A 57671-nucleotide genomic window follows, 5' to 3' on the forward strand; every position below is an offset into this window, starting at 1 on the left:
CAGCAGGGAGTGAGTTGGTCTGCTTGCTGACGCGCGCGGTTCGGTTTCTTTTTTGCTGTTTGAATCAAATCCTAGTCACAGCAGGGAGTGAACCGAGCCGCGCGCGTCAGCAAGCGGATACGGAACTACCCACTTTCACGAATGACGCTTCTAAGGCAGTGCCATTAGGCGACGCACCGGACCAACGCTTACTGACCATCAAAGAAGAGATTTGTTGGGGCACTATAATTTGAGTCGATTGCTCAGAGAACTTCCCCATCTCTTCCTAGGGGCGTCCATCCACTTCTTTTCTCATTTGCTGGTGGGCCACAATACTGGAGTCACTTATTTACTTAAAACAGGGGAAATGGTCTGCAAAAGTGACTTAAACACTTTAGGGGTACCTGCAACAACATCGCCTAGGCTTAGAAACTCTTCACCCCCTTGAGCATCGCTTATTAGCCCCCCAGCCTCTCTAATAATGAGAGCACCGGCAGCGATATCCCAAGGTCTAAGTCCAAGTTCCCAAAAACCGTCAATTCTACCACTCGCCACATAAGCAAGGTCTAAAGCGGCTGAACCAGTTCTGCGTACCCCGGCGCACTTTCCAAAGAGTGCTTCAAACGTGGGTAAATAACGCTGTGCTAATTGAACGCTTTTAAAATGAAAGCCTGTTGCTAATAAGGAATCAGATAATTGAGTTTGTTTGGAGACACGAATTCTTCGATCATTTAAACGTGCTCCACGTCCACGGCTAGCTGCGAAACATTCATGTCGAATCGGATCATAAATTACACCATGTTCTAGTCTGTTTTTTACTTTTAGTGCAATGGATACCGAGAAAAAAGGAAATCCGTGGATATAATTCGATGTGCCATCCAAAGGATCAATAATCCAAACTGAATCACTTTCGTCATTTTGAGTGCCGCTTTCCTCTGCAAGGATTCCATGTTGAGGGTAAGCTTTATGAATCGTACTGATAATGGCTTGCTCTGCCTTTATATCCACCTCACTAAAAAATTCAAGGCTGTTTTTGGGAGTAATCTTTAATCGGTCAATTTGATCGACATAGCGATTAATAATTTCACCAGCTTGCCGGGCAGCACTGACAGCAATATTAAGAAGTGGTTCCATGGATATACTCTTTAGCAACAAAATCATCAATTCTAACACAATCAGGACTTACGCAAAACCCCAATTCTTCGTTAAAAATAGATTTCAATTCGGTCATTCAGTGCATCTAAACTCCCTCATTGAAATATAATTTTGCCTCGATCTAGGGGGTTACGTAAGCCCTGATAATTTTTATTAAGCACACAACAGTCATTAATAGTATGTTAAAATGGACCATTATTTGTATTTGAATCCAACATTATGAATTTAGAATCTATCCGTATTGTTCTAGTTGCCACGTCTCACCCCGGTAATATTGGTTCTACAGCAAGAGCCATGAAGACTATGGGGCTTAACAAACTTTATCTTGTTACCCCAAAATCCTTTCCGGATCTGAGGGCCAAGGAAATGGCTGCTGGGGCTGATGATTTGTTGGAATCAGCCGTAGTAACAAGTTCCTTAGATGAGGCATTAGCAGGGTGCCAGCTAATCTTAGGTACTAGTGCTAGGCCAAGAGGGCTTTCATTGCCAGGGTTGCTCCCCAAGGATTGTGCGCAACTCATTAGCCAACAAACACAAAGTACACAAGTTGCTATTGTATTTGGAAGAGAGCATGCAGGTCTTACTAATGAAGAATTATTAAAGTGCCATTACCATATTAATATACCCAGCAACCCAGAATACAGTTCGTTAAATTTAGCTCAGGCAGTCCAGATCATTGCTTATGAATTAAGAATGAAATTATTGGCTCCAAGTGCCGAAGTCTCGTTAAGGAATGAAGAGTTAGCTACAGCAGATGAAATAGAACAGTTCTATGCGCATTTACAACAGGTATTTATAGACATTCAATTTTTAAAGTTAGCGAATCCTCGACGTTTAATGCAAAGAGTACGTCGATTATTTAATCGCATGATACTGGAAAAAATGGAAGTAAGTATACTTAGAGGCATGCTTAGCCAAGTGCAAAAATCATTGCATTGGGCACGTGACGGTAAAAGGAGCAATAGTTGAGTAGCAAGTCCATCTATTTTGATTACATGGCAACTACCCCAGTTGATCCGCGAGTCATCAAAGAAATGCTGAAATATCTTGGTCCAGACGGAGTATATGGTAATCCTGCTTCAGTCACTCATGACTATGGCAAAGAGGCCGCGAAGGCGGTGGAGAATGCACGCTCTCAAATTGCTGAAGTACTTCATGCTTCACCTCGCGAGCTGGTGTTTACTTCAGGCGCGACTGAAGCTGATAATTTGGCAATTATTGGTGCTGCTCGTTTTTATAAAAATAAAGGTAAGCATCTAATATCCATGAGCACTGAGCATAAAGCAGTCTTGGATAGTTTTCATTACTTAGAAAAAGAAGGTTTTGAAGTTACATACCTACAGCCTGACTCAAAAGGCATACTGGATATAAAATCTTTAGAGCAAGCACTTCGAAAAGACACTATTTTAGTGTCTGTTATGCATGTGAATAATGAAATAGGTGTTATACAAGACATTGAAACTATAGCTGACTTATTGCGCAATAAAGGAATTGTATTTCATGTTGATGCAGCACAAAGTGCAGGAAAGTTAGAGATAAACTTGGAGAAGACGCCAGTTCACCTTATGTCTTTTTCTGCACATAAGTTATATGGGCCTAAGGGTGTTGGAGCTTTATTTGTGAGGAATAAACCTAGAATAAGATTACAAGCTCTCACTCATGGAGGTGGTCATGAGGGTGGCTTGCGTTCAGGAACTTTACCGACACATCAAATTGTGGGAATGGGGGAGGCTTTCGCTTTAGCTGACCTTGAACGACTCAGTGAACAAGAAAGAATACTGTCTTATCGAAAACGGATATGGGAAGCGATTCAACAGATACCAAATGTTCGGTTGAATGGTCATGAGCAACAGAGAGTTGCTGGTAATCTTAATATTAGTTTTACTGGCTTGGATGGAGATGCAATTCTATTGGCGTTGCATCAGCTGGCTATTTCAACCTCTTCGGCATGCACGTCGGCTAGTATCCAACCATCTTATGTGCTGAGAGCAATTGGTTTAAGTGAACAGGAGGCCCAAAGTTCAATTCGGTTATCTCTGGGGCGTTTTACAACAGAAGCCCAGGTAGAAGAAGCTATAGCAATTATTTGCACACAAATTAAACGCTTACAAACGATTTCACCACTGACATGATGTATAATGATATTGTACAGGATTGTTTTTTTAATCCACTCCATGTTGGGACATTGGATTTAAAGAACCCATTTGTTGTTGGTTTGCAGAGAGAGCAACTAGGCCAACAAAACTGCGTCAGTTTTTTTGTGCAATGCTCCGCTAAAGGTGTGATTTTACAAGCGAGTTTTAAGTGCAATGGTAATCCATACATGATAGCAGCGCTGGAATGGATATGCAGACAATCAGAAGGAAAGCAGTTGGATGGCATTTCAAAATTTAGCCATGATGAGCTAATTAAACTCTTTGAAATACCTACTAAGTATTATCCGGCTGCGATTTATATAGAAGGTATATGTAAAGAAATTCAAAATTTAATGATGAAAAAATTGTGGGGTAAGAGCAATGAGTGTAGAAGTTCAAGAAGCTAATTCAATTGAATCAAATATTACCTTTAGTGATACAGCTGTTAAACATATCGTGTCTTATCTATCTAAAAGTAAAGAATACCAAGGTATACGATTATCGGTTAAAAAAACGGGCTGTTCTGGCATGTCCTACGTTGTTGACTATGTATCGTTGCCTAAAGATGGAGATATCAATTCTCCTTTAACAGGTGAGTATCGAGTTTATGTTGATAAACTTAGTTATCCCTTCATAAAAAATATGCATGTTGATTATGTGAAACAAGGATTAAACTATAAATTTATTTTTAATAATCCCAATCAAACCGGTCAATGTGGTTGTGGCGAAAGTTTTACTGTAGAGGAACGGTAATCATCGGATAATGAATACTTGTTTGTCTATGGCAGAGACATCATCATCTCGACTGTGTCCAACAGAGCCTTGATGGAGGCAAATTCGTTATCAGGGGTTGTAACCGTCCTATAAAATAAACCTTGATTATGCTTTTGACTACACCAAGGTTGCTATTAATGCTGACTACTATCGGATTAACTCTTATTATACCCATTAAACACTATATCCAGCTAATTCTGTTGAAAATCAGGTCATGTAAGAGCATGCAGTCGATACCGAGCTAAAAATAAACAGACAACAGTAAAAAAAATCAAAAAAATGATGTAAATATTTTTACATTCCTAACCAAAATGATACAATAATCCCTTAATATTTCCTTAAGAAATGAATATCATTGAAACAATGTTTACACTCTTTGTGATATTTGATATTATATCGGTCATGGTGATGGCCAAAAAAGATGTTGTTGGGTAAAAATATATCCATTAATTTGTATTGTAGGAGATTAAAATGAATGCAGTAATGCAACAGGTAGTTCAAGGTACGGATGCACTTACACACCAAGTTATTAGTGCAGTTAAAGGTTATTTAACAAACGTAAGCGGTGGTAAGGATGCTAATCTAAACCTATATCAACTTATTGTTGAAGAAGTTGAAGCACCTCTATTCCGAACTGTTATGGAATTGACGCGTTATAATCAATCAAAAGCTGCTCGGGTTTTAGGTGTAAGCCGTGGTACATTGCGCACTAAGTTGAAACGTTATTTTGATGATGAATTTATTGGAACAAGAGATTTCTAATAAAACTGATTGCAGTAATGATCAAATTTTGCAGTATTCCTGTAAATATTGTAACTATTCAACTCAATTGCTCAATATTAATCTGAGCCGTGGTTGTAAGTGAGCGGAACTTTTGATAGACACGTAGTATTCGTGTACACCCTAAACTGTTCCACTCCCTAATGCCCATGGCTCCGATTGTTAAGGGCTGTGATTACTAAATAGTTCTTAATCTTGTGGCCTTAGCCCGTCCATTCTGCTAATATTGAATGCAGAGTTGGTCAGGCAATCGCTCTTTGTCTTAGGATAAGGGGAGGAAAGTCCGGGCTCCATAGGGTAGAGTGCCAGGTAACTCCTGGGAGGTGTGAACCTACGGAAAGTGCCACAGAAAATATACCGCTATTTGCGTAGTCATGCTGACTTGTTCAGAATGATCATGCAAAAGTAAGGGTGAAATGGTGCGGTAAGAGCGCACCGCGCGATTGGTAACAATCGTGGCAGGGAAAACCCCGCTCGGAGCAAGACCAAATAGGGATCCACGTGACCAATGGTCATAGCGTATGACCCATACGGGATTCGGGTAGGTCGCTTGAGACATACGGTGACGTATGTCCTAGATGAATGATTGTCCTCGACAGAACCCGGCTTATCGACCAACTCCTTTATTTTACTCGCTTAATTGCATGCGAAGTCTTTCATTAATGTTCTCTGGGCTTGCCTTACCTTTGGTTTGCTTCATAACCTGACCTACAAAAAAGGCCAATAGTTTTTCTTTGCCAGCTTTATACTCCGCAACTTGCTCAGGATGCTGACTTATAATGCGTTGAATTATTCCATCAAGCTCTGAGTCGTTCTGGTTTTGTTGATAACCCTCTCGTTTTAAAATTGCATCAACATCCTTTTCACCTTTCCAAAGAAATGGAAAAACAATCTTGGCTATGCTTGAGCTCATTGTATTATCACTAATTTTATCGAAGAATTTTGCCATTGTTTGAGGCTCAATCGGTGAATCATCAAAACTCAAATTTGCCTCATTTAAATTTGCTGAAAATTGTCCTTTGAGCCAATTTATCATTAATTTATCAGGGGCATTACTGTGTTCTTTAACGCGTTTATAAAAATGGTAGGCATCTGGGAAAGAGAGGAGAAATAAGATATCCTCTTCGTTTAGGGCGGGAACAGACTTTAATTCATTGTGTATTTCATCTGGCAACGCAGGCATCTTGTCTCTAATAATTTCAATTTGTTCTTTAGTAATATGAATCGGCAACAAATCAGGATCAGGAAAATAACGATAGTCATTTTCGTTTTCTTTGCTTCTCATGGAGTGGGTTGTGTTGGTGTCTGGATTATACAGCCGTGTTTCCTGGGTGACTTGCTTTCCACTCTCAAGAAGATCTTGTTGCCTTGCCTGCTCATAAGAAATGGCTTTTTCTATAAATCGAAATGAATTGAGATTTTTTAGTTCGACTCTCGTACCTAGTTTTGCAGAGTTTTTTGGTTTAATGGATAAATTCACATCACAACGAAATGATCCTTCTTGCATATTCCCATCGCATATTCCTAAAAAACGCACAAGCTGATGGAGGGATTTCAGATAGCCGATGGCTTCTTCTATGGAGTATAAACAGGGTGTTGTTACAATCTCGAGTAATGGGGTTCCCGCTCTATTTAAATCAATACTTGAAAACTGGGAGTGATTATCATGAATAGATTTCCCCGCATCCTCTTCTAAATGTGCTCTTAGGATATCAACTCGTTTTTTTTCAGCATTTGAACCTAAATGGATATTAAGGTAGCCATTACTTACGATTGGTTTTTGATACTGGCTGATTTGATACCCTTTGGGTAAATCAGGATAAAAATAATTTTTTCTTTCAAATACAGACAGGTCATTAATTTCTGCATGAATTGCAAGTCCAAATTGGATTGCCATCGTTATGGCATTTTGGTTTAGCACAGGAAGAACACCTGGCAATCCAGCATCAATATAGCTTGTTTGTGAGTTGGGGGATGCTCCAAATGCGGTAGAACTGCCTGAAAACAGTTTTGACTTGGTTTTTAATTGTGCATGTACCTCTAGGCCAATAACAGTATCCCAATCCATAAATCACCTGTGTTGTTCGGGGCTTAATTGATGCCAATTCGTGTGTTGTTGATAAAGATGTGCGATTGACAATAACTGTGCTTCGCTAAAATGTTTACCCATGAGTTGCATGCCAATTGGCAACTGGTTCTCATCAAATCCGGCGGGGATGGAGACTGCGGGTAAACCTGCTAAATTAACAGCTACTGTAAACACATCCGCTAAATAGTTTTGAATCGGATCATCTATTTTTTCGCCGATTTTAAAAGCGGTCGTAGGTGTTGTTGGTCCTAAAATCACATCAACTGAACTGAGAGCTGATAGTAGTTCTTTTTGAATTAAATGCCGAATTTTTTGTGCTTGCAAATAATAAGCATCAAAATAGCCTGATGAAAGTACGTGTGTGCCAGTTAGAATACGCCTTTTTACCTCAGCACCAAAACCTTCACTTCGAGAGGCGGTAATGAGTTCAATTAAATTAGATTGCTTTTTACTACGGTGTCCAAAGCGAATTCCATCGTAACGTGAAAGGTTAGAGGATGCTTCCGCACAGGCTACTACATAATAGCAAGGAACCCAAAGAGCTTGTAACTTTAAATCGATTTCAATGATTTCAGCACCAAGGCTTTCAAATAATTTTACAGCTTCGTGAATACTCTTTTGTACCGATTTATCAACTTCTGGTTGAAAAAAGCAAGAAGGAAGGCCAATACGTAGTTTTGATGGCAATGAGTTAAGTTGATTCACGTAATCAGGTACTGCATTTTTTGCAGAGGTTGAATCCTTTGGGTCAAATCCTGACATGCATTGAAGTATAAGTGCTAAATCCTCAGCAGACCTAGCAAAAGGTCCTGCTTGATCTAAGCTTGAGGCATATGCAACCATGCCATAACGTGAGACTAGGCCATAAGTAGGCTTTATTCCACTTATTCCACAAAAAGCAGCTGGTTGACGGATAGATCCACCTGTATCGGAGCCTATTGCAAAAGGAACAATCTCAGCAGCTACGGCTGCTGCTGAACCGCCGGATGAACCACCAGGGACTCTTTGTTTATCCCAAGGGTTTTTTACTGGGCCATAATAACTGTTTTCATTGGATGATCCCATAGCAAATTCATCCATATTGGTCTTTCCTAAAGCAATTGCGCCATGATTTTTTAATTGGGTTACTATTGTGGCCTCATAGGGGGCTTGAAAATTGGATAACATTTTTGATGCACAAGTTGTGTTGAGGCGTTTAGTGCAGAATAAATCCTTTATAGCCATAGGAATACCGGTAAGTGGTTTGCCTAGGTTTTTGTTAAGTATCTCATCTGCGGATTTTGCTTCAGCAAGTGCATTTTCTTCATCGACACTAATAAAAGCATTTAAATCACTGTGTTTCTGAATTTGATTGATGCAGTGCTTAGTTAATTCTAGACTAGATACTTTACGCTGTTGTAAAGCTTTTGCAAGTTGAATAAGTGACGAAAATTGCATAATTATTTTTCCGTTGTGATGACCTTGGGAACTAAGTACATTTGGTCCTCAAACATTGGTGCAAGCGCTTCTAATTCGGCAATGCACTCCTTCTCAGTAATTGCATCCTCTCTAAGCCTTTGGTGAAGAGAAAGAGGATGAAATAAAGGAGATACATCCTTCGTGTTTACTGATTTAAGCTGATCAACGAAATCCATAATCGCACTAATTTCTTCCGTCAGTTTTTCAGTGTGGGATGGATCTTCTTCTAAGTAAGCTAGCTTTGCAATTTGTTGAAGTTCTAAGGCAGAGAGGGTCATAGAATTTATCCAATTTTTAGTAGCAATATTATAGCGATATTGTACAAAAAGAGGAATACATTAGATGAGTTCCTCCATCGTTATCTCGTTATTCTCAGTAAACTTCTTAAGTATGTGCTTTAACGATTCAGCGATTTTATCTTTGCATTCTGTTGTAACTGCACCATTTATGGAGAATGTAGGTTCACCAAATTGGTTTCTTGAAAAATAAATCCAAAGTGTGTGGATGCCAATAGGCCTTTCAAGGCAACCAAAATGGCTCGGATAGTTGTACTTCAAATTAGCAATAGTGTTTGATGGTATCTCTTTATTAAAGAAACTGGTGGTCATCGTGATCACTACTTTCAAACCTTCAACATTGATAAGCGGTAGTTTCCAATTTAACCATTTATTGAGTGTTTGTTTGAAATGTATTGACTTGGTATTTGCAAGCATTGCATTGTAGGTATGGATATATTCATTGATGACTTTTTTTGACAGTTTGGACTTCTTAAATCGATTGTATAATCTTAGTCGATTCATTGTTTCAAGCAAAAGCATGGAATAGGACGATTTATCACTCTTTAGCCCTTTGTCTTTTATTGAATGCAAACAGGATTGGTAAGGAGCAGTTTCATTCAATTGTTTCTCAAATTCATTAATGCATTCCCTTAAACTTTGATTTTTATTGATTCGTATATTTAGTCTTTTGTACTCGGCAAATAAGCCAACCACTGTTTGGTATTTAGAATACTCTCTTCCATTATGAATCAGATTGAAGGCAATGTTGCTTTTATTGCTGACAGCACTCAGCGCCATTAATGAAGCTGCTGTTAATCCAGAACTTATATTGAGGTTTTGTGCGCTATGCCAATGAATAACACTATCAATTATCTCTTGATCCAATGCGTAGTGGAACTGGTGTTGTGATTCACCAGAGGGATCTGGTAAATGATATTTTCTAGCAAAACGGAGTAACGAAAAGTCTTTATTGTATCTTTTCCAAAAGACTTCTTTATCTTTGAGTCTTTTTTCATAACGAGCATTTCGCAGTCTAACGTAATCAAAAAAGTAATTGGGTATTGAATCGCTTATGAGTTTTTGATTTTGGCATAGCGTTTCATAGGCTCTCTTAAATTGCTCAAACACCATATCCACAGAATGGCCATCAACGATAATATGCGGAATAACAATGTGTAGTTCATGTAAATCATTATTAATTCTGTACAGAAATACTTTAATCAGTGGAGACTCTTGTAATGGGATGAATTTATGGATGTTGGATGAAAATACACCATTCAGTGCTGTAGCATCCCCAACTAACGATAAATCTTCGAAGTAGATATTAAATTTGCCATCTTTTTTGATGGTTTGAATAGGAATTTCAGGATCAAAGTGAATCCAAAATGCTGGGTTTTGTTTTACCACATGATCAAAAGCTAAATGCACAAAGTCTTTATTTAGTTTACCAACAAGCTGTACTTGAGTTCCAAGATTATAGGCATACCTGACTTTGCTTAATCCCCAAAATCCAAATTGTGAGTCTGTTAGTGCAATCGCCTCATTGTCAGATAGTGTTGCAGGTATGTTAACTTGCGATAGAAAAATGAGGTCTATATCTTTTGCGATTTGCTGCGCAATTTTCACTAGAGTTGGTGTATTAATAAAGTACTCAATGGGTAGACTTAGAGTCGGACATTGCATGATATCCTGTAAACGAGCTCTTATATCCATGGCCATTAATGAGTCTAGACCCTTAGAGTATAAATCATCTTCAAAATGAAGATCATTAGCGGAGCTCATTCCTAAGACTTGGGCAACAATGTTTCTTAACGTTTGGCTTAATAAGGCAATACGTTTTTCAACATTGAGTTGATTTAGAAGATTGATTAATGGTTCAGTAGCAGGTGGTTCTTGAACAAATAAATCAGCTAGAGCAAGGGCTGGCTTAGAATGCTTGGAATATAATCCCCAGTTCAGCGGCAACGGTGATAGTTGTGTCTCATTGGAGCTAATAAGCTGATCAAGGATTTCAATGTCTTGATGATTTAAGGGGATGAATCCATAACTTTTTAAATTAGAAGATAGGTTTCTAGTCATTCCTATTCCATCAAATGGCCCCCAATTAATGGATAGGGCAGGTAATCCCTGATGGTGTCTAAGGTGTGCAAGGCCATCTAAAAATCCATTTGCAGCACTATAGTTTGCTTGTCCCTTAGGGCCTAACAAGGAAGCTGATGAGGAAAAAAGGACGAATTGATCCAGTAGTAGATTTTTTGTTAATTGATGAAGAATAAGGGCACTTTCCATTTTTGACTGCAGTACCTTCTGCATTGCCTCATTATTAATAGTAGCAATCAGACCATCATGAATAATACCTGCCAGATGAAAAACACCTTTTAATGGGTGAGGGCTAGCTTGAATGTCTTGTATTATTTTGTTCATCTTTTGATATTGACTGACATCCACTTGATAGTGCTTATGTTGAACAGGTTCTTTAATTTCTTCTAAAATGCTGTCAGGACATTCATGGCGGCTAAGGGTTACAATATGCTGTGCACCACGAGTAATTAGATAGCGAATTAATAATTTCGCAATCCCACCAGAGCCTCCAGTTATGAGGTATGTTGCATTATTATCAAGACTTAGTTTTGACTCGATCACGCGAGGAGGCAGGGTCTTTTTCTTTAGCCTCGGGAAATAAATTCTATCGCGTAAGGCGAGAAGTGATTCTTTATTATCAACATTGAATATGCAGCTGAAAATAGGCTTTAAATGATTGTTAGAACCAATGTCGATGTTGTAGTTGGTGCTTAAACCTAATTCATTGTAGAAGCTTTTCCAGAATGAGCTTGCCATTGTATGGTATGGATTAACGACATCTTCTTCTTGAACGTCATAGGCATTCTCTGTGATTAAAATAAAATGTTCTGGTTTTTGTAAAAAACACCTTTGAAAGCAAGAGAGCAACAAGTCCATTTGATCTTGTTGAAAGAAAAAAATTAAGCTTCTTTGCTCAAAGGTATCTATCTGATTGACATTACTTATCAATTGATAGGAAACGTCTTTCAGTGACGTTTGGGCTTTGTCAGGCTCTGATGAAATGACTAAAAGCTTTGGAAGCTTCTTAGAGGGTTGTATATTCCAGTTATAAGGGATCCACTCAGTGAAGTACAAGTTTTCTAATGGCCTGGTGTTGTTCTGTCCCAGTGAATTAAGTTGAAACCCTTCAATTTGGCTAACTAGGTTACCAGTGTGATTATAGAGTTTAATATCAAGACTAAGTTCTTTTGGGTTTTCTATCCCTGAATTCACTATCATTTGTGTTAATAATGGGGGAAGCTCATTTAATTGAAGTTCATTACTCAGCTTAGGTTGTGGCCAAAATCGTTTTCTATCAAAAGCATAATTTGGAAGTTGTACTTTAAGATAGGTCTCGCCATTATTTTGAAAATAAATGGAGAAATCGGGCAACTTACCTTTGAGGTAGTCAATGGTAAGCTCTTGTAGTATAGGGTCATCAATAAGGACATTGCCTTGTTTAACTGTATCTGGAGTGTAGAACTCTCTCTTGCTGAGCAGTTGACTGGCCTGTGAAGAGTCTTTAGCAACTACAGCTATTCGATAATTATAGTGTTCTCTACAGCTTGCTGCTGTATAACAAATATCAGCAAAGTCATCCGTTGTCGTTTGCAGAAAAGCAATGTATTTTTCGATTAGTCGCTGTAAACTTTCTTCACTGGCGGCAGATAAAAATAAAACCCCATTTCTATCGTGCCTTGTTGGACTGGTTTGTTGATCTTGATTGTATTCTTGGACAATCATATGGGCATTTGTTCCGCTAAACCCAAATGCATTAATTCCAGCGGTTCTGTTTTTCGCAGTCGATGTCCATTCTATGTTCTCAGTAGCTATTCTGGTTTCTTCAAGATGAATATTAGGGTTTAATTTGTTGAAATTGATTTGCTTAAAAATGGTATGCTTTTTTAATCCCAGGACTGTTTTTATAACCGCTGCTACACCCGCAGCACTTTCTAGGTGGCCAATATTCGATTTTACTGTCCCAATATAAAGTGGATTATTTTTGTTGCGTTGTTTTCCGTACACTTGATTTACAGCTTGAACTTCTATGGGATCACCAAGAGGGGTTCCAGTTCCATGAGCTTCAATATAACTGATGTCCCCAGGAGTTAGTTTGGACAAAGCCAATACTCTTTTCATAACATCTTCTTGGCTTGTTCCACTAGGAACAGTAAGACCAGACGTTCTGCCATCATTATTCACAGCCGAACCTTTGATTACACCTAAGATATTATCCTTGTCTTTTATTGCATCAGAAAACCTTTTTAAGAAAACGACACCACAGCCTTCTCCTCTGGCATAACCATCTGCACGTTCATCAAAGGTTTTACATAATCCGTCTGGAGCTAGAGCTCTTGCCTTGCAAAGCGTAACGTTCGACTCAGGCAATAATAAAATATTAACACCGCCAGCTAAGGCATAATCAATTTCCTTATTTCTGAGACTTTGGCACGCATAATGGATGGCAACTAGGGATGAGGAACAGGCAGTGTCCACGCTAAGTGATGGCCCTTTTAAGTCAAAAACATAAGCAACACGGCCAGGTATTAAATTAAGTACATTCCCAGTAATTGAGTAAGCACTGAGTTCTAAGTCAGAAAAACCAGACTTTTCAAGCATCGCATAGTATTCGTTGGGTCCAACACCAGCATAAACACCGGTTAAGCTGCCTTGCATGGACTTAATAGGATAATTGGCGTTTTCTAATGCTTTATAGCAACACTCTAGAAACAATCGTTGTTGTGGCTCAATAAATTGTGCTTCTCGTGGACTAATACCAAAAAAATTGGCGTCAAATTTATCAATGTTATCAACCAACCCGAGCTTATTCACATAAGACTTCCTCGGAGCATCCATATTGGAGTCATAATATTTGCTATTGTCCCAACGCTCTGGAGGGATGTCTTTTATACCACTCAGACCCTTTTCAATTAAATGCTCAAATGAAGCAACATCAGGTGCATTTGGGAATGAACAACTCATGCCGATAATGGCTATGGAATCATCGACAGGTTTATTTGATAAATTATTATCTTGTTTGTAGATTAAATGTTGATCAAGTTCCTCTTTAATAAATTGCGACAATTTATTAATGGTTGGGTGGTTAAATCCAATTGTAACTTGGATTTTCAATATGGGATCTACTCTTTTTTTAATCTCCGAAGCCAGTTCGGTAATCATTAATGAGTCGAATCCCAAATCAAAGAAACCCTCGTCCCCATTAATTTCTTCTGTATCTGGCATATCTAGAATGGATTTACAAATATCTGTTAATAGCTGTTTACACTCATCAAGATGCTTGCTTTCAGACAGATTTAGGTATTCACTTAACCATGGGGACAAATCATGGTGAATAATTTTATCCGTTGATGATAGGTCTTGCAGTAATTGTTCATGAAACGCTGGTAGGGGTTTAGGGACAAAATCCAGCATGAATTTCAGATAATCAGGAGAAATCACCGCCTCATGGGTATACTCCCCGTTGATTAATACCTTAATCAACGCGTGACCTTGGGCATTACTAATTAATGCTTTCTTTAGATCTTGGTTACGAGATCGTTTGCTGGCCATACCTACTTCACCCCAAGGACCCCATTGGATGGCTGTTCCTGGGAGCCCTAAACGAATACGCTCTGCAATTAAAGCGTCCAAGAAACTATTTGTTGCTCCATAGATTGATTCTTTATTGCTGCCGAATACAGAGGAAATCGATGAATAGACAACAAAGAAATCTAGATCACAGTCTTTAGTAAACTCATGTAAATACCAACCACCTTGTACTTTGGCAGAGTAGAGGTAATCAACGTCATCAGTTTTATGCTCTACCAGAGAGGTTTTAATTGCTGCCCCCGCTGCATGAATAACCCCACGTAGTAGATCATCCGAATTAATCTGTTTAATTGCTTCTTTTAATTGTTTTTTATCGGCTACATCGACACTAAGTGCTTGAATTTTTGCTGTAGGGTATAGTGATTGCAAGCCTTTAACAGCCTCTTTGGAAGATTGTTTATTGCTATGTCTGGAAATTAAAACCAGATCTCGTGCTCCTGAGGACAGTAACGCTTGGGCAGTAATTAATCCTAAGCCTCCAAGTCCTCCTGTGATGAGATACCGGCCAGTAATTCCGTGAAAATAGCGTTTATGATCAGCAATTACTTGTTTTTTTAAGCGAGGGACCAATCGCTTTTTATTGCGGTAGGCAACTAAATGTTCATATTTATGGCTATGGTTATGGTGTATTTCATCAATCACCCATTGAGCCGAATCAATGATTTCATGATTATCAACATCGATGGCAATGGAGTTGAATTGTGGTAATTCGAGTATTAAAGTCTTGAAAAATCCAATGATAGGGCTACTAGCAATATTAATAGCATCACCAGATAATTCAGGAATTGCGTTCGAAGTGATGACAATAAGCTGTAACTCGATCTTTTCGTCATCTAATTGTTTAACAAGAGTTAAAAATTGTTTAAGAATTCTCTTTTGTTCATTGATATTGTAATCAATATCTGCTTGGGGGAACGATTGAAATCCAGGTGCAAAAATAATTCCACTAAGGTTGCTTAGGCTGTGATTATCATTCTCTGAAGTCATTGTGAGGCCATGAGCTCTAAGGGCAGACTCTAGATCATCAGGACCAATGTAAAGCCAGCGATTTCCTTGAATTTTAGTATTTGATTTATCAATTGCTGAGGCTAACCAATCTGTTTTAAAACCCCATTCCTTCGGTATGAGTGTGTCTTTAATTTTAAATCCATCCCCATACCAATGTTCTGTTTTGTCAAATGGGTATAAGGGCAAGGTGATTTTATTAAACGAGGTTTTAAGTGATTTAAAATAGGAGTTCCATTCAATCTTATAACCGTTCAAATAGGCTTTTTGCAAGGCTTCAAGTGAATCCCAATCAAGATTCTGATCAATTTCCTTATTGATGGAGCTAATTGTATATTGCTTATCTTGAATTTTCTGCGATGCCTCCTGCGCGCTTGCAGCAATAATGGCTGTGCGGTACTGAAAATGGTTGCGGCAAGTTGCTGCGGTATAGCAGATGTCAGCGAAATGATTCGATGTATTGATTAAATAGTCGTTATAACTAGCAATTAGACTGTTCAACGCGGTAGTACTTTTGGCAGATAAGACTAAAATACACTCTTTGGGAAGTGTACGCTCTGTTTGCCTTTTAGTTGGGGTTTCTTGGATGATGATATGCGCGTTAGCGCCACTGAATCCAAATGAACTGACTCCTGCTGTTCTTAATCCATCCTTTTTTTCCCATCCAAAACTCTCTAATGGAATTACAGTGTTTTTTAATTCAATAGCTGGATTTAAACGCTTGAAATTAAGATGTTTAAAGAGGGTATTCGATTGAATACTTAAAATCGTTTTGATGACACTTGCTACTCCAGAGGCACTTTCACTGTGTCCAATATTAGTCTTAACTGAGCTAACGTACAAAGGATGTTGGTTCGAGTGTGATTCCGCGAAAATTTTAACTAGAGTATTGAGTTCAATGGGATCGGCTAATGGTGTTCCGGTTCCATGCGCTTCGATAAAATCGATATCTTTAGGGGCAAGATGGGCCTTTGCAAGTGCACTCAGAATAACCTCTTCTTGAGAAGTTCCATTGGGAACAGTGAAGCCACCGCTTTTGCCATCACTATTGATCGATGTTCCTTTAATCACTGCAAGTACTGTATCATTGTCTTTAATAGCTGTGCTCAAGCGTTTGAGAACTACAACACCGCATCCTTCACTGCGGCCATAACCGTCAGCGTCTTCACTGAATGTTTTACAGCGGCTATCGGGCGATAGCATACGCGCTTTGGAAAGAGTAATGTTTGAATCAGGGGTAAGAATAATATTCACCCCACCAGCTAATGCCATATTGCAATCACCTGATTGCAAACTCAGACATGCATTATGAATCGCAGTCATTGATGAAGAACAAGCGGTATCTATGGCTTGAATTGGTCCGTGGAAGTCAAAAGAATAAGCTACTCGGCCTGCCAGCGCATTAAGCACATTACCCGTGGCGAAAAATATGTTCAAATCTTCTAATGTTACGCCCTGATAAGCAAGGACTCTGGGGTATTCATTTGTGCCTACTCCAACAAACACGCCAGTGACAGTGTCTTTTACTGCATCTAAAGGTAGATTCGCATGCTCTAGAGCATGATAGCTATTTTCCATAAATACACGAAGCTGTGGTGACATCAGCTTCGCTTCTCTCGGACTAATGTTAAAGAATTCTGCATCAAATCGAGATACATCATTGATAAATCCTAGTTGCTTGATGTACAACTTCCCGAGTGCATTAGGATCAGGATCGTAATATTTTTCATTATCCCAGCGATCAAGTGGAATATCGGTCATTCCAGTTTCACCGTTTTTGAGCAAACTCAAAAACTCATCAATATTGCTGGCTTTAGGAAAGCGGCAGCTCATGCCAATAATTGCAATAGGTTCAGGGTTAAGAACAGTAATGGTGGGCTGGCGAGTCACGTTAATGGGAATCAGCAGTTGTTGAATATAACGTGACAATTTGTCAATTGTTAAATAGCGCATGCTGGTTAGAGAGGGGATTTCAAGGACAGCGTCGAATAATTCTTTTAGATCACGATCCATTTGTTCTAAATGAGCGGTGGTAAATCCTAATGCTTCAAGATCTAGATCATCATTTAATTCACTTTTATTGATAATGGTACTGAGCATGGATTTGATTTTTGCTTTGATAGTAATAAGTTGCTCTTCTTTCGCTAAGGGGTATATAGAACAAATCCATTGAAGAGAGTCACTACTGGATCTTATTTCATGCCAATGGGGTTTTCTATCAAACGAGTACTGAGGTACTTCAACTTTATTGAATGAAACGTTATGAAGTACTGTGCTAACGTCATAGCCATTCAAGTAAGCTTGTTGAATGGAGTGAGGATTCTCTGAAATAGAGATTTTTTCTTCATGAATTGATACTTTGCTAATCTGGAAATGGTTGCTTTCGATGATCCTTATTAACTCAGTTTTATTTTGAACAACAAACGCACAACGAAATTTCATATGGTCTTTGCAAACCATCAAAGTCGTGCAAATATCTTTAAGGCTGGCTTTGGTATTTTTTAAAAACTCCAGGTACTGGAATAACATTGACTTTAGAGACGGTTCACTATTCGCAGATAGAACAAAGCATTGTGGTAGGTCTTCATCTGGCTTTTGTGAAGAAATCTCCTGACGTGGTGCTTCCTCGAGAATAGCTGCTACATTTGTTCCAGTGAAGCTAAAATTAGAGACTTGCACAATTCGCTTTTTAACGTTCGATTTCTTAAAGTCAATGGTTTCAGTTGGAATTTCAGCAGGAATTTGTTCAGGATGAATCTCTTCATTTGGAGTTGAGTAATGTAGGTTAGCTGGAATTTTCTCTTGTTTTAGCGCGCATGTGGCTTTAATGAGAGAAGCAAGTCCTGATGAAGAGATCGTGTGCCCTATATTGCTTTTGACAGCTCCGACCACTAGGGGCTTATTCTTATGATGCCCTTTATGAACGGCTCCAATTGCATTAAATTCAATTGGATCTCCAACAATAGTCCCCGTACCATGGGCTTCGATGTAGTCAATATCACTGGGAGCTAGATTCGCTTGTTTAAGTGCGGTTTCATGCATATCTATTTGAGCGTCTATGCTAGGAGCTGCAAGTCCAGTCCCATCACCATTTTGGTTCATTACCATGCTTTTAATGACGGCGTGAATGGTGTCTTTGTCTTTTAAAGCATCGCTAAGCCGTTTAACAATGACAACAGCACATCCTTCACTACGGACGAAGCCGTCCGCGTTTTTATCAAAGCTACTGCATTGTCCTTTCGCAGATAACATACTGGCTTTGGTCAGACCAATAAAGCTCTCAGGGCAAAGGCTTAAATGAACTCCTCCTACAATAGCCATGTTGCATTCGTATGTTCTAAGTGCTGATACGGCGAGAAAAAGGGCTGAGAATGAGGAGGAACAAGCTGTATCAATGGCCATGCTTGGGCCTTTCAAATTTAGAAAGTGGCAGAGCCTACCAGCAGCCGCACTATTTGCTATTCCAATAGGGGTGTATGCTGTAAATTTGATGTGATCTTTATAATTAAGTTGGCTGTATTCATACGTTGATATTCCGCAATAAACACCAGTAATGGAGTCTTTTAAGCTGCGCATAGGAATATTGGCATGATTTAATGCATGCATAGATACTTCCAGAAAGATTCGCTGTTGCGGATCCATTTGCTTGGCTTCAGCCGATGAAATTTTAAAAAAGGGTGCATCAAATAGTTCAGGGGCAGTTAAAAAACCTCCTTTTCGAGTGATGAACTTGTCGTTTTTCTTTCTATCTGGATCGTAGTATTCTTCGAGATTCCATCTTTCTTTGGGCATATCCTTAATGGGGGTTTGCTTATTGATAAGCATTTGGTAAAAAGCGTTTACATCCTCTATATCCGAGTCTAATCCGGGGAATTGACAGCCCATGCCAATGATGGCAATTGGTTCGTTTGAACTGTCATGGGAAGTTTGTTTTAGTTCGTTTTTCATCCCTACCATCTTATTCCATAATAAATTGAATCTATTCTACATTTTCAGATCCTACCATGAAAGTGAAATCTCATTGCAGATGATTAATTTTACAGTAAAATGAATATCGCCCATTTAAATCAATCTAAGAGTATAAGACTTATGTTACAACAATTTAAAACTCAAGGTGGAATTCAAGTTGAGTTTTCAGAGCAAGTTCTCGATTACAATCAAGGTATTGAAAATCTTTTGGATCAACTCAATAGTCAAAGAGGGGCTTTATTTGCTTCAAGTTTTGAATACCCTGGACGTTATACCTGTTGGGACATCGGGTTTTATAATCCACCACTAGCAATAGTATGTAAGCAAAATTTGATTGAGTTGCAAGCGCTAAACCAGAGAGGTATGGTCATTCTTAGCTTTCTTCAATCATCAATTGATAATCATGACGCATGGGATGTCTTAGTTAGATCAGATAAATCAATTCAACTTCAAGTTAAATCAACAACACAAGTTTTTAGTGAAGAAGAGCGAAGTCGCCAACCTTCAGTATTTAGCGTGATTCGACTTCTACTTTCATTGTTTAAATCGAATGAGGATTCCTATTTAGGAATATACGGTGCATTTGGTTTTGATTTAATTTATCAATTTGAGCAATTGGAGCAACATAAATCAAGAGATTCTGAGCAACGCGATATGGTTCTGTATTTGCCGGATGAGCTGTATGTTGTGAACCATCGAAAGGAAGAGGCGTTTATTCGAAGGTATGATTTTCAATTTCAAGGTCGATCAACACAAACCTTGCCAAGGGATGGCGTATATTCACCCTATCAAGCTGAACGTAAACCAGCTAAAGCAGCTGATCATGCGTTAGGTGAGTATGCACAAGTAGTCAATAAAGCAAAGAAAAAATTTGCTTGTGGGGATTTATTCGAGGTAGTACCTAGTCAAACTTTTTATACTCATTATAAAGACACGCCTTCATTATTGTATCGAAAAATGAGAGAGCTCAATCCATCACCTTATGGATTTTTTATTAATTTAGGTGACGCTGAATATTTAGTTGGTGCTTCACCAGAGATGTATGTTCGTGTTCAGGGTACTCGAGTTGAAACCTGCCCAATCTCAGGAACTATCAAACGTGGTGCAAATGCCATTGAGGATGCTCAAAATGTGCAAACCTTATTAGAGTCTAAAAAGGAAGAGTCCGAACTAACAATGTGTACGGATGTTGATAGGAATGATAAATCTCGAGTTTGTGAGGCTGGAAGTGTACAGGTCATTGGGCGTCGACAAATCGAAATGTACTCGCGAGTAATCCATACAGTCGATCATGTAGAAGGGTATCTAAGAGAGGAATTTGATGCGGTAGATGCGTTTTTAACCCATATGTGGGTTGTAACCGTTACTGGAGCACCTAAAATTTGGGCGATGAATTTTATAGAGGAGCATGAGAAATCCCCTCGAAAATGGTATGGAGGTGCAGTAGGCTGGTTTGGGTTCGATGGCAACTTAAATACTGGACTTGTATTGAGAACTGTACGTTTAATGAAAGGTGTTGCTGAAGTTCGAGTTGGCGCAACTTTATTGTATGACTCCATTCCAGAGGCTGAAGAGGAAGAAACTCGTCTTAAGGCCTCTGCGTTTTTAGATATCTTACAAAACCCCGATTTGCCTACGAATAAAAAAGATCAGGCAATGGTGAAGACTGGATTAAATAAAAAAGTACTGTTGATTGATCACCAAGATTCGTTTGTGCATACCCTCGCGAACTACCTGCGACAAACAGGGGCAGAAGTGATGACAGTACGCTACGATCATGCTGCTTCTTATCTTAAAGAAAGACTCTTTGATTTGGTGGTTTTGTCGCCTGGGCCAGGAAAACCAAAAGACTTTAAATTATCCAGTACTATTGATTTAATTCTTTCTAAAGAAACTCCTATTTTCGGCGTTTGTCTGGGATTGCAGGGATTGGTTGAATATTTTGGTGGACAGTTGAATGTATTGGACTATCCTATGCACGGTAAGCCCTCTATGATTAGCGTAGTTGCTGAAGATGGTTTATTCTCAGGTCTAGGGAGTACTTTCAAAGCAGGAAGATACCACTCGCTTTATGCGCAACAGGACAAAGTACCGAAGGAATTATTAATCACTGCCATGAGCGAGGATGGGGTAGTAATGGCTGTTTCACATAAAGAGCTGCCTATTTATGCGGTTCAATTTCACCCCGAAACAATTTTGACTTTATCAAATCAAACTGGATTAAAAATAATCTCAAATTTAATGACCTTAGTGAGCTAAAATGGGTAGAAAAATACTGATTTTATACTTTGTGTCTGTGTTACTCGGTTTATGCACGGGGGTATTGGCTTCATTGTTTCAATTAACCATTGAGAAGTTCGATCAGGGATTGGCATGGTTTTATAATTTGTTGAGCCATTATGAATTGCCGGTTGGACTTATCTCTGCCTTAATCTCTATGAGCATGTTATTCATTGCTTGGTTTTTAGTTAAGAACTTTGCTCCTGAAGCAGCAGGTAGCGGTGTCCAAGAAATTGAAGGTACTCTCTTGCATGAACGACCGATTTTTTGGAAACGATTATTGCCCGTTAAATTTATCGGGGGCGTTCTGGCAATATCTGCCAAAATGGTTATGGGTAGGGAAGGGCCTACCATTCAAATGGGCGGAAACTTAGGTCAAATGTTTGGAGTCTGGTTTGGGTTAAATCGTCATCGGCGTGATACTCTAATTGCTGCAGGTTCAGCTGCTGGTCTAGCTGCAGCATTTAATGCTCCATTAGCAGGGGTGTTGTTTGTCATGGAGGAAATGAGAAATCAATTTAACTATTCTTTTACCAACTTTAAAATGGTTATTATCTGTTGTGTGTTTTCAACCATTGCACTGCAATTGATTGTAGGCTCCCAGCCTGCGATACAGATGGAAGTTTTTCCTTTGCCAAGTTTGTCTTCCTTATCCTTGTTCTTTATATTCGGGATCTTGATAGGTTTTGTTGGGTGGGTATTCAATGTAGTGCTGATGCGAACTTTATCACTGCTCGATGGAATGAGGCCAGATCATAAAAAATACTATATTTTAGCAGTTGGCCTATTGGTTGGTTTTTTAGCCTATATTTATCCTACTGTTGTAGGCAGCGGTTATGGCATTATCAGCCAAGCCCTGGTTATGTCGCCAGCAATAAATGTATTGTGTGTTTTACTGTTTTTTCGATTTATCACTACCATGCTTTCTTATTCTACGGGAGTCCCGGGGGGGATTTTTGCGCCTCTCCTAGCCTTAGGAACTTTATTAGGTTTGGCCTTCTTTCATTTAGCGCAATGGTTAAGCATGGATTATTCAATTCATCCAGGAATGTTTGCTGTCGCAGGAATGGGGGCTTTATTCGCCGCTGCAGTTAGATCACCCATTACCGGAGTCGTGCTGGTTGTCGAAATGACTCAAAACTATTCCTTAATTTTACCGTTGATGATCACATGCATTACAGCAACTACAGTTGTGCAACTAGCACATAATGATCCAATTTACACGCAATTATTGAGAAGAACTTTGTATTTAGGCAGAACAGTTTTGCCCAAGTCTTGAGAAAATGACTCAAAAAAACTAAGGGATACGTACAATGATTTTTCCAAAATGCTGTCCTGCGATCATTTTTTGCTGTGCCAATGCAATCTGATTAAAGCTAAATATGGAGTCTATGTGAGGTTTGAGTACACCTGACTCTAGATGCTGGTACCAATTTACATGGGCAAGTCTCCATAGTCTTGCTTTTTCTCGAAGGCTTTGTGAACGCAGAACGAAGCCATTAATCTGTAATCGTTTTTGCATCAATAGGAGAAGATTGCATTCGACTTTGTGCCCTTTCATACAAGCAATTTGAATCAGTTTTCCATTTGGTTTGAGTAACTGCAGATGTTTGCTAAAATAATCCCCACCAATAAAATCAACAATTAAATCAATCTTGTTGATCCCAATTTCAGCAAAGAAATCTTGTTTTGTGTGGTTAATGACCAGATCAGCCCCAAGCTTTTGGGAAGTAATTAATTTATCACTGGTACCTACTGTAGTGATTACCTCAGCATGACTAAGTTTCGCCATTTGAATGCCCAAGGAAGCTATTCCGCTGCCTGCCCCATGAATAAGTAATGATTGACCAGCCTTTAATTGGCCAAGATCGTACAGCGTGGCATACACCGTTGTTAATGCTTCAGGTATACCAGCTGCGGTTTCATAATCTAAATTGGGTGGAATATGTTGTAATAGTTCTTCATTAACAACACATTGTTCTGCATAGGCGCCACTACCCACTAGACCATATACTCTATCGCCAGTTTTAAAGCGAGTTACCTGTGAACCAACGGCCAGTACATCTCCAGACAGTTCTAAACCAGGTATCTCTGATTCTCCATCAGGTGGTGGATATTTACCAAAACGTTGGAGGATATCCGCACGATTAAGTGCAGTAGCACGAACTTTCACTAACACTTCATACTCGTTAAATTTAGGCTCTGCCCCATCACAAATTGTTAACTTAGCTTTTTCTCCTGGGTTTTTAATTAAGATATAGCGCAAGATAAAGTCCTTTCTTGAATGATGGCCAATATTGAATATTTATAATATATTATAATATCACTGATTCACCTATTTGCTTTAATTCATTAACCATTGAGGTAAGGTAAAGGATCAATCACTATGCGGTATGCGAATGTCAAAGTTTAATCACCAAAGCATGAATGCCTGGATATTTATTGCTCCTCAACTTCTTATCACCGTAGTGTTTTTTATTTGGCCAGCTTGTAGTGCTTTTCTTCACTCGCTATTTTATACGGATGCTTTTGGTTTACACAAACAGTTTTCCGGCCTTAGTAATTTCTTCGATTTGTTTATGGACCCAAGCTATGCAAAAGCATTATGGATTACATTTATCATAGGTATTAGTGTTACCCTAATTACAATGAGCTTGGGTTTACTGATGGCTACTTTGGTGATAGGACGTCGTAAAAGTCAGGGAATTTATAAAAGTTTATTGATATGGCCCTATGCTATAGCGCCTGCAGTTGCGGCTATACTCTGGCGTTTTTTATGTCATCCAACACTTGGATGGTTAACTCAGGGTCTTCAATACCTAGGTATAGATTTTGATTATGTGAATCATGCAAATCAAGCACTATTGGTTGTTATTCTAACTGCGAGCTGGCAACAATTTAGCTATAATTTTATTTTTTATTTTGCTGCATTAAAGGCTGTTCCACAAGCACTTATTGATGCTGCTGTTATTGATGGAGCATCTAGCTGGCAGAGATTTTGGCAGATTATTTTTCCAATTTTATCACCAACGACTTTTTTCCTTATGATTATGAATCTCATTTATGGATTTTTTGAAACCTTTGGAATTATTCAGGTCATGACACATGGTGGTCCTGGTAATAGCACTACAAATCTAATCTATAAAGTCTATGAAGATGGGTTTGAAGGGATGGACATAGGAAGCTCTTCAGCACAATCGGTTTTGTTGATGTTAATAGTCGTTGTCGTGACTTTATTACAATTCAGATACCTTGAAAAAAGAGTTCATTACGAATGAAAAAATACCAACAATTCCTTTCGCATGGCATTTTATTTCTGTTTATTTTATTCATGCTCTTGCCGTTATATCTAGCGATTGTAGCCGCAAGCCATGATGGTACAGCGATGATGCACTCACGCTTGCCATTACTTCCAGGGGGCTCTTTTTTTAAAAATATGCACAGTGTTCTTACTGAAAGTCTAGCTGTAACTGGAGGCGAACCTATCACACTCATGTTGACTAATAGTTTTCTTATGGCACTTGCAATTACCTTTGGAAAAATAGTTTTAGCAATTACCTCTGCATTTGCATTGGTCTATTTTGATTTTAAATACAAAAAGTTTTGTTTTGCGTTAATCTTTGCAACAATGATGCTTCCCGTAGAAGTGAGAATAGTGCCCACTTTTCAAGTGATTGCCTCATTTGGTCTTCTAAACTCATTTTCAGGTCTAACACTTCCTTTATTGGCATCAGCAACAGGGACTTTTTTATTTCGCCAATTCTTTATGACAGTTCCTAAAGAGTTGGTAGATGCCGCAAAATTAGATGGTTCTGGACCCTTTCGTTTTTTCATTGATATTCTTTTACCGCTATCCAGAATACAAATTTCAGCCCTGTTTGTTATTTTGTTCGTTTATGGTTGGAATCAATATTTATGGCCATTGGTGATAACCACTGAATCAAAAATGAGCACAATAGTGATGGGCATTCGTAATTTAGCAGGAGTAGCTGATCAAGTCCCTGAGTGGCACTATATTATGGCTGTCGCACTAATAGCGCTCATTCCACCCTGTTTGATTGTTATTCTTATGCAGCGCTGGTTTGAAAAAGGATTAAATTAAAATGGCAACTTTGAGCTTAATTGATGTGTCAAAACAAGTTGGTCAAACTTGTATACTGGATAACATCAACGTGGACATTAAAAAGGGTGAGTTCATGGTGGTTGTTGGACCGTCTGGTTGTGGTAAGTCTACCTTACTGCGACTAATCGCAGGACTTGATGCTCCGAGCTCTGGTCGAATTCTGATCAATGGAGAATGCGTCAATGAGACACCCCCTGCAAAACGTGATATGGCAATGGTGTTTCAAAACTACGCCCTTTATCCGCACATGACTGTTTTTGAGAACATAGCCTATGGTTTGAAGTTAAGAGGCCTTGCAAAGGATGTTATTCGTACTAAGGTAAATGAAGTTGCTAAATTATTGCATTTAATACCGTTTTTGGATCGAAAACCGCTGGCTTTATCAGGCGGGCAAAAGCAACGAGTCGCTATGGGAAGGGCAATAGTTAGGTCTCCCGCGGTGTATTTATTTGATGAGCCCTTGTCCAATCTTGATGCGAAATTAAGAACGGAAATGCGTCATGAAATTAAACGGTTGCATCAACAGTTTCAAATTACCAGCTTATACGTGACTCATGATCAAACAGAAGCTATGACGATGGCAGATAGAGTTATTGTTTTGAATCAAGGGAATATAGAACAGGTTGGAACTCCTCAGGAGCTTTATCAGAAACCAGCTAACCCTTTTGTGGCTGGTTTTACGGGTCATTATCCCGTCAATTTTTTTTCGGGTGCTTATGATGCAAATACAGACACAATAATGACTGATTTCGGTGTTTCCTATCCTGCGGAGGGATGGAGCGAAATACATTCTAATCATCATGATTTTATTCTGGCTATTAGACCTGAACACGTTAGGTTGTCTTCACAGCAAGGCAACGATTCTATTGAAATAATGATAGAATTTGTTGATGATATGGGGGCTGATAAATTTGTTCAGGGTAAATCGGTTAAAAGTGGGGAAAAATTGAACTTAAGAGTACCCGCTGAGCAGGCAATTGAACATAGCCATTTGTATGTTGAGTTACCTAAATCAAAAATACATGTGTTTCAACGACAGTCAGTGAATGCAACAGGAGAGTGGCGTGGCTAAAGTGAAAGATAAATTAAAAACAATTGATTCCCCTGTCTATAATTATTTCTCAGCAATCATCTATTCGTTTTTCTCAAAGTATTTGTATCTAGATGTTGCAAAGCGTTGGAGGGGATTAGGCCTAATTTATCTATTACTAGTCACTGCAATAGCGTCAATTCCTTATTCGTTTAAAGTTGCTTATACCTTTAATGGCTTATTTAACACGCAGATAATTGGAACTTTATTGCAGTTGCCAACTATTTTAGTTCAATCTGGAAAAGTGAAGTTTGATAAACCAATGCCATACCTGATAAGAAACAAAGAGGGTGCGGTTGTCATAATCATTGATACAAAAAACACAATTACAGAATTTACCGCTGACTACCCCCAATTAAGTATAATCGTTAATGCAAACAGAATGAGTTATAAAGTTCCTACTCCTGAATTAGTTAGTGCAACTATGGGTGAGGGGCAAAAGAATTTTCCTCTTGTCCAGGAGTTTAGTGAGCAATACAACATGATGTTTGATGGGAAGTCCATTGTTAATGAAAGCTCTGTGTATGGCTTGAAATACGCTGCACAATTAATGATTTATCCTTTAGTCGTATCTTTGATTTATTCTATATTTTTGATTGTCTTTCTCGTTCTAGCCTTTTTAGGGCAACTATTTACCCGAATATTTTTTTCTCATGTACTGCCCTTTAAACAATCTTGTAGAGTTTTTATGGTTGCAAGCACTCCTACCATTTTCCTTTTAGCCTTATGCATGGTCTTAGGCTTGAATTTTGGTGGAATGGGATATTTTCTAATAACCATCACGCTCGCCTATTATTGCTTTGCTGTATTCCATCTGAAGGCGGATAGCAGGAAAATGGTGAAAAAATGAGAGAGTTAATCCATTTTGCTCATGGCAATGGATTTCCTTCACTCTGTTATAAACAGTTTTTGGATGAGTTAGAAACCCAATTTGATTTCTGTTACATTGACAGAATTGGGCATGATCCCAAATATCCAGTGAGTGAAAATTGGCACAATTTGGTAGCTGAAGTCATTGAGAGTATTCGAAACCAGGCTAGCAGACCAGTGATTGCTGTTGGACACTCTCTGGGAGGAGTGTTAAGTCTGTTGGCCGCATTAGAGCAACCAGAATTGTTTAAAGCTGTTGTAATGCTTGACTCCCCATTGATTGGTCCATTTAAATCCATTATGGTACGTCTCGCTAAAGCGCTAGGCGTGATAGATAGAATCACTCCAGCTTATAAAACAAAGGGTAGACGAGAGCATTGGCTTGATCATGAGCAATTGGTCTCTTATCTTAAAACGCGTGAATTATTTAAAACATTTACTGAGGAATGTTTGAATGATTATATTCAATATGGTCTAGAATTTAAAGAGAGTGGCTATTATTTACGATTTGACAGGCATATTGAATATCAGATTTATAAAACTATACCTCACATTCTTCCAACATTGATAGGAAAATTAAGGATTCCTACCGCCTTTATATATGGAGATAAAAGTACTGTCGTTGATAGGATGGATGTACGTTTTATGAAAAGTAGGTTTGGTATAAAATGTTTTAAAACCAAGGGAACGCATTTATTTCCCATGGAGCACCCAAAAGTAGTAGGGAGACAAGTTATTGAGGTAATACACTCACTAATTTGAATTGATGGTTTCAACTGGAATAGCCTAGACTAAGGAGAAATTCGTGTTACATCTTATTTTGATACTATTAACCATTGGGGGTGCCGGAATTCTCTTAACCCGCCAAGCATCAATTTCTGTTTGGGCCATAAGTTACTCAATATTCCTTGCCTTATGCCTGCAATTCGGCACTTTTAGTGTTTTTGCTAAATCTTGCTTATGGGCTATAGAAGCCCTATTAGTACTAAGTGCTATCAAATCTTTAAGAAAAGAGCTTCTATCAAAAAGATTGCTCGGCCTTATCAAGAAAGCAATGCCTAATATGTCCAATACGGAAAGAGAGGCATTAGAGGCTGGCACTGTTAGTTGGGAAGGAGATATCTTCAGTGGAAACCCCGATTTTAGTAGCCTAAGGCATGCGCCAACGGTCTCCTTAACGGCTGAAGAGCAAGCATTTATGGATGGTCCTGTAAATACCCTTTGTGAGATGCTGGATGATTGGGATATTACGCATAATCGAACTGATTTGCCCCCCGAAGTATGGCAATTTATAAAGGACAATCGTTTCTTGGGCATGATCATCCCCAAGCAATATGGCGGTCTAGAGTTTTCTGCCACTGCTCAAATGTCGATTTTAGTTACTATTTATGGGCGTTCAATCACTGCAGCTACTACGATTTCAGTTCCAAACTCACTAGGCCCAGGTGAGCTCCTACTTAAATACGGTACTGAAGAGCAAAAAAACTATTATCTTCCTCGTCTGGCTGATGGTCGAGAAATACCCTGTTTTGCTTTGACTGGACCAAATGCCGGCTCTGATGCGGCTTCAATACCTGATGTTGGAGTGGTTTGTCGTCAGGAGTTTAATGGAAAGGAAGTAATTGGCATTCGTTTAAATTGGAATAAGCGTTACATTACCCTTTGTCCAGTTGCTACAGTGGTTGGTTTAGCCTTTAGAATGTTTGATCCTGAGAACCTATTAGGTAAGGGAGAAGACATTGGAATCAGCTGCGCATTAATTCCAGCAAGTACACCTGGGGTGATAAAAGGGCGTAGACATTTTCCATTAAATACAGGGTTTCTAAACGGACCGACTCAAGGCAAAGATGTGTTTATACCCTTGGATTATTTAATCGGGGGTGAGGCGATGGCTGGCCAAGGTTGGCGTATGCTGATGGAGTGCTTAAGCGCAGGCCGTGCAATTTCCCTGCCTTCAAGTGCTAACGGTGGGGCTCAGGCTGTTGCTTTGGCATCTGGTGCTTACGCAAGAATTCGTAAACAATTTAATCAGCCTATCGGAAAATTTGAGGGAATAGAAGAGCCGTTGGCAAGAATAGCAGCAACCGCCTATATTATTGACTCTTCACTGACTATGGCCGCTGCGGCAATTGATCATGGCGCTAAACCCTCTGTTGCTGGGGCAATACTTAAATACCATACCACAGAGAGAGCAAGAGCATTGGCTCTAGATGGGATGGATATTCATGGCGGTAAAGGGATTTGTTTAGGTCCTAACAATTACATGGGTAGGGGATATCAAAGTTCACCTATTGGTATTACTGTGGAAGGTGCTAATATTTTGACGCGTAGTTTGATTATTTTCGGTCAAGGTGCGATTCGTTGTCATCCTTATGTGTTTCAAGAGCTAGAGAGCGTTCGTAACAATGATCTTGATCAATTTGATGAAGCCTTTTTTGCTCATGCTGCATTTATTATGGCTAACTTCACGAAATCACTGATCTTTGGGTGGACAGATGCTAAGTTTAGCAAGGCTCCGGCTAGTTCAGTGAAAAGGTACTACCAGTTAATCCATAAATACAGTACTAATTTAGCCTTCTTAGCTGACTTTTCAATGGTAGTCTTGGGTGGGGAGTTAAAGCGCAAAGAAAAACTGTCCGCTCGACTTGGGGATATGCTTAGTTGTTTATACATGGCATCTGCTGTTCTAAAACGATTTTATGAAGATGGTGAGCCCCAGCCTGATCTTCCTTTAGTTCATTGGAGCTGCCAACAATTATTGCACGAGTGCGAAGAAGCCATGCATGGAGTAATTATTAATTTCCCTGCTCGCTGGGCCAGAATAGTATTATCATTAATCATTAAGCCACTAGGAAATAAGCGTCATAAACCTACTGATGGTTTAGGGCACAAAGTTGCCAAGATACTGATAGAGCCTAATGATACGAGGAACCGCTTAACGCGCTTGGTGTATAAAAAAGCGGGTGAGAATTGTCCTTTAGGACGAATGGAGGAGGCATTCCATAAAATTTGTGCAGTAGAGGAGTTAGAACGAAAAGTGATGAAAGCAGTCAAGGATGATCGCATTAAATCATTATTGTTCTTTGATCAAATTAAAGATGCACAACAGCTTGGAATAATTTCAGCGGTTGAAGCGAAACAATTAGAAGAAGCAGAACAGGCAAGGCAAGACGTGATTAAAGTGGATGACTTTGCAGATGAAGAATTGCGTCGTGCTTTTTCTGATAAAGTAGAGGTAAAATCAAGAAAAAAGCAGGCGTCTGAAAAGGATTTAGAAACAGTTTGATTAATCACAAGGCTAGGCTATAAAGCCTAGCCTAATCAATGCATGGTTAAATTATTCCAACGAGTTAAGATCCTAAGGTAACCCTTTGTGTTAGATCAAGATCTAGCCCTCCAAGCTCTTGTTCTATTGCTGCTACCCTAAGTGGATCTTTACCCAAAATACTTTCTATAACGAAGTCTTTATAAAAATCCTTTTGTGCCATTTGAAACTCTTTAACTAATGCTGGTTTATCTTTTGGGTTATCCCATATCATGTATACAGTAACATAAAAGTGTGTCATTAAATCTTGATATTTCTCGCGAAGATCAGGCGATAGTGTTTCAACATCAACATACATAGGATTTAACTCCATACTCAGGCTTAAAAAGCCAGGTCGTTGAACTTTACCTAAAACAGTTGAGCAATGCGCAGCACTGAGTGTAAGTTCACTTTCACCGCTATAATCCATCGTATCTCCAGTTACACTTAATTGTGCATCTGTGCGCTCATAAATTTGGAATTGCTGTTGCGTTTGAGGAATGTTGAGGGTGTTAAAGACTAACATTTCATTCCCTTTCCCTAGCCAATTACCAAAACTAAAACCAGTCCAGAATTTAAGTGTTGTTGAAACACCTTTGATATCACCATCTTGGTGTTTTAACATGTTTTTTCTTGTTGCTTCTACATCGAGTTCTTTAAGCTTGTCATCTTTAAACACAAACAGTTTAGCGCGCCCAAGAATTCCCTTCATTTGTCGATTCAGTGCGCTCATTGATTCTGCGTTACTTTGCCCTCTTACTACACATTTCTCCAACCAAGGGTTCATCAATAACCCCATGACACTATAAGGAGGACGTACACTTGCTTGTTTTGGAGAACTTGGTTGCTTTAACAGAGGTAAACCCTTAAATGTGCATGATGTAAAGCCATGTGTGGTTAACACGTATCTTTCAGAGGCTGTTACTTTGTCATAATAACCACTGTTTGCAGCAGTCCATAAAGCTCTTGAACTAACCTTTCTTGATTTTGGAACTTTTACAAACATTGAACCGAATCTTAACATGGCCATCCCCAATATAAATATTTATTACATATAGTATATTTTAAGCCCAGGAGGAAATATTATCAAACTGAAATAATAAAATGCAGAGTGTTATTCAATGGTAATTCTTGATCTTAGATGAAATGAAATTATCAACAGTAGTTAAAAAACTCACGGTAGTGGCAAAAAGTTGTTTTAATGAGGGAGTTTAGTACGAATGAATAACCTATTTTAACGAAGAGATTGTAAGTCTCTCGTAACTACTGTTCTAATTTGAATTATTTGCTGGTGTATTAAAATTTATCCATTGCTTTTTAACTGAATTGTTGGTGTAGGTAAACAATAGCTATTTATAAAGCATTTCCTATGCAATTATAAAATTTGAATGGGTTCTAGAGCTACTTCAACAAGATTAAACTTCTTCAGTAGCTTTATCCGGCATCGTAATATTCAGTTCTAACACGGAACTATCAGCCATGCGCTCTAAATTGACGCTGACTTGATCTTTGCTAATATTGACGTATTTAGCAATGACTGCAAGAATTTCTTCCTGCAGCTTTGGCAGATAATCTGGTGTATTACGTTGAGAGCGTTCATGCGATATGATAATTTGCAAGCGCTCTTTAGCAACGGATGCAGTTGAGTTCCTTCTGCGCAAGTAATTAAAAATACTCATACAGTCACTTCCTCCTTATTTTTACTGAACAAGCGACGTAATAATCCTTTTTTATCAGTACTTATAAACCGCATCGGTTTTTCTTCACCAAGAAAACGTGCAATTGCATCTTGATAGGCAAGTCCTGCATCGCTAGACTCATCCAGAATAACTGGTGTACCTGTGTTTGAAGCTTTTAAAACAGATTTCGATTCAGGGATCACACCAATTAATGGAATCGCTAAAATCTCTTTGACATCAGTAACGGACAACATTTCTCCACGCTCAACCCTTTCAGGGTCATAGCGAGTAATGAGCAAGTGTTCTTGAACCGGTGGGGCACCCTCGATTGCACGCTTTGTTTTACTGGCTAGAATACCTAGTATTCTGTCTGAATCACGAACCGATGATACTTCGGGATTCGTCACTACAATCGCATGGTCAGCAAAGTACATTGCCATTAATGCACCTGTTTCAATGCCAGCTGGAGAATCACAGATGATAAATTCAAATTCTTTTGATAGCTCATTTAATGCTTTTTCAACACCTTCTAAACTCAAAGCATCTTTATCTCTGGTTTGAGATGCAGGTAGTATGAATAAATTAGGTACTCTTTTATCTTTAATGAGAGCTTGATTTAAACTGGCCTCACCATTAATGACATTAATAAAATCATAAACGACTCGTCGCTCACAACCCATAATAATATCAAGATTACGTAAGCCAATATCAAAATCAATGACTACTGTCTTATGGCCAAGCATGGCTAAACCAGAAGAGATAGCTGCAGAAGAAGTGGTTTTACCTACTCCACCTTTACCTGATGTAATTACAATTATTTTAGTCAACGCTGAACCCATCCTATAATTTGATTCAACACAAATTTTATACATCAGTTTACACGTTATCGGATGGGAAATTCAAGTTATAACGTTTAATTATTGATACTGTCAGAAATACCAATAAAATGATAACTGGTTCTATAGATTTAGATGTTAATCTTTGTGAATTTGTTGTATACTATTTGGTTATTTAACCACTGGAGTGAGTAGCTATGCCTCTATCCATTATTCAACAAACACTGACCTTCGATGATGTATTGCTCGTTCCTGCCCACTCAACCATCTTGCCTAAAGAGGTCACTTTAAAAACAAAGTTAACTCAAAGCATTCATTTGAACATGCCCTTAATATCTGCAGCAATGGATACAGTGACTGAGGCAAGATTAGCAATTGCTCTAGCCCAGGAGGGTGGTTTGGGGATTATTCATAAAAATATGTCTATCTTAGAGCAAGCTGATGAGGTCCGTAAGGTTAAGAAATTTGAAAGTGGAATGGTTAGAGACCCTATTACGGTAGGGCCGGAGCTTACTGTTCAGCAATTGCTTGACGTGATGAGCAAGTACCACATTTCTGGTGTACCTGTTGTTGAAGGGAATAGTTTAGTTGGAATTGTGACCAGTAGGGATATTCGGTTCGAAACCAATATGGAATTAACAGTAGCTCAAGTCATGACACCCAAACAAAGGTTGGTTACTGTTAAAGAAGGCGCAAGTAGAGAGGAAGTTAGAAGTTTATTGCACAAACATCGGATAGAAAAGCTTCTTGTAGTGAATGATGTCTTCGAATTAAAAGGACTCATTACTGTTAAAGACATTCAAAAAGCAAAAGACAATCCCTATGCATGTAAAGACAATGCCGAACAATTAAGAGTCGGTGCTGCTGTTGGGGTAGGTGAGGGGACCGATGAGCGAGTGGAGGCTTTAATTGAAGCTGGTGTCGATGTTTTAGTAGTTGATACAGCTCATGGACACTCACAAGGCGTTCTTGATAGAGTGAAATGGATTAAAAAACAATTTCCCAGTGTGCAAGTCATCGGTGGAAATATAGCAACTGCTGCAGCTGCACGGGATTTGTATGAGGCTGGGGCAGATGCGGTTAAGGTTGGAATAGGACCTGGTTCCATCTGTACAACTCGTATAGTAACAGGAGTTGGTGTACCTCAAATTAGTGCTATTGCTAATGTGGCAGGGGAACTTAAAGGTAAAATTCCAGTGATAGCTGATGGTGGAATACGATTTTCTGGTGATGTGTGCAAGGCACTAGCAGCTGGAGCAGACACCGTCATGTTAGGAGGTATGTTTGCAGGCACCGAAGAATCTCCAGGAGAAATTGAGTTATATCAAGGTCGCACTTATAAAAGTTATCGTGGAATGGGCTCAATAGGTGCTATGTCTTTGGCACAAGGATCAAGTGACCGGTATTTTCAAGACACAACCCAAGGCGCTGAAAAATTAGTACCAGAAGGCATCGAAGGTCGGGTACCCTACAAAGGTCCAGTACAAACGATAATTCATCAGTTGCTTGGAGGACTGCGTTCCTGCATGGGTTATACAGGCTGCGCAACAGTAGCTGATTTACACACGAAAGCTCAATTTGTCCAGGTTACTAATGCAGGCATACGAGAATCTCATGTGCATGATGTCAGTATTACAAAACAGGCGCCAAACTATCAGGTAGACAATTAAGAATGACAAGTTTAAAGCAGCACCCACTCCTTATTTTAGATTTTGGTTCTCAATACACACAATTGATAGCACGAAGAGTGCGTGAAATGGGGGTTTATTGTGAAATACACCCCTACTTTATTGAGAAGTCTATTTTTGAAACCCTAAGTCCTTGTGGTGTTATTTTATCGGGGGGACCATCTACCGTAACAGAAGATGGGAATCCTGAAGCACCGATGTGGTTATATGAATGTCAAATCCCATTATTGGGAATTTGTTATGGCATGCAAACCATGGCTAAACAGTTAGGTGGTCAGGTGGAGTCCTCATCGATCAGAGAATTTGGTTATGCAGAAGTTAGACTTCACGGACATAGTCAGTTATTAGAAAACATCGAGGATAGAGTAGAAGACCTTGATGGTTCTGTCTTAGATGTATGGATGAGTCATGGAGATAAGGTCACTCAGCTTCCACCGGGCTTTGAAATAATCTGTGAAACTCAGAATGCTCCTATTTCAGGAATGGCTGATCAATCGAAAAATTGGTTTGGTTTACAGTTTCACCCTGAAGTCACTCATACTAAACAGGGTTTGCGCATATTACAGAGATTTGTAATTGATATCTGCCATGCAGCTACTGATTGGACCGCAGATCACATCATTGAAGAAGCCATAAGAAAAATTAAATCACAGGTTGGTACTGATAAAGTTTTGCTGGGCTTGTCGGGTGGGGTTGATTCTTCAGTGGTGGCGGCATTACTTCATAGAGCAATTGGTGATCAATTAATTTGTGTGTTTGTGGATACGGGTTTGCTTCGATTGAATGAAGCGGATCAAGTCATGCAAATGTTTGGTCGGCACATGGGGGTAAAAATCATTGCCGTTAATGCTGAAGAGAAATTCTTGAATGCTTTGAAGGGAGTCACATGCCCAGAAGAAAAGAGAAAAATCATTGGTCGCACATTTATTGAAGTGTTTGATGACGAGGCTCATAAACAAACTGATGTAAAATGGTTGGCTCAAGGTACAATCTACCCTGATGTGATTGAATCAGCAGCAACCAATGCTCATGGAACATCGGTGGTCATTAAATCTCACCATAATGTAGGCGGTCTCCCAGAGACCCTTAATTTAAGTCTTTTAGAGCCAATTCGTGAATTGTTTAAAGACGAAGTCAGAAAAATTGGACTTGAATTGGGATTGCCTTATGACATGGTCTACAGACATCCATTTCCAGGACCAGGTTTAGGTGTCAGAATCCTTGCAGAAGTTAAGAAAGAGTATGCTGATATTCTAAGAAAAGCAGATGCTGTATTTATTGAGGAATTACGCGCTCATCAACTGTACCATAAAGTGAGTCAAGCTTTTGCAGTCTTTTTACCGGTAAAAAGCGTTGGTGTGATGGGGGACGGTCGTCGTTATGACTACGTTATTTGCTTACGCGCTGTAGAAACCATTGATTTTATGACCGCTCATTGGTCGCACTTACCATGGGATTTTCTAGGAAAAGTGTCTAACCGAATCATTAATGAAGTGAAGGGAGTATCCAGGGTAACCTATGACATTTCCGGAAAGCCACCAGCTACTATTGAATGGGAATGAACGATAAACATTGGATGAACTTAGCTTATGAACAAGCTTTGCTTGCGCAAAGTTGCGATGAGGTTCCTGTTGGAGCCGTTTTGGTCGATAAAGACAATCAATTTTTAAGTTCTGGTCATAATCTTACTTTGAAAACCAATGATCCAAGCTCACATGCTGAAGTAATAGCAATTCGACAGGCGGCCTTAAAGTTAGGAAATCACAGGCTACTCGGTACTACTCTTTATGTGACGTTAGAGCCATGTGCTATGTGCGCAGGCTTACTGGTACACGCTCGAGTAAAAAGAGTGGTTTTTGCAACTCGAGACTTTAGGAGTGGTGCCGCAGGTTCCACCCTCAATTTATTAAACGGCTCATCGTTGAACCATTCAGTAATCATAGACGAAGGTGTCATGCAGAAAGAATGCTCCTTATTATTGTCTGACTTTTTTAAACAGTGTCGCTAAACATATAAGGTGATTTGAAATTGATGGGTTAAGGTTCAGCCTGGGCTGACCGCAGACTGTAATTACATCAAGTGATCAAATAAAATCCATTATGTTTATATTTGATAACAAAGGTGGTATAATTGTAATTATAGATCAAATAAAGGCCGTATTATGAATTATCAAAAATTCAAAGCTTGGGTATTAGAGGTCACTAAATTATACGGTGCAGATAAGGATCTTGCTCCCCATTTCGATGAGCTTCTACAAATTATTAATTCACCATTACAAGAGAATAATCAACCAAAAGGATCAACTACCGCACAAATTCGTGCTAAATTATCTCGGATTGTTCAAATAGCAGGAAATAGGGACAAGCCGTTAACTATCGAAGATTCTCAAGGGGAGTCCGCGGGTAAATATTATCATAAGTTTTCTGTTAAAAGTGAACTTGAGGAGTTTATTGAAAGTTATCCAAAGTCTATAGTGGAAGCAAATGTGGATGTTCAAAAACCATTAACAAGTAACTCACAACCACTAGTGAGTACGCAGGAGCTTGCAAAGCCTCTACTACCTTCAAGAAATGAGTCACAACCGTTGGTGCATCATAATCCTCAAAGAATAGATTTTACAATAAGAGAAATAGTGAACACACGATTACATGCAAAAATGCTTGAAGTTAAAATGGATGATACTGAATGGCACAAACTCTTTATTGAAAAGAACTACTACGTCTCTGCTACGGTTACCTCAGACAGTAAATTTAACGGAAAGTAACTGGGATGATCCATCTGTTCGCATAGAGTTTCAGGCATTCATTGATTATCATAGTATGTATAATCCCGATCAGCCTAGACCGGATTTAAAAAGAAATAATCCAGAAGAACTAATTGATTATTCAATACAGTTAGGTATAAACAGCGAAGGTTATGCAAGCAAAGTTAACGTTTTTAAAAGTAGCTATATCAAGGCTGCTAAGAATATGGATGTGGCAACGCAACATCAAAAAGGTTTAGCAGCAATCAAAAACCTGATAGAAACTCACTCTTGGAAACTTGGATCATGGGGCAGCTGCTCAAAAATAGAGGTGAATGGGGTTCCAAAAGAAATACCAAAGCACATTTATCAGATCTACAAAACAATTGAAAACGTTGAAAAACAGGAGCTGGATCCTACAATCGCTTTAACCGAAATTGGTAATATAGCCGATCATGCATTAAAAAATGCGCCGACTTGGTTTAAAAGTCTTAGAGGAAGAGATCAAGAAACAACCGATGTTTATACCGAAATTTCTAAACTATCTCATCCAAATAATTGAGTTTAAATGTTTGGAGTGATGATCTGCTCCCTAATGACTGAGGAATCGACTCATTTTTTAAAATGAGGCATTTATACCAAAGGTCGGGCGCTTCGCCTAATGGCGCTGTCTTAAGCAGTGTCATTAGGCTCATCTATCCGGCCGGCCAGCATCGTTCCGCTTGCTTACGCGCGCGGCTCGGTTATTTATTTGCTGTCTGAATCAAATCCTAGTCACAGCAGGGAGTGAACTGAGCCGCGCGCGTAAGCAAGCGGATACGGAACTATCCACTTTTACGAATGATGCTGCTTAAGGGCGGCGCCATTAGGCGAAGCGCCGGACCTACGATTACTGACCATCAGAGAAGAGATTAGTTGATGCACTATAATAGGAGTCGATTTCTCAGCCCTAACGGTAACGGTTCGGATTTTTTGCATGAATTCAACCGAGCTGAGACCGTAAGGGAGCAGATCATCGGCCAAATCAAACATTAACTATTGAATGCACAAGAATCAAATTCCCATTTACTTATTTTTACCTAACTCTAAAACCAACTGTTCGCGCAGCAAATTCTGTTCATTGTTATTCAATGAGCATCCATTAGCATTGGTAATATAAAACATGTCTTCAACTCGTTCACCCGCGGTAGCAATTTTTGCATTGTGTAAGTGAATTTTTAAGTTTAAGAAAACTCTGCTCACAGTAGCTAGTAATCCAGGCCTATCGTTGGTGATCATAAACATCTGGGTCTGCTTATTTTGGGGATCGTCACTAAAGGTGATTTCAGTCTTAATATTGAAATGAGCCAACGCTCTTGGTAAGCGTTTTTGGGTAATTTTAGGAATGGGTCCAGAAGAAGCCAGTTGATTGCAAAGAGCCTTTTGTAGAAGGGAGGATCGTTGCTCATCGAAAAATGCTTGGTTTTTATCATCTAAAATGATGTAAGTATCGAGATCAAACTGGTTATCACAAGTTGTGATAACTGCTTCGTGAATGGTGACGTGATGATTACTTAAAATGGATGTTGTCATTGTAAAACGATCATCTCGGTGAGGCATGTAAATAAATACTTCAGTGCCTCCTAAGCTGTGGTGAGGCATGATCATGACTAATGGAAATTGGTTGCAGTTGATAATTGCCTTAGTGTGTCTAGCTATTACTTCTGGCGATTCATGCAAAAAATATCGTCCCTTAAACTGCTGCCATAGTTTCTTGATCGGAGGTATGGATATATTGTCTTTATTTAATAAGTCTAACGCTTCTTGCTTACGAATCTCAATTAATGCGAATTCATCGGTAAGATTTTGTTCTTTGTGGAGACGATTTTTGGCAGCATGATAGAGTTCCTTTAGCAAAGAGTCTTTCCAAGAGTTCCATAAAGTTGGGTTTGTTCCACAAATATCTGCAACGGTGAGCAGATACAGATAATCCAAGTAGTGGGGCATTGGCAAGTTATTGCAAAATTGTTCTATCGTGTTGGGATCATAGATGTCCTTACGCTGGGCCGTTTGTGACATCAGTAAATGGTATTTAACCAACCAAACGAGTAACTGAGTGTCTTCAGTATTTAACCGATGCCTTTCTGCAAATTGTTGGGCTTCAATTGCTCCTAACTCTGAGTGATCGCCACCTCTACCTTTAGCAATGTCATGAAATAGAGCTCCTAAATAGAGAATTTCAGGTTTTTCTAAGTTAGGAAATATCATGGCACATAGTGGAAACTGATTTTTGTACGTTTGTTGATTAAATCTAGAAATGTTGCGAATAACAAACAAAGTATGTTGATCAACGGTATAGGCATGGAATAAATCGTACTGCATTTGTCCTGTTACTGAAGCAAAACAATCAAGATAATGTGCAAGAATTCCATAGCGATTCATCAATTGCAACGCTTCATAAAGGTTATTTCCTGATTTAAATATCGTTAGGAAACGCTCTTGGGTTTCATGACTCAGCCGAAATTGTTTAGTCATTAAGAATAGAGACTCTCTAATTTGACGAATTGTACTGGCTCTGACACCTTTTATATCAGGCCTTTTAGCAATCCACATGAATAATGTCAGTAGAGATTGAGGGTGTTGTTTAAAAACCTGGGGATGACGTAACTCGATATAATCATTGGAAAGCTGAAATTCACTATCTAAACGTTCGATGGTTTGTTTTTGTAGATGAACAATTGTTTCATGAAACCACTGCAGTACAATTTCATTAAGTTCTCGTGCTCGCTTAATGATTTTAAAATACGTCTTCATGAATTGTTCGATGGCTAAAGAATGGGGTTTATCTTGATATCCAAAAACACCGGCCAATTTGACTTGGTAATCAAAGGATAACCTCTCCTCTGCCTTACCGGCCAACATGTGTAATGCAAAGCGTACTCGCCAAAGAAAATGCTGACAATTGATTAATTCTTCATACTCTTTATCGGTTATAAATCCATGGTCTATGCCATCGGCTAATTTTTTAATATTAAAATGGCGTTTACCTATACTCAGTAATACCTGAATGTCACGTAATCCTCCGGGACCGTGTTTAACATTAGGTTCAAGGTTATATGCAGTTTCTGCGTACTTTGTGTATCTCCCCTTTTGCTCATTTAACTTAGCAAAAAAATAGTTGTCACTGGGCCACATATGCAGGGGACGAATTTGGTACATTAACTCTTCAAGAAGAGCACCTCTTCCACAAAGTAAATACATATCCATAAGGGTTGAAATAACACTTAAATCTTGACTAGCAAGTTCAGCACAAGATTGGACCGTTGTGGTTTGGTGTCCTACCTCTAAGCCAATGTCCCAGCAATCCTGAATAAATTGTTGTGCTTGTTCAAGTTGTTCTTTGGAAACTGCTTCGGTGTGTAATAGTAGAATATCGATATCGGAGTAAAGTTGAAGTTCTCTGCGTCCATAACTACCAAGAGCAATTAAACAAAAGTTATCCGTTTCATGCAGTTTATTTTCATGAAAGAGATCAACTAGTAAGTTGTCAATGAAGACGGCTAATTTTTTTGTTAAAGAGATAATATTTGCATGTTGCTTAAACTCCTCACACAGTTCTTCCTTGAACCGCATGAGACTCTGTTTGATGAATTTTTTATCGTTCTTCATTGCGCAGCGTCAGTATTTCAACACCGGAGTCAGTTACTAGAAGAGTATGTTCCCATTGGGCTGAAAGACTATGGTCTTTAGTCACTACAGTCCAGTGATCAGGCAACAAACGGGTATGATGCTTGCCGACATTGACCATGGGTTCTATGGTAAATGTCATTCCAGGCTCAAGCTTCATACCAGTTCCGGGAGTCCCGTAATGCAAGACTTGTGGATCTTCATGGAATATTCGTCCTATTCCATGACCACAGTAGTCTCGAACAACGGAACATCGGTGCTTTTCAGCATGCTGTTGAATGGCATAACCAATATCTCCCAGCTGTACTCCTGGCTTCACCAAATCAATACCAATTTCCAAACATTCTTTAGCAACTTGGACAACGTGTTTAGCCTTCACTGATGGAGTTCCAACCATAAACATCTTGCTTGTATCACCATGATAGTCATTTTTGATAACAGTAACGTCAATATTGATGATATCACCATCTTTTAATAGTTTTTTACCAGGAATGCCATGACAAACAACATGATTAACGGATGTGCAAATGGATTTAGGAAAACCATTGTAATTTAGAGGTGCGGGAATAGCTTTTTGAACGTTTACAATGTAGTCATGACAAATGGTGTTTAGTTCTTCAGTGCTAACACCGACTTGTACATAAGGCCCTATCATTTCAAGGACATCTGCTGCTAGCTTGCCAGCTACTCGCATTTTTTCTACTTCATCCGGGGTTTTGATTGTAACAGCCATAGTATGTACTCAAAAATATAAATCTTATCATATACCTATAAAGAGCGACAGTGCATATTGCTCATAACCAGTCTATTCATTTATAGCATAAGTTGAACGGGTCATTTGACGAATTGTAAAGCCTGAAGTGTATAAAATGACTCCTGTAAACAATAAGCTTAAAATGCGCGCTAGGCTTGCAGTTGATGCTGCATCATAAATGAGAGCTTTCAAGGCGGAGAAAATTAAAATGATGAGCGTGGATTTTGCTAAATCCAAATCGTCTTTTAATCGAGAGATGGTTAAAATGATCAAAGCGTATGCAAGCCAACTTAGTGATATTGACAAAGTACCCAAGGGTAATGCGAGCTGATATAAACCTAAAACCGCTAGTAGCTGTGCGGATGCAAGCGCAACATGAATATAGTTTTTGCTTTGTTTTAAATAGTGTTGATTCTTTAAAATGGCAAATATCAAACTCGCATAGGAACACCATGCAATTAATGTCCAGTTTAAATTGATAGGGAACAATAAGTGACTAACAATGTTGAGGTACTCAATACTCAATATGGATGACACTGCTATGATTGGAAACAGATTTGTGTAACGAAATGATCGTTGTAGTAATTGCTTTCTATAGAGTCCATAGGTCAGTACAATACAAACAAAAAGCCAAGGTTTAAAATCAGTAGGAAGTAACTTTAGGTAGACGGAATGAAAAAATACTAATGTACTAAAAGTCACTATCAGACCACTACTAGGCATTGATAAATCCTCAGGTCTTTTATCGGCTGCTCTGTAAAGAAGTATTAAAAGTACTGCAGAAGCTATGGAGACAATTGGTGCATAAAAAGGATCGATCTTATCAATGTAAAAATATTCCAAAGTATAAAAAATCAATAATACTGGTAGAAAACTCCAGCATTCTTTATAACTTAACGTTTGTTGGTTACATTGACTGTACAAATAGGAGCCAATTGAAAATATCAAGAAGTGAAGGCTTAATGTAAATACAATAAGTCCATTGATATCAAGATTAATTCCTGCGTAACCAGTGCTTGCAATCGCTAAGTAAGAAGAGATAACAGTAAGCGTTCTTGATTGAACCCAAATCGACAAAGTAGTGAAAGTTAAACTGCATATGATGAAATAATACAGAGAAAAAATGGCATTGTGGTCCATGTTGGTTAAGATTGGCGCAGAATAGGCGCCAATTACAGCTAAAATGGCATAAATATCGTGTTTAAATTGAACATAAAACCATATCGTTAAAGCGGTTATTAGGCAGGTAATTGCTATAACGGTCTGAAATAAAATCAGATAATAAAACTGGTAAGCAGCAAAGCACGTTAAATAGAGTATGGCTGAGCCTGCAGCAGGAAGAAATCTTGCGTAGTAATTGTCTGAGTTGGATATAAATAACCCGCCAGCAAAGAGCGCAAAACCAAATAAAGTAGCTATTCCCAGTTGTTTTTCATGAGTGAGCCATCCAGAATCAAACGAGAGCTTAATGATTAATCCAGCAGCTAAAATAAAGCAGATGGAAGATATCCAGCCAAGTAAGTTTCCAGAAACTTCTTTATTTGCAACCGGTTGAATGGATTTCTTTATTTCGGTTTTATCTTTACCTTTTAGTTTTGCTTTAATTTCTAATAGGGAGAGACGATGCTCTATATCATTCATTCTCTCTTCAATTTTGGATTCTGCCATAACAATTCAATGCGGATAACTATTCACGTGATACATATGATACCATATTTTGAACAGTATGTTTATTGAATGATTGATAAATCAATTATCGCTTTTTCATTCCGAGCATACTCATAACAAGTTGTGTTATTTGCCTAAAAAACTGTCTAACTAGTTGTCGAAAGAGCGTATTTTTAGATAATTTATTCAACACTTCTGAGGCATATTCAGAATTCGTTTTATCTGGTTGTGATGGGACGTCGGTGGTTTTATTGGCTTGTTTTGGAGCGCTTAATAGATCCTTTGCTGATTGTCGAACGGTACGTTGTTTATATTTAGTACATAGTGAGGAGGTTGAAACGACTTGCAATAGTTCCTGTTGAGTTAATACACCCATTCTGGATAAGGGGGGACGTATCATGCATTGAATAAGTGGAGTAGGTTGACCTTTGCCATCTAAACTACTCAGCAAAGCCTCTCCAATTCCTAGGGAGGTTAATAACTTCTCAGTATTATAGTAGGTGGACTCAGGGAAATTTTGTGCCACAAGCTTCATTGCCTTCCTGTCTTTAGCTGTAAATGCACGGAGGGAGTGTTGTATTTTAAGTCCTAGCTGACCTAAAACGCTGTCAGGGATATCATTAGGTGTTTGCGTGCAAAATATCAGACCAATCCCCTTTGATCGAATTAGTTTAACCATGGTATCCATTAAGTTAAGCAATGCTTTACTTGCCTCATTAAACATTAAATGTGCTTCATCAATAAATAAGATCAACTTGGGCTTTTCTGGATCACCTAGTTCAGGCATGTTTCGATATACATCAGTCAACAGTTTAAGCATGAATGAAGAGAAAACCTTGGGTTTATCCTGCATATTGTCTAGTCTAAGAATGGAGATAACTCCAAGCCCATCTGGGGTAATTTTAATAAGATCTTGGACATTAAAGGCCGGTTCACCAAAAATCTGATTTCCTCCCTGAGCTTCTAACTCAATGATTTTACGAATAATTGTCCCAACAGTTGCTCCTGATAAAGCTCCAAAATTGCCTTCAATTTTAGCTTGTCCATCTTCTGTTTGAGCATATTGCAACAAGCTTTTAAAATCAGACAGCTCGATTAGGGGTAACTGCTCTTGTTTTGCAAACTCAAATAGAATAGTAACAACTCCTGATTGAGTATCATTCAGATCCAGCATGCGAGAAAACAAGATTGCTCCAAAATCGCTGATCGTTGCACGAGTTGGTGCGCCAGCTTCGTTTTCACTTAATGTTAAAAACTCAACAGGAAACCCCCGTGGTGCATAAGTTAATTGCAGCGATTCACAGCGTTTAAGGAGTCCTTCATTGGATTGTCCAGGCATTGCCAAGCCAGAAATATCTCCTTTAATATCCATGATAAAGCAAGATACTCCTGCAAGGGAGAGTTGTTCACTTAGAACTTGGATGGTTTTTGTTTTTCCACTTCCTGTCGCTCCAGCTATTAATCCATGGCGATTAAAAGACTTTAAAACTAAATTTACTGGTGAATTTTCTAGTAGGTGTCCATCCAGAAGGATGCCTCCTAGTTGAATAGTAGGAAGTGTATTTGTTTGATAAGGGATTTGGAGATCTTCATGCATGGCGTAAATCCTTTTGATCATATCATTTGAGTATATCTGATTTTGAGCGATTTTTTATAGAATTATCTTTTGTGTATGCTGAATAATAAATGCCTCCCTCAAGGCTGAGGAATCGAGTCATTTTAAAAAAGGAGGCATTTATACCAAAGGTTGGGTGCTTCGCCGAATGGCGCTGCCTTAAGCGGTGGGATTCGGTTCATCTATACGGCTCGCATCGGTCCGCTTGCTGACGCGCGCGGCTCGGTTCCTTCTTTGCTGTCTGAATCAAATCCTAGTCACAGCAGGGAGTGAACCGAGCCGCGCGCGTCAGCAAGCGGATATTTTTGATTCACATACCATCATGATTTGAATGTAGACATCAGAAATAACGAGTAAGCTTCTACGAACTACAAATATCAGTTAAAGTTTTCCATAACTCACCGTGAGTTAATGGAAATCAATAATAAGGACAGCCAACTATGAAACGATATCATAAAATCATCTTACTGTTTATAGTCGCCTTGGTATCGCAATCCCTGACATTCGCAGGGCCTATCGACTTTTACAAACAACTTCAGTTAAAAAAGAAACGAGGTAACTCAGTATCAATAACTACTAAACAGTTCTATTTCAAACAATACATTGATCATCAAAATCCAGCTAAAGGCACTTATAAACAACGCTATTTTATTGATGAATCGTATGGTCCAAAGACTTCTTCTCCCATTTTTTTCTATATTTGCGGTGAAGGGGCTTGTAGTAAGGATGATTTGGATGGCGCTATTCGCTATTATGCCAAAAAATTTCACGCTAAATTGGTTGCGTTAGAGCATCGTTATTACGGAAAAAGTATCCCGCTCCCAACGTTATCTTCAAACGATCTACGTTATCTAACCACAGATCTTGCGCTTGCTGATTTAGCTCATTTTCAAAAAGCAATCACTCAAAAGAAGCACTGGACTGGCTCCTGGGTTGCATTCGGTGGCTCTTATCCAGGTTCATTAGCAGCTTATTATCGTTTGAGATTTCCTGAGTTAGTGGTTGGTGCCTTGGCTTCATCTGCGCCTGTCATGGCTAAAGAAGACTTCTTTGAATATGATCGGCATGTTGCAAAAGTAGCTGGACCACGTTGCTTAAGTTTAATGAAAGAGGTTGTTGGTGAGATTGAAGAGTCTATTTCAGATAAGAGAAAATTCAATAAAATCAGAGCTAAATTCGATGCTAAGGCTATAGAAAACCCACTGGATTTTGTTTATTTAGTCGCTGATGTTGCAGCAGAGGCTATTCAATATGGAAAAAGAGATAAATTCTGTAAATTGTTAGAACACTCTCCAACTGCTTTAGAGGGATATGCGAGCTATGCAAAAGAGCTGTTTGAAGAGTTAGAGACGGATGCCGTTGGATTTTCTCCGCAAGGGTGGATGAGTGAGGATCCTAAAGATTATGATAGTTCTCATGTAGGGGTAAGACAATGGTACTATCAATCTTGTACAGAGTATGGTTATTGGCAAAATGCTAATCCTAATTCAGACCAATCCGCACGTTCTTCGTTAATTAATTTGGATTACCATCATGAAGTATGTAAGCGATTGTTTAATATTGATAAGCCAGCAAACGTAGAGCTGATTAATCAATCATTTTACTATCCCTTATTCGATGAATCTGTTTCTAATATTTATTTTACAAATGGGGATCAAGATCCGTGGTCAGTCTTGTCACTTATTGATGCAAATGGTAATACAAACAATCTTAATTTAAGTTATTACTTAATTGAAGGTGCATCACATTGCGTCGACTTGTCAGAGCCTAATAAGGCTGATTCAAAATCATTGTTTTTAGCAAGAATGAAAATGGAGAAACTGTTAAAAGAGTGGTTGTAAGGCATATTTACTCCCTCACGACTGAGGAATCGACTCAAATTATAGTGCCCCCACCAATCTATTCTCTGATGGTCAGTAAGCGTAGGTCGGGCGCTTTTCCGAATGGCGCTGCCTTAAGCAGAGTCATTCGTGAAAGCGGATAGTTTCATATCCGCTTGCTGACGCGCGCGGCTCGGTTCACTCCCTGCTGTGATTAGGATTTGATTCAGACAACAAAGAAGAAACCGAGCCGCGCGCGTCAGCAAGCGGACCGATGAGGGCCAAATAGAAGAATCTAATGACACCGCTTAAAGCAGCGCCATTCGGCGAAGCATCCGGCCTTGGGTATAAATGCCTCTTTTTAAAAAATAAGTCGATTCCTCAGCCCTCACGGTCGCGGTTTATTCAGAACTTTAACCGAACCGCAACCGTGAGGGAGCGGAAAATATTTAACCATTTTTAGTGTTAAACACCTTCTCAACAGTCGGTCTAATGGATAATGTACTGTAATGGTTTACCCCATTTTCAACACTGGCAGGTACTAATTCACCATTTAAAACAAAAGCCCAGGTTTGTTTAGAACCTAAGTATTGGTCTCCATGTTCAGTCCATTCATCACCGGAACCTCTACCATGATCAGTCGAGACAATGATCAAGGTCTCATCATAGATTGACAACTCTTTAAGCGTGGAAAATAGAGCGTCTAATAGTTTGTCGTAGTAGCCTATCATTTTTAAGTAAGCAGGACGATTTCCGGCATGAGCGAAGTCATCTGCTTCGCCGAGTGATAGGTACATAAATTTAGGTTTGTATTTTTTAAGATAGTGCAATGCATGAGCATAGCTGTATTTGTCAAGACGCTCATCTGGGCGATCATAATTTATCGATTGTAGCTTATTGATGATTTGCATGGTAATGTCAGGTAAAGATGTATAAGGATCTCTCATAGGTTCAATACCACTGCTCGAAGTAATCGTTCCTTTATTCATTTCAACCCCATTAGCCATTTTATCCCAGCAAGAAATAGTGACTACATCCGCAGGATGAAAATGAAGCGAATTAACCAGATATTCAGGGAAAGTCTCTATTTGCACTGGGCCGCAGTCGTTATTTTGGCAATCAGTTACTTTACCAGACATCTGGCTTTGGTAGGATGGTAAACTGATAGGCGTTGAGGCAACTTCCATTGTGTGTTCAGTTTGTTGTAAGCCACCATATATTTTGGCTTCAGAGGCGTATTTATTCCAAAAAATGGGCATGTTTTGTTTTTGATTTAAAACATCTTGCCAGCGAATTCCATCAAGTGTGATATACAGTACTCGTTTGATGGGGCTTGCTTTTGATAAGTTGTCTTGAGCTGAGGCATACAAAGAAAACACAGATAAAAACAGAGTCAGAATTGATTTAAATTTCATTGTAGTTAACGTCCTTCATTAAAAAATCGTCCTTATACTGAGCAATAAACTTTAGCTGAAGTAGAGAAGCTTGTCTCTTGGAAAAAGTATGACTTTAACTTTAAGCTAAAAAACTCCCCCCTGCAAAAGACACTCTAAAATCAATAGGATATTTGCAGGAGAGTATGGTTTAGGTGAAAAAGATTCCTGGATTACTCAATTTTTTTTAAACTGCACCAAAATATCGGCGTCCATACCCGGAGAAACAGTTAATGTTCCCTTAGCATTTCCGGATTCGTTGGTAAAATTACCGGTAATATTTCCATAATCCGTTTTGATTGTTACAACACTATTATTGCAAGTACCTTTTAGAGTCTCAGTATGATGCTCAGGGCATATTACAGTGCCTGAATCCTTGTCTGCATTGATGAGCAATGTGAAGTTCCCCTGACCATCTAATGCACTAATAGTTCCTTTTCCATGGTATTTACATGTGCCAAGAAGCCAGTTATATGCGCTACCTTGACCTGACCAATCACCAGTGATGTTTTCGCAAGAATTGTTGTTTGCTAAAGTTACAATGATCTGAGCGTGGCTTGAACTTGCACACAGGATTAGAGAGCTCATGATCAACTTCATACTTCTGTTCATACATTTCCTTATTGTCAATATCGAATTCATAATGGCTAGATTTGAAAATATAATTTCTATATCTTGCTTAAATCCATGCGCTTGGGAACTTTGTACTGAATTATCCTGCATGTCAATTGTTTTTTTGAGCTTAAATTTTAGAAGAATTTCTAAATAATTCCCTGCCGTCATCCTTCTTTAGTCCAGTAAAAATTGCGCCAGAAAAGACAGTTAAACAGGCTAAAGCGATAAATGTATTATGAAATAAAGTTAAGGTAAGTGATGAGTGGGTAGGGTTTGAATACGTAAAAACAGTAACTAATAAAGCCGCTATAGCAACACCAAAGCTTTGAGATAATTGTTGAGTTGTTGTCATGATGCTAGTTGCTGCACTAATGTCAGGATCATCTATCCTGGCATAGGCTAAAGAGTTCATTCCAGTGTATTGTAAAGCGATAAAAAAACCATAAATAAATGTCAATACACTGATTTCATAAATTGAAGTGGTGGAGTTGATTGTTGAAAACGACCATAAGCAAATCCCAACAATGCAAGTATTCCAAATCAATAGGGTTTTGTGCCCTAGTAATTGTAATATCTTAAAAGACATTGGTTTAACTAAAAAGACACCAATTGCCATAGGGGCAAGTAGTAACCCGGATAATCGCGGTGAATAGCCAAGAATTATTTGGAAGAATAATGGCAATAAGAAAGGGGCTCCTCCAAAACTTAAACGTGCTAATAGGTTACCGAGTACTGAGATTCTAAATGTTCTTGTTTTGAGTAAATTGATTTTAACAATTGGGTTTGCTCTGTTTTGGGAGTGTTTTGCATAAGCGAATAAAAGCAAGGCTGAAAAGATAAGAATGATGATTGATTCGGTTAGTCCTGCTCTAGACTCACTAAACATGGATAAACCCAGGGTTAAGGAGGCTAAGCCTGTACCAAACAGCACAAATCCTGATTTATCAAGAGGTGGCACATGATTGGGTTGTATATCGGGAAGCGTTTTCAGGGCTAATAATACAGTTAAAATTCCAACTGGGATATTGACCCAGAATATCCAACGCCAGGAAAAGTGAACTGTTATAATTCCACCTAGTAGTGGTCCTAAGAGTAAGCCTAATGAAGCGACCATCACCACGACACTCATTTTTGAGATTATCTCATGTCGTTCGCTGGTCTTTAAAATGATCATTCTTCCAATGGGCATTGATAATGAGCCCCCTAGACCTTGAATGACTCTTGCGAAGATGAGCTCCCATAAACTCTGAGTTAAACCGCACCATATAGAACTTAGAGTGAATAGGATAAGCGCTCCAATGAATACCTTCTTTATACCGTATTTGTCCGCTATCCAACCACTAATCGGTATAAAGACCGCCAAACTGAGTAAATAGCTAATTAATGCGAGTTTAAGATCAATAGGATTTACATTAAAACTTTGAGCCATCACTGGTATAGCGGTATTGATGATGGTTGTATCCATTGCTTCCATAAACATCGCACAAGAAACAACAAAAATGATGCCGTTCGGTCTCATAAATGACTCAATAAAGGTTGCATTTCATGACAAAAGAAAGAGAACTGTGATATTCTTTCACACCCTGTATCCCTACGTGTAATTGGTTCATTAAGTGATCACTCGTACTATTAAATTATAATGAATCATTAGAATTTAACATGAGTATGCACTAAATAATATTTTTGAGTGTAATTTATGAGAAGAGAGAAGGTAAAGATTAATCGAGATCCCCAGACTGGAGAAATTGTCAATTTAAGCCATGATGGTAAAGGAGTAGCTCGAGTTGATGGTAAAGCTACCTTTATTCAAGGAGCATTGCCTGGAGAAATTGTTGAGTTTCAATATCTTCGAGTTAAGAAAGATTTTGATGAAGGAAAATTGCTGTCTATCACTAAACCCTCAACACTTAGGGTTGAACCAAAATGTCCTCACTTTCAACTTTGTGGGGGGTGTTCGCTACAACATTTAGATGAAAAGGAACAAATCCGATTTAAAGAACATCATTTGATGGATTTACTCAATCGCTATGGGCATACCCAACCGTTATCTGTGCTCCCTGCATTAACGTGTAGCCCATGGAATTACCGAAATAAAGCAAGGTTAAGCACAAGGTATGTAGAAAAGAAACAAGTAGCGATGGTAGGCTTCAGAGAGCGAAATAATCCTCGATATATCACTGATATTAATCAATGTCCTATATTAAATAGCAAAGTAGATAAGGATATACCGTACTTAAGAGCCCTTATCAATGCTATGGAGGATAGGCATTGTATAGCTCAAATTGAACTGGCTGCAGGTGATGATGATGTAGCCCTTATATTTCGAAACTTGTCCTCATTAAGTAAGAACGATGAATTACTCTTATGTCAATTTGGAGAGTCTCGGAATTACAGAATTTTTTTGCAACCATCAGGTCCAGACTCTGTGTATTGCATTTATCCTTTGCAACAAGGAGATTACCTAACTTATCAATTGCCAGAGTATGGAATATCCTTTCAATTTCACCCTAATGATTTTACACAAGTGAACTCAGAGCTTAATCGTAAAATGGTTAAGCAAGCCTTAGAGCTAATGGAGCTAAAACACTCTGATAACGTGCTAGACTTATTTTGTGGGCTTGGTAATTTTTCACTCCCATTGGCGAAAAATTGCTCCATGGTGGTGGGTGTAGAAGGAAGTAAAACAATGGTTGAGCGCGCTTATATGAATGCAAGTGCTAACCAAATACACAATGTTGATTTTTACGCAGCGAATCTTGATGACCCTAATGAAGTCAGAGGTGTCATGAAAAAAACGTACGATAAGGTTTTACTGGATCCCCCGAGATCAGGTGCTTTAGAAATTGTTCATCAAATGGATTCCATTAATCCAGAACGTATAGTATATGTATCATGTAATCCAATTACTTTAGCAAGGGACACAGACGTCTTGGTTCATCAAAAAGGGTATCAGTTGATTTCTGCAGGTGTCATGGACATGTTTCCTCACACGGCTCATGTAGAGTCAATTGCCTTGTTTCAAAAAGGATAATTGTTATGGTACGAGTAAAAGATACTACTCCGTTGACTTCGGATGGTAGTATCGACGTTGAGATGTGGTTGCATCAATTAAGTAGTAAAGGATATTTAAATAACCTTGATCTCATTCGTAATGCATGTACCTTGAGTCAGCTAGCGGGTCAAGATCATGCCACTGAGACAGGACAAACTTGTTTGCAACAAGGATTGTCTATGGCAGATCTTTTAGCAGATTTAGAAGTTGATCAAGAAACCCTTGCAGCTGCTATTATTTTTGAAAATGTTCACTATGCGGATCTATCTATAGACGATGTTGAGGAGCAACTAGGCCACAACATTGCTAAGTTGGTTAAGGGCATAGAAAGAATGAGTGCAATGAATAACTTAAAAGCGCTCAATAAATATCCCCAAAATAAAAATCAAGTTGATAATATTCGTAAAATGCTCCTAGCCATGGTCGATGATGTGAGAGTCGTTCTGATTAAACTAGCAGAGCGTTTATGCATCCTCAGAACCGCGGGTCATTTATCCGAAAAAGTGCAAAAGCAGTTGGCAAAGGAAGTCATGGACATCTACGCTCCTTTAGCAAATCGTTTAGGTATTGGGGCAATGAAATGGGAAATGGAGGATTTAGCGTTCCGCTATTTACATCCTGATGAATATAAATCCATAGCAAAGGGTCTAAAAGCAAAGCGTCTTGAAAGAGACCAATTTGTTAACATGATTGTTGAGCAACTTGAACACCTTATTAAAGAAAGCGGTGCTCAGCATTTTGCGGTTTACGGTAGATCCAAACATATCCATAGTATTTATAAAAAAATGACAAGAAAAAACGTGTCATTGGATGAAATATACGATGCAACAGCTGTCCGTGTTCTTGTTGATACTGATGTGCAATGTTATGAAGTACTAGGCATGGTGCATACACTTTGGCAACAAATTCCGGCAGAGTTTGATGATTACATCATTAATCCCAAACCCAATGGTTATCAATCTTTACATACGGCTGTTGTTGGACCAGAAGGTCGTGTATTTGAGGTACAAATTAGAACATTCCATATGCATGATTTGGCTGAAATGGGTGTTGCTGCACATTGGAAATACAAAGAAGGTGGATTGCAGCAAAAAGAAAGCCATGAGCGAAAAATTGAATGGCTGCGTGATGTATTGGCATGGCACCAAGAGATGGCTACCAATAAAGGAGTTTCAGAGGAATTAACCACCGAATTTCTTGAAGACAGAGTTTACGTTTTCACTCCTGATGGAGATGTGCTTGACTTACCGCATGGAGTAACACCATTGGATTTTGCTTATCATGTCCATAGTCAGTTAGGGCATCGTTGTCGTGGAAGCAAGGTAAATCGTCATATCGTACCTCTAACCTACCAATTGAAGACTGGTGATCAAGTTGAAATTCTGACAGGTAAAGAGGTCAAACCTTCTAGGGACTGGATTAACCCGCATCTGAATTACTTAAAAACAGCAAGAGCTAAGGCAAAGGTTTTGCATTGGTTTAAAATGCAAGATTATGAAAACAATGTTCAAGAAGGAAAAGAAATTCTTGAGAAGGAATTAAAGTCATTGGGCGTTAAAACGGATAAGCTTATCGAAGTATGCACAGCCTTTAACTTTAAGAAACTTGAGGATTTGTACGCAAATTTAGGGCGAGGTGACATTAAGATAGGGCAAATCATCAATAAGATTGCTCCTCCTGATGTTGCTGAACAAAACATCCAAAAATTAATTAGACAGCAACATAAACCAGAGGTCACTGGGAGTGATTTGCGTATTGAAGGGGTAGGGAATCTATTAACCTTTATCGCTCGATGCTGCCAACCAGTTCCTGGGGATGATATTGTTGGATACATCACAATAGGCAGAGGCGTTTCAGTTCATCGTAAGGATTGCCCCAACATTATCCACTCCACTGAAAAGCAAAAAAGACGTTTTATTCAGGTGAATTGGGGTAGCACAACTAGAGAGAATTACATCGTTGATGTGTTAATTAAAGCGTTTGATCGCTCTGAATTATTAAAAGACGTCACATCTTTGTTATCGAACGAAAAAGCCCATGTTTTTGCTTTGCAAACCCAAAGTGATAAACACGATAATATGGCGTATATTTCACTTACAGTTGAAATTGATGGTTTAAACAGTTTGTCACGTTTATTGAATAAGCTCGAGCAAATTCCTAATGTATTGGAGGCTAGGAGGCAGTTGTAAGAAGTGTTATTTTTTCGCTCCCTTACGGTCAAGGCTTGGATTTAGCACTGAACAAACCGAGCCGCGACCGTAAGGGAGTGGATAAGCTGCCCATATAAAACTCTATATAACAAACCCAGCTACAACCGAACGCTTCTCACTGAGTAATACATTATAAGTTCTACACGCTGAACCTAAAGACATGCACTCAACACCAATCCGTAACTGAGATAGCTTGCTTAGGTATTGAATTGGCAATAATTTACCCGTATTGGTATGACCAATGACAATAATTTCGGGTTTAGATCTCAACAGCAAATCAATAAATTCGTCATTGATATCCAGTATATCTTGGATATTGATATCAGTAATTATAGATTCGCTTGAAACGATGAGACTGTTCTCATAAACAATGGAATTGATCTGAATTTTATTGTTAGTGTATGCTTGCACAGCGTGTCTATCAGCAGATTCTAGACTGATTTGCATGGTATTCAATGTATCTTTAAGTTATAGTGAGTTGTATTATACCATAGAGGTTCGAATTATGAGTCAATTTCCCCGCATTAAACGCTTACCCCCTTATGTTTTTAATACGATTAATCAACTTAAGACAGAGGCACGAGCGCGAGGCGAGGATATTATTGATTTTGGCATGGGAAATCCTGATCAACCGACACCTAAGCATATTGTAGATAAATTGGTTGAAGTTGCTCAAAGACCTGACACCCATCGATACTCCATGTCCAAGGGAATACCTAGATTGCGTCGTGCAATGGCAAGATGGTATCAACGACATTATAATATTGAGTTAAATACAGAAACCCAGGTACTTGCTACAATAGGTTCTAAGGAAGGCTTAGCCCACTTAGCATTGGCAATATCAGGTCCTGGAGATACCATTTTAGTACCAGATCCTGCATACCCCATTCATACTTATGGATTTATAATAGCTGGTGCCAATGTAAAACAAATTCCTCTAATCGATGAAGAGCAGTTTTTATTAGCAGTAGAAGACGCTATCAACAGAACTTGGCCAAAACCTAAAGCGCTAGTCATTAACTTTCCAGCAAACCCAAGTACTCATTGTGTTGATTATGGGTTTTTTGAACGTGTCGTTGCTTTGGCAAAAAAAAATAACCTGTGGATCATTCATGATTTAGCGTATGCCGATATCGTATTTGATGGATATAAAGCACCTTCGATATTACAAGTTCCTGGAGCAATCGACATTGCAATTGAAACTTATTCCATGTCTAAGTCTTATAATATGCCGGGTTGGAGGGTTGGTTTTGCGTGTGGAAATGAGGAGCTGGTTGCTGCATTAGCCAGAATTAAATCCTATTTAGATTATGGAACATTCACTCCTATTCAGGTAGCTGCTATAGCCGCTTTAGAAGGATCTGATGATTGTGTAATAGAAATTCGGGATCGTTACGAAAGACGAAGGAATTTGTTGTGTGATGGATTAAATGAGATAGGATGGGAAGTGACCAGGCCAAAGGGAACTATGTTTGTATGGGCTCCAATTCCCTTGCACTATAAATCCATGGGTTCCTTGGAGTTTAGTAAATATTTATTAAAGGAGGCGCTAGTAGCGGTTTCACCAGGAATAGGATTTGGTGCCCAAGGTGATGCTTATGTGCGCTTTGGATTAATTGAAAATAAAGACAGAATCAGACAAGCCTTAAGAAGTTTAAAAGCCTTATTTAGAAAGGATGGTCTATTAAAGGCAGGTTAACAATGGATGTTATTATTAATCAAAGTTTAGCCACGATTCCCGAACAGGTTGAGACTATTCCTTCCTATCAAAAGGTGGAACTAAATCTACTTGCCAGCTGTGGGTATAACATGGATCAACCACCACTGGCCGATGTTTATCGATCTATCCATGATTTACAGGGTGATTGGATACTATTAAGCCCTATATATTGGGAGGCTTCTCATAATGATGCATTGATAGTTTCTGCTGAAGATGGTTTGCCATGCAGTGAAGAGGAGTTTCAGCAATTGTTCCAATGGTATTCAGATTTTTTAGCTGAAGAAAGCAATACCCTCTATTTTCATAATCCAGTAACTTGGTTATTAAACGTCAACAATAAGCCCCCCTTATATTCTAAACCTTTGTATCAAATGCTCCATCAGTCAATGATGCCCGAACTGTCTAAGCTTGATACGACAATGTACTGGCAAAAGTTTTTTACTGAGTGCCAAATGTTTTTTGCGTCTACGGTGAATAAGACACTAATAAATGGCGTTTGGTTTTGGGGGAATGGCAAACTGAATGCAAAATTGAATTTACCCATTTGTGCAGATGCAGAATTATTTTCTCTTGCAAGAGCAGTATCGAAGAACGTTTCGTTGTATGATCCATCTGTTTCATTGGATAAATTTAGAGTTCTACTTTTAACTCAAATCGATCGAATAACTCAAACACATAAAGATGAACTAAGTAAAATGCCCATTTCATGGTATTGGAACAATTCGGCTTATAAGAATAAAAGTTCCAATTGGTTCTCACGTCTATGGAGATCTTGGACCCATGCTTATTAAACGACGGCAACTACCAGACTCAATAGTAAATCTGCAAGGCTTGCCCGATGTATTAAATCGTATATTTATAGCGCGTGGTATTACCGAAGCATCTCAGTTGGACAAACAACTCAAGGCACTGTTGCCTTTCAATCTTTTAAAAGGGATTTCAGAAGCTAGTTTACGTCTTGAGCAAGCCTTGCGTTCGCATCAGCGTATTTTGATCATAGGCGATTTCGATGCAGATGGTGCTACTTCTACTGCTTTAGGAATAACTGCTTTAAGAGCGCTAGGAGCAAAACATGTCGAATATTTGGTTCCAAACCGCTTTGAATTTGGGTATGGGCTTACCCCAGCGATAGTTGATGTTGCTAGCAAGTGGAAACCCGATTTAATTATTACTGTCGACAATGGGATTGCAAGCTTTGAGGGAGTAGAAAGAG

At 38.8% G+C, this 57671-nt stretch carries 41 protein-coding genes and 1 other RNA gene (1 of these 42 cut by a window edge); 25 read left to right on the forward strand and 17 right to left on the reverse strand.

Annotated elements, in window-relative coordinates; translation table 11 throughout:
* Positions 1 to 324 precede the first annotated feature (324 nt).
* Positions 325 to 1113, reverse strand: coding sequence for an inositol monophosphatase family protein (locus Lwal_RS09235; RefSeq protein ID WP_058480514.1), 789 nt, complete (start codon positions 1111 to 1113; stop codon positions 325 to 327).
* 240 nt (positions 1114 to 1353) lie between these two features.
* Between Lwal_RS09235 and trmJ the strand changes: the two genes are divergently transcribed.
* From trmJ to rnpB, 6 genes are all read left to right on the forward strand, one after another.
* Complete coding sequence (trmJ, locus tag Lwal_RS09240) at positions 1354 to 2103, forward strand: tRNA (cytosine(32)/uridine(32)-2'-O)-methyltransferase TrmJ (RefSeq protein WP_058480515.1); 750 nt, start codon at positions 1354 to 1356, stop codon at positions 2101 to 2103.
* Positions 2100 to 3266, forward strand: coding sequence for an IscS subfamily cysteine desulfurase (locus Lwal_RS09245; RefSeq protein WP_083500075.1), 1167 nt, complete (start codon positions 2100 to 2102; stop codon positions 3264 to 3266). The genes trmJ and Lwal_RS09245 overlap by 4 nt, the downstream gene beginning before the upstream one ends.
* A complete protein-coding gene (locus Lwal_RS09250) occupies positions 3263 to 3676 on the forward strand; it encodes an iron-sulfur cluster assembly scaffold protein (RefSeq protein ID WP_058480516.1) in 414 nt (137 codons plus the stop codon). Before Lwal_RS09245 ends, Lwal_RS09250 begins: the two co-directional genes overlap by 4 nt.
* Complete coding sequence (locus Lwal_RS09255) at positions 3651 to 4022, forward strand: HesB/IscA family protein (RefSeq protein ID WP_058480517.1); 372 nt, start codon at positions 3651 to 3653, stop codon at positions 4020 to 4022. Before Lwal_RS09250 ends, Lwal_RS09255 begins: the two co-directional genes overlap by 26 nt.
* Before the next feature lie 492 nt (positions 4023 to 4514).
* Positions 4515 to 4805 carry a helix-turn-helix domain-containing protein gene (locus tag Lwal_RS09260; RefSeq protein ID WP_058480518.1) on the forward strand — a complete coding sequence of 97 codons (291 nt, stop codon included), beginning with the start codon at positions 4515 to 4517 and terminating at the stop codon, positions 4803 to 4805.
* 252 nt (positions 4806 to 5057) lie between these two features.
* Positions 5058 to 5449, forward strand: an RNA gene (rnpB, locus tag Lwal_RS09540) — RNase P RNA component class A.
* 2 nt (positions 5450 to 5451) lie between these two features.
* On the opposite strand, the gene gatB is transcribed toward rnpB, so the two are convergent.
* The 4 genes from gatB to Lwal_RS09280 are packed head-to-tail and all read right to left on the reverse strand — an operon-like array spanning position 5452 to position 19271.
* Positions 5452 to 6891 (reverse strand): Asp-tRNA(Asn)/Glu-tRNA(Gln) amidotransferase subunit GatB, encoded by a 1440-nt coding sequence (gene gatB / locus Lwal_RS09265; RefSeq protein WP_058480519.1) that lies wholly within the window; start codon positions 6889 to 6891, stop codon positions 5452 to 5454.
* 3 nt (positions 6892 to 6894) lie between these two features.
* Positions 6895 to 8349, reverse strand: a complete 1455-nt coding sequence (gene gatA, locus Lwal_RS09270; RefSeq protein WP_058480520.1) for an Asp-tRNA(Asn)/Glu-tRNA(Gln) amidotransferase subunit GatA — start codon at positions 8347 to 8349, stop codon at positions 6895 to 6897.
* Between the two features lie 2 nt (positions 8350 to 8351).
* Positions 8352 to 8648, reverse strand: coding sequence for an Asp-tRNA(Asn)/Glu-tRNA(Gln) amidotransferase subunit GatC (gene gatC, locus Lwal_RS09275; RefSeq protein ID WP_058480521.1), 297 nt, complete (start codon positions 8646 to 8648; stop codon positions 8352 to 8354).
* Positions 8649 to 8708: 60 nt separating this feature from the next.
* Positions 8709 to 19271 (reverse strand): SDR family NAD(P)-dependent oxidoreductase, encoded by a 10563-nt coding sequence (locus Lwal_RS09280; protein ID WP_058480577.1) that lies wholly within the window; start codon positions 19269 to 19271, stop codon positions 8709 to 8711.
* Positions 19272 to 19412: 141 nt separating this feature from the next.
* Between Lwal_RS09280 and Lwal_RS09285 the strand changes: the two genes are divergently transcribed.
* Both Lwal_RS09285 and clcA read left to right on the forward strand, forming a co-directional pair.
* The gene (locus Lwal_RS09285) at positions 19413 to 21551 is read left to right on the forward strand and encodes an anthranilate synthase component I (RefSeq protein WP_058480522.1); all 2139 of its coding nucleotides are present in this window, start codon (positions 19413 to 19415) and stop codon (positions 21549 to 21551) included.
* Between the two features lies 1 nt (position 21552).
* Complete coding sequence (gene clcA / locus Lwal_RS09290) at positions 21553 to 22851, forward strand: H(+)/Cl(-) exchange transporter ClcA (protein WP_058480523.1); 1299 nt, start codon at positions 21553 to 21555, stop codon at positions 22849 to 22851.
* A gap of 18 nt (positions 22852 to 22869) precedes the next feature.
* Here the strand turns inward: clcA and Lwal_RS09295 are convergent, their stop codons facing one another.
* Positions 22870 to 23838 carry an NAD(P)H-quinone oxidoreductase gene (locus tag Lwal_RS09295; protein WP_058480524.1) on the reverse strand — a complete coding sequence of 323 codons (969 nt, stop codon included), beginning with the start codon at positions 23836 to 23838 and terminating at the stop codon, positions 22870 to 22872.
* Positions 23839 to 23971: 133 nt separating this feature from the next.
* Between Lwal_RS09295 and Lwal_RS09300 the strand changes: the two genes are divergently transcribed.
* Genes Lwal_RS09300 through Lwal_RS09325 form a run of 6 tightly spaced genes read left to right on the forward strand, consistent with a single transcriptional unit; the run spans position 23972 to position 30941 of the window.
* On the forward strand, positions 23972 to 24850 hold the full coding sequence (locus tag Lwal_RS09300; protein ID WP_058480525.1) for an ABC transporter permease subunit: 879 nt from the start codon (positions 23972 to 23974) through the stop codon (positions 24848 to 24850).
* Positions 24847 to 25674, forward strand: a complete 828-nt coding sequence (gene ugpE / locus Lwal_RS09305) for a sn-glycerol-3-phosphate ABC transporter permease UgpE (protein ID WP_058480526.1) — start codon at positions 24847 to 24849, stop codon at positions 25672 to 25674. The genes Lwal_RS09300 and ugpE overlap by 4 nt, the downstream gene beginning before the upstream one ends.
* Position 25675: 1 nt before the next feature.
* On the forward strand, positions 25676 to 26767 hold the full coding sequence (locus tag Lwal_RS09310; RefSeq protein WP_058480527.1) for an ABC transporter ATP-binding protein: 1092 nt from the start codon (positions 25676 to 25678) through the stop codon (positions 26765 to 26767).
* On the forward strand, positions 26760 to 27635 hold the full coding sequence (locus tag Lwal_RS09315) for a DUF1189 family protein (RefSeq protein ID WP_065235665.1): 876 nt from the start codon (positions 26760 to 26762) through the stop codon (positions 27633 to 27635). Before Lwal_RS09310 ends, Lwal_RS09315 begins: the two co-directional genes overlap by 8 nt.
* Positions 27632 to 28417: an alpha/beta fold hydrolase gene (locus Lwal_RS09320; protein ID WP_058480529.1), complete on the forward strand. Its 786-nt coding sequence runs from the start codon at positions 27632 to 27634 to the stop codon at positions 28415 to 28417. Before Lwal_RS09315 ends, Lwal_RS09320 begins: the two co-directional genes overlap by 4 nt.
* Before the next feature lie 43 nt (positions 28418 to 28460).
* A complete protein-coding gene (locus Lwal_RS09325) occupies positions 28461 to 30941 on the forward strand; it encodes an acyl-CoA dehydrogenase (protein ID WP_058480530.1) in 2481 nt (826 codons plus the stop codon).
* A gap of 64 nt (positions 30942 to 31005) precedes the next feature.
* On the opposite strand, the gene Lwal_RS09330 is transcribed toward Lwal_RS09325, so the two are convergent.
* The 3 genes from Lwal_RS09330 to minD form a co-directional block, all read right to left on the reverse strand.
* Complete coding sequence (locus tag Lwal_RS09330) at positions 31006 to 31983, reverse strand: hypothetical protein (RefSeq protein ID WP_058480531.1); 978 nt, start codon at positions 31981 to 31983, stop codon at positions 31006 to 31008.
* Positions 31984 to 32374: 391 nt separating this feature from the next.
* The gene (gene minE, locus Lwal_RS09335) at positions 32375 to 32638 is read right to left on the reverse strand and encodes a cell division topological specificity factor MinE (RefSeq protein WP_058480532.1); all 264 of its coding nucleotides are present in this window, start codon (positions 32636 to 32638) and stop codon (positions 32375 to 32377) included.
* Positions 32635 to 33465, reverse strand: a complete 831-nt coding sequence (minD, locus tag Lwal_RS09340; protein ID WP_058480578.1) for a septum site-determining protein MinD — start codon at positions 33463 to 33465, stop codon at positions 32635 to 32637. The genes minE and minD overlap by 4 nt, the downstream gene beginning before the upstream one ends.
* A gap of 206 nt (positions 33466 to 33671) precedes the next feature.
* On the opposite strand from minD, the gene guaB reads away from it, so the two are divergent.
* From guaB to Lwal_RS09365, 5 genes are all read left to right on the forward strand, one after another.
* The gene (gene guaB, locus Lwal_RS09345) at positions 33672 to 35144 is read left to right on the forward strand and encodes an IMP dehydrogenase (RefSeq protein WP_058480533.1); all 1473 of its coding nucleotides are present in this window, start codon (positions 33672 to 33674) and stop codon (positions 35142 to 35144) included.
* 2 nt (positions 35145 to 35146) lie between these two features.
* Positions 35147 to 36724: a glutamine-hydrolyzing GMP synthase gene (gene guaA / locus Lwal_RS09350; RefSeq protein WP_058480534.1), complete on the forward strand. Its 1578-nt coding sequence runs from the start codon at positions 35147 to 35149 to the stop codon at positions 36722 to 36724.
* Entirely contained in the window at positions 36721 to 37170 is a 450-nt protein-coding gene (tadA, locus tag Lwal_RS09355) for a tRNA adenosine(34) deaminase TadA (protein ID WP_058480535.1), read from the forward strand. The genes guaA and tadA overlap by 4 nt, the downstream gene beginning before the upstream one ends.
* 153 nt (positions 37171 to 37323) lie before the next feature.
* Positions 37324 to 37926, forward strand: a complete 603-nt coding sequence (locus Lwal_RS09360; protein WP_058480536.1) for a hypothetical protein — start codon at positions 37324 to 37326, stop codon at positions 37924 to 37926.
* 55 nt (positions 37927 to 37981) lie between these two features.
* Positions 37982 to 38467, forward strand: coding sequence for a hypothetical protein (locus Lwal_RS09365; protein WP_058480537.1), 486 nt, complete (start codon positions 37982 to 37984; stop codon positions 38465 to 38467).
* Positions 38468 to 38970: 503 nt separating this feature from the next.
* Here Lwal_RS09365 and glnD read toward each other — a convergent pair.
* The 4 genes from glnD to Lwal_RS09385 form a co-directional block, all read right to left on the reverse strand.
* Positions 38971 to 41553, reverse strand: coding sequence for a [protein-PII] uridylyltransferase (gene glnD / locus Lwal_RS09370; RefSeq protein WP_058480538.1), 2583 nt, complete (start codon positions 41551 to 41553; stop codon positions 38971 to 38973).
* A complete protein-coding gene (map, locus tag Lwal_RS09375; RefSeq protein WP_058480539.1) occupies positions 41540 to 42304 on the reverse strand; it encodes a type I methionyl aminopeptidase in 765 nt (254 codons plus the stop codon). The genes glnD and map overlap by 14 nt, the downstream gene beginning before the upstream one ends.
* Positions 42305 to 42376: 72 nt before the next feature.
* Complete coding sequence (locus tag Lwal_RS09380; protein ID WP_058480540.1) at positions 42377 to 43993, reverse strand: DUF2339 domain-containing protein; 1617 nt, start codon at positions 43991 to 43993, stop codon at positions 42377 to 42379.
* Between the two features lie 85 nt (positions 43994 to 44078).
* Positions 44079 to 45590, reverse strand: coding sequence for a helicase HerA-like domain-containing protein (locus tag Lwal_RS09385; protein ID WP_058480541.1), 1512 nt, complete (start codon positions 45588 to 45590; stop codon positions 44079 to 44081).
* 458 nt (positions 45591 to 46048) lie between these two features.
* Between Lwal_RS09385 and Lwal_RS09390 the strand changes: the two genes are divergently transcribed.
* Positions 46049 to 47449 (forward strand): S28 family serine protease, encoded by a 1401-nt coding sequence (locus Lwal_RS09390; protein WP_058480542.1) that lies wholly within the window; start codon positions 46049 to 46051, stop codon positions 47447 to 47449.
* Positions 47450 to 47877: 428 nt separating this feature from the next.
* On the opposite strand, the gene Lwal_RS09395 is transcribed toward Lwal_RS09390, so the two are convergent.
* The 3 genes from Lwal_RS09395 to Lwal_RS09405 all read right to left on the reverse strand — a co-directional run bounded on the left by Lwal_RS09395 (position 47878) and on the right by Lwal_RS09405 (position 50995).
* Positions 47878 to 48843, reverse strand: coding sequence for an alkaline phosphatase family protein (locus Lwal_RS09395; protein WP_058480543.1), 966 nt, complete (start codon positions 48841 to 48843; stop codon positions 47878 to 47880).
* 195 nt (positions 48844 to 49038) lie between these two features.
* Positions 49039 to 49473 (reverse strand): hypothetical protein, encoded by a 435-nt coding sequence (locus Lwal_RS09400; RefSeq protein WP_133141223.1) that lies wholly within the window; start codon positions 49471 to 49473, stop codon positions 49039 to 49041.
* Between the two features lie 130 nt (positions 49474 to 49603).
* On the reverse strand, positions 49604 to 50995 hold the full coding sequence (locus tag Lwal_RS09405; RefSeq protein WP_058480544.1) for a DHA2 family efflux MFS transporter permease subunit: 1392 nt from the start codon (positions 50993 to 50995) through the stop codon (positions 49604 to 49606).
* Positions 50996 to 51172: 177 nt separating this feature from the next.
* Here Lwal_RS09405 and rlmD point away from each other — a divergent pair, with 177 nt between their 5' ends.
* Both rlmD and relA read left to right on the forward strand, forming a co-directional pair.
* Positions 51173 to 52507, forward strand: coding sequence for a 23S rRNA (uracil(1939)-C(5))-methyltransferase RlmD (gene rlmD, locus Lwal_RS09410; protein WP_058480545.1), 1335 nt, complete (start codon positions 51173 to 51175; stop codon positions 52505 to 52507).
* Positions 52508 to 52512: 5 nt separating this feature from the next.
* Positions 52513 to 54717 carry a GTP diphosphokinase gene (gene relA, locus Lwal_RS09415; RefSeq protein ID WP_058480546.1) on the forward strand — a complete coding sequence of 735 codons (2205 nt, stop codon included), beginning with the start codon at positions 52513 to 52515 and terminating at the stop codon, positions 54715 to 54717.
* Between the two features lie 102 nt (positions 54718 to 54819).
* Here the strand turns inward: relA and Lwal_RS09420 are convergent, their stop codons facing one another.
* Positions 54820 to 55185, reverse strand: a complete 366-nt coding sequence (locus Lwal_RS09420; RefSeq protein WP_058480547.1) for an Mth938-like domain-containing protein — start codon at positions 55183 to 55185, stop codon at positions 54820 to 54822.
* Between the two features lie 58 nt (positions 55186 to 55243).
* On the opposite strand from Lwal_RS09420, the gene alaC reads away from it, so the two are divergent.
* The 3 genes in view from alaC to recJ are tightly spaced (at most 2 nt apart) and all read left to right on the forward strand, a layout consistent with a single transcriptional unit that may run on beyond the window.
* On the forward strand, positions 55244 to 56437 hold the full coding sequence (gene alaC, locus Lwal_RS09425) for an alanine transaminase (RefSeq protein ID WP_058480548.1): 1194 nt from the start codon (positions 55244 to 55246) through the stop codon (positions 56435 to 56437).
* 2 nt (positions 56438 to 56439) lie between these two features.
* Positions 56440 to 57249 carry a hypothetical protein gene (locus tag Lwal_RS09430; protein ID WP_058480549.1) on the forward strand — a complete coding sequence of 270 codons (810 nt, stop codon included), beginning with the start codon at positions 56440 to 56442 and terminating at the stop codon, positions 57247 to 57249.
* Positions 57239 to 57671, forward strand: partial view of a single-stranded-DNA-specific exonuclease RecJ gene (recJ, locus tag Lwal_RS09435; protein WP_058480550.1) — the 5' portion only. The gene runs 1298 nt beyond the window's last position; only the first 433 of its 1731 coding nucleotides appear in the window; the start codon lies at positions 57239 to 57241; its stop codon lies beyond the right edge, outside the window. Before Lwal_RS09430 ends, recJ begins: the two co-directional genes overlap by 11 nt.

The sequence above is a fragment of the Legionella waltersii genome (assembly GCF_001468085.1).
In the GTDB taxonomy this organism is placed as follows: Bacteria; Pseudomonadota; Gammaproteobacteria; order Legionellales; family Legionellaceae; genus Legionella; species Legionella waltersii.

Bases quoted from the DNA above. Each gene is read 5' to 3' on its own strand.
- Lwal_RS09235 (WP_058480514.1), bottom strand. From the start codon at position 1,113: ATGGAACCACTTCTTAATATTGCTGTCAGTGCTGCCCGGCAAGCTGGT.
- trmJ (WP_058480515.1), top strand. From the start codon at position 1,354: ATGAATTTAGAATCTATCCGTATTGTTCTAGTTGCCACGTCTCACCCC.
- Lwal_RS09250 (WP_058480516.1), top strand. From the start codon at position 3,263: ATGATGTATAATGATATTGTACAGGATTGTTTTTTTAATCCACTCCAT.
- Lwal_RS09255 (WP_058480517.1), top strand. From the start codon at position 3,651: ATGAGTGTAGAAGTTCAAGAAGCTAATTCAATTGAATCAAATATTACC.
- Lwal_RS09260 (WP_058480518.1), top strand. From the start codon at position 4,515: ATGAATGCAGTAATGCAACAGGTAGTTCAAGGTACGGATGCACTTACA.
- gatB (WP_058480519.1), bottom strand. From the start codon at position 6,891: ATGGATTGGGATACTGTTATTGGCCTAGAGGTACATGCACAATTAAAA.
- gatA (WP_058480520.1), bottom strand. From the start codon at position 8,349: ATGCAATTTTCGTCACTTATTCAACTTGCAAAAGCTTTACAACAGCGT.
- gatC (WP_058480521.1), bottom strand. From the start codon at position 8,648: ATGACCCTCTCTGCCTTAGAACTTCAACAAATTGCAAAGCTAGCTTAC.
- Lwal_RS09280 (WP_058480577.1), bottom strand. From the start codon at position 19,271: ATGAAAAACGAACTAAAACAAACTTCCCATGACAGTTCAAACGAACCA.
- Lwal_RS09285 (WP_058480522.1), top strand. From the start codon at position 19,413: ATGTTACAACAATTTAAAACTCAAGGTGGAATTCAAGTTGAGTTTTCA.
- clcA (WP_058480523.1), top strand. From the start codon at position 21,553: ATGGGTAGAAAAATACTGATTTTATACTTTGTGTCTGTGTTACTCGGT.
- Lwal_RS09300 (WP_058480525.1), top strand. From the start codon at position 23,972: ATGTCAAAGTTTAATCACCAAAGCATGAATGCCTGGATATTTATTGCT.
- ugpE (WP_058480526.1), top strand. From the start codon at position 24,847: ATGAAAAAATACCAACAATTCCTTTCGCATGGCATTTTATTTCTGTTT.
- Lwal_RS09310 (WP_058480527.1), top strand. From the start codon at position 25,676: ATGGCAACTTTGAGCTTAATTGATGTGTCAAAACAAGTTGGTCAAACT.
- Lwal_RS09320 (WP_058480529.1), top strand. From the start codon at position 27,632: ATGAGAGAGTTAATCCATTTTGCTCATGGCAATGGATTTCCTTCACTC.
- Lwal_RS09330 (WP_058480531.1), bottom strand. From the start codon at position 31,983: ATGTTAAGATTCGGTTCAATGTTTGTAAAAGTTCCAAAATCAAGAAAG.
- minE (WP_058480532.1), bottom strand. From the start codon at position 32,638: ATGAGTATTTTTAATTACTTGCGCAGAAGGAACTCAACTGCATCCGTT.
- guaB (WP_058480533.1), top strand. From the start codon at position 33,672: ATGCCTCTATCCATTATTCAACAAACACTGACCTTCGATGATGTATTG.
- guaA (WP_058480534.1), top strand. From the start codon at position 35,147: ATGACAAGTTTAAAGCAGCACCCACTCCTTATTTTAGATTTTGGTTCT.
- tadA (WP_058480535.1), top strand. From the start codon at position 36,721: ATGAACGATAAACATTGGATGAACTTAGCTTATGAACAAGCTTTGCTT.
- Lwal_RS09360 (WP_058480536.1), top strand. From the start codon at position 37,324: ATGAATTATCAAAAATTCAAAGCTTGGGTATTAGAGGTCACTAAATTA.
- Lwal_RS09365 (WP_058480537.1), top strand. From the start codon at position 37,982: ATGTATAATCCCGATCAGCCTAGACCGGATTTAAAAAGAAATAATCCA.
- glnD (WP_058480538.1), bottom strand. From the start codon at position 41,553: ATGAAGAACGATAAAAAATTCATCAAACAGAGTCTCATGCGGTTCAAG.
- map (WP_058480539.1), bottom strand. From the start codon at position 42,304: ATGGCTGTTACAATCAAAACCCCGGATGAAGTAGAAAAAATGCGAGTA.
- Lwal_RS09380 (WP_058480540.1), bottom strand. From the start codon at position 43,993: ATGGCAGAATCCAAAATTGAAGAGAGAATGAATGATATAGAGCATCGT.
- Lwal_RS09385 (WP_058480541.1), bottom strand. From the start codon at position 45,590: ATGCATGAAGATCTCCAAATCCCTTATCAAACAAATACACTTCCTACT.
- Lwal_RS09390 (WP_058480542.1), top strand. From the start codon at position 46,049: ATGAAACGATATCATAAAATCATCTTACTGTTTATAGTCGCCTTGGTA.
- Lwal_RS09395 (WP_058480543.1), bottom strand. From the start codon at position 48,843: ATGAAATTTAAATCAATTCTGACTCTGTTTTTATCTGTGTTTTCTTTG.
- Lwal_RS09400 (WP_133141223.1), bottom strand. From the start codon at position 49,473: ATGAACAGAAGTATGAAGTTGATCATGAGCTCTCTAATCCTGTGTGCA.
- Lwal_RS09405 (WP_058480544.1), bottom strand. From the start codon at position 50,995: ATGAGACCGAACGGCATCATTTTTGTTGTTTCTTGTGCGATGTTTATG.
- rlmD (WP_058480545.1), top strand. From the start codon at position 51,173: ATGAGAAGAGAGAAGGTAAAGATTAATCGAGATCCCCAGACTGGAGAA.
- relA (WP_058480546.1), top strand. From the start codon at position 52,513: ATGGTACGAGTAAAAGATACTACTCCGTTGACTTCGGATGGTAGTATC.
- Lwal_RS09420 (WP_058480547.1), bottom strand. From the start codon at position 55,185: ATGCAAATCAGTCTAGAATCTGCTGATAGACACGCTGTGCAAGCATAC.
- alaC (WP_058480548.1), top strand. From the start codon at position 55,244: ATGAGTCAATTTCCCCGCATTAAACGCTTACCCCCTTATGTTTTTAAT.
- Lwal_RS09430 (WP_058480549.1), top strand. From the start codon at position 56,440: ATGGATGTTATTATTAATCAAAGTTTAGCCACGATTCCCGAACAGGTT.